Source organism: Catellatospora sp. KI3, assembly GCF_029948125.1.
Lineage (GTDB): Bacteria > Actinomycetota > Actinomycetes > Mycobacteriales > Micromonosporaceae > Catellatospora.
In genome coordinates this window covers 1-55535 of record NZ_JASAMB010000012.1, presented here as the reverse complement: position 1 = coordinate 55535, position 55535 = coordinate 1, and the positions used below count along the sequence as shown (strand labels likewise).

Genomic DNA, 55535 nt, shown 5'->3' with positions numbered 1-55535 from the left:
GGAGCGGTCCGCGAGCCGGGTCACCGCGCCGAGCCCGATGCCGAGGGTGCCCACGGTGGAGCGGCCGTCGACGTGCATGGCGGCGAGATCGGCCATGCCGGGGGCGGTGTCGATGCTGATCACCTCGACCCCGACGGTCTCGTCGCCGCGGACGGGCCGCACCAGCAGCGCCCCGTCCTGGGCGTGCTTCACCAGGTTGGTCGCGAGTTCGGACACGATGATCGCGAAATCGTTGACCTTCTGCTCGTCGAAGTCGACGGCGACGGCGAGGTCGGTCGCGAACCGCCGGACCGAGCCGACCGCGCTGAGATCGTCGAGGCGGAACCATGCCGGAGCAGGTGTGCGGGTGCTCACCTTGCCCACTTGGTGATCGCGATGGTGGTGCCGGTGCCGACCTCGGTGTTCAGCTCGAACTCCTCGACCAGCCGCCGGGCTCCGCTGAGCCCCAGGCCGAGCCCGCCGCCGCTGGTGTACCCGTCGGTGAGCGCCAGTTCGACGTCGGCGATGCCCGGCCCGTCGTCGCTGAAGACGACGCGCACGCCGCGCCGGGCGCCGTTGTCGACGGTGGAGACCTCGGCCTGCCCGCCCCCGCCGTAGACGAGGGTGTTGCGCGCCAGCTCGCTGGCGGCCGTCACCACCTTGGTCTGGTCGACCAGCGACAGCTTGGCGGTGACCGCGGCGGTGCGGACCAGCTGGCGGACCCGTACGACGTCCTCGTCGCTGACGATGGCCTGCAGCTGGGCGGCGCCGACAACCGTGGTCATGGCGACGTCGTCTCGGACAGGTCGTCGAGGTCCAGGTCGAACTCGTCGGGAGAGTCGGGCTCGGTGCTGCGGCTGAGCAGCTCCATGCCGCGCTCCACGTTCAGCGCCGTCCGGATGCCGTTGAGTGACAGGCCGAGCTCCACCAGCGTGATCGCGACGGCGGGCCGCATGCCGACGACGATGGTCTCGGCATCCAGCACCCGCGAGATCGACGCAATGGTCGACAGCGTCCGGCCCACGAACGAGTCGACGATGTCCAGCCCGGTGATGTCGATGATCACACCCTTGGCGCCGGTCGCGACGATCCGCTCACCCAGGTCCTCCTGGAGCTGGAGTGCGACCTGGTCCTGCATGTCGACCTGGATCGACACCAGCAGCACCGGGCCGATCTTCAGAATCGGGACCCGGTCCATCACTGCTCCCGCTTGGCCGCGCGCGCGTCCGCGCTGAGGCGCTTGATCACGTGGCGCAGCGCGTCGGCGAGCGAGGCCTTGGTCGGGATGTCGCCGAAGTCGATGCCGAGGGTGACGATGGTCTGGGCGATCTGCGGGCGGATGCCGGACACGATGCACTCGGCGCCCATCAGCCGGGCGGCCATCACCGTCTTGAGCACGTGGTGGGCGACCTGGGTGTCGACCGAGGGCACGCCGGTGATGTCGATGATCGCGTACGGCGAGCCGGTGTCGACCAGGGCCTGCAGCAGCCGCTCCATGACGACCTGGGCCCGCGCGGAGTCCAGCGTGCCGACCAGCGGGACGGCGACCACGCCCTCCCACAGCTTCACCACCGGCGTGGACAGCTCCATCAGCTGCTCGCTCTGCTGGGTGATGATCTGCTCGCGGGCGCGGGCGAAGGCTTCGAAGGTGAACAGGCCGAGCTCGTCGACGAACTCCGACCAGGCGACATAGTCACGCAGCGCCTCGGCCTTGCCCTTGGCGGCGTCGGAGTTCTCGTATAGGGCGGTCTTGAGCGCGAAGACGCTGGTGGCGGTCTCCGAGGCGGTGAAGCCCTGCCGTGCCCGGTCGCGCGACAGCTCCGTCAGTAGCGCCCGCAGCTCCGCCCCGGCGGCTCCGTCCAGGCTCAGCGCGCCGTTCTTGAGGGAGGACTGCAGCTGCTGCTGGAGTTCCGCGGTCTGGCGCCCGGACTCCGCGGCGCTCAGCCTGCCCTTCAGCGGTGCGGCGGCGACCTCGGCCCACCGCTTGGCGATCTTGTCCGATCGCAGTGACAGGATCTCGCTGAGTCGTTCGCCCTGTTCTGCGTTCAGTGTCATTACGATGTTCCCCTGTATAAGCGCTCGGTCGGCGGCACCAATCCGTCGCGACTGTACCACTCGGTCATGATCCCGCAGCCTTGCGAAAGGCGCTGACGAGCCGCCACGCGGCCCGGAGCGCTCGTCGCGGCGCACCGCCTACAGGTAGGCTGCGCTGGTGCCATACCCTTGCGAGGTGGGTGCCGCCTGACCCATCGCCGTTTCGGAGCACGAGGGTGGGGTAGCCATGACCGAAGCGCCCGGAGCGCGGGTGGGCGGGGACCGAATGGCTGAGACTGGCGTGACGACCTTCGAATTCACCATCGACGACCTGGCTGAGGTCAGGTCGCTGGCCCGGCGGGCGGCGGCCGGCACCGACCTGGCCGAACAGGTCGCGGTGGCGGTCAGCGAGCTGGCCAGCAACGCCATCCGCCACGGCGGCGGGCGCGGCGTGCTGACCATCGCGCCGGTCCCCGGCGGGGTCCGGGTCGAGGTCCGCGACTGGGGGCCGGGCCTGGCGCGCGGCGTCCCCACCGAGGCGCCGAAGCAGCTGGCGTACGGCGGCCGCGGGCTCTGGATCGTCTCGAAGCTCTTTCCGCAGTTCGTGCTGGAGAGCTCGCCGACGGGGGTGACCGCCAGCGTGCTCCTGCACACGCCGGCCGCCCCGAACCCCTAGCGCGTCCGGCGGGCCGTGGCCGGCGGCGAACCGGGCCGGGTGCCGGCCGAGGCGGTCCGCTGGGCGGACTGAGCCGGCCGCCCAGGAGCCGGTGCCGGATTCCGGAAGCGACAGTATGATCGCGCCGACCAATCCTGGAGGCAGACGTGAAACGTACCCTCGCCACCGCAGCGGCCATGCTCATGGCCACCGTGGCCGCGACCGCCAGCGCCACCCCCGCACACGCCGACGTCCTGTGCATGACGGTGGAGAACGCCCCGTTCTACGCCTCGATCGACGGCTACGGCGGCACCGGCTACCTGTTCACGCTCAGTCCCGGCCGCGGCTTCCGCGCCGACGGCTGGGGCTACAACGACGCGTACGGTCGCAACTGGATCCGTGGCCACGGGGCGGAGCACCCGGACCGCACGGGCTGGACGCTGCACAGCCACACCAGCTGCTGAGCACGCCGACGCCGGTGGCCTGCCGGGCCACCGGCGTCACCCTCGGAGGTCGCCGGTGCCGGGCTTGCGACCCGACCACACGCCGCTGACCCGGCGCAGCACCAGATCCTTGGCTCGCAGCGCGAGCACCCGATCGTGGAACTCGGCGCGGCGGTCGTCCGGCAGGTCTTCGATGAAGGCCCGGTACCCGTGCGTCATCGACCAGCGCCACAGGGCCGCGGTGTCCGGGAACGGGGTCGCGACCTCGGCGAAGTCTTCCCGCAGGTCGACGAAGCCCGCCGCGTCGAGCAGGTCGGCCGCGTCGACCGGGGTGCCCATGCTGCCGTCGGCCGGCAGGTAGGCGGCGAACTCCCCGAACAGTTCGTTGAGGCGTACGCCCAGCTCGTCGGGGGCCGACACGGCCGGTCCGCCCCTGCTGCGCGCGCTGCCGCCGGTGAAGGCGAACCGGCCGCCGGGTTTGAGCACCCGGTACGCCTCGGCCACCCCGGCCGCCGGGTCGTCCATGACATGGATGGCGAACGCCGAGGCGACCACGTCGAAGCTGTCGTCGGGCAGCCCGAGCGCCTGGGCGTCCATGGTGTACACCTCGGCGTCCGGATAGGCGGCGGCGAGGTGCCGCACCATGGCGGGCGCGGCGTCGACGGCGGTGACGGCGCAGCCCAGGGCGAGCGCGGGCGCGGTCAGCGCGCCCCTGCCGGCGCCGAGATCGAGGAAGCGGCAGCCCGGCGGCGGCTCGATCGCCGCCACGATGGCCGTGCCGAACGAGGCGAAGAACGGGACGACCTCGTCATACTCGGCCGCGACGAGCTCGAACAGCTCCCACGCTGAACCCTGCATGAACCGAGATGCTGGTGGATCCGGCACTCCGGCGCAACGGAGTATCGGCCGGTCCGGTGCCGGGCGCGGTCAGGAGGCCGCCGCGCCGAAGAAGTCACCGCCCTTGCGGCGGGCGTCGTCGGTGCCCCAGGCGCGTCCGCGCGGCACCTTCACCATCCGCGGAATGTGCTTGGAGCAGTGGATGTACGCCTCCTCGACGTCGACCACGACCCAGCGCTCGGGACGCCGTCCGGGCACGGCGTCGACCGGGGCGTCGGCGGCTATCGCCTGGGCGGCGGCGTTGTCGACGATCTCGGCCCGGCCGTTGACGTGCAGCCCGATGACGTCGCGTACGAAGTCGACGAACAGCAGTCCGACGTGCCCGTTCTCGCTAATGTTGCCCAGGCTGGCCATGACGCCGTTGCCGCGGTACTCCGGCCACAGCAGCCGGTTCGGTCCGGACACGTGGACGAAGCCGGGCGGTCCCGCGCGGAACGTGGAGTCGCAGCCGCCCAGGGCGTCGGCGGTCGCGACGAACATCATCTCCTGGCACCCGATGAACTCGCGCATGCGCTCGTTGAGGTGGTCGAGCAGCTGCTGGTCGTAGAAGCGCCGCGCCCGGTCGGCGGTGCCGAACCGGTCCTGCAGCCGCTGCTCACCCAGCGAGCCGCGTACGGTGCCGACGACCTCGCCCATCAACGCCTCCGCTTGTGACATCGCACCCCGACCCGCTTGAGACATCGAGGTTCGACGAAGAACTTCGGCGGCTGTCGCACACCTTGTGCGATCCGAAAGGCCGATTCTGTAACAGATTCAGCTGCGGCCACGACCTCGTCTGCGGGAAGGCGGTAGCCGCATGGCTGAACTGGGCCGGCTGTTGAAGGAAAGCTGGAGTCTGGTCGACGAGCAGCAGGACAGGATGGCGGCGTACTTCTACGCGCGCCTGTTCACCCTGGACCCGAAGCTGCGCGACCTGTTCCCGGTCGAGATGGACGTGCAGCGCTCCAGGCTGCTCGGTGCGATCGTCACCGCCGTCCAGACGCTGGAGGACCCGGAGCGGTTCGCCGACTACCTGAGCGGGCTCGGCCGCGACCACCGGAAGTTCTCCGTGCAGCCCGAGCACTACGAGACGGTCGGCCGGTCCCTGATCGACGCGCTGCGCACCTACGGCGCCGACCAGTGGACGCTGGAGTTCGACCAGGCCTGGCGCGACGCGTACGACGTGATCGCCCGCACGATGATCACGGCGGCCACGGCCGAGCACGGCCCGGCGTACTGGTACGCCCAGGTCCTCTCGCACGAGCGGCGCGGCCTGGACACGGCCGTGTTCACCTGCCGCCCGCTGGAGCCGCTGCCGTACCGGGCCGGGCAGTACGTCAGCGTCGAGTGCGGGTACCGGCCCCGGGCGTGGCGGGCGTACTCGATGGCCAACGCGCCCCGCGAGGACCAGACCATGGAGTTCCACGTCAAGGCGCCGGGCGCCGGGTGGGTGTCCGGGGCCCTGGTCAGGCGGCTGCGGCCGGGGGACATGCTCAGGCTGGCGGCGCCGATGGGCTCGATGGTGCTCGACCGGGGCTCGCAGCGCGACATCGTCTGCGTCGGCGGGGGCACCGGGCTGGCCCCGCTCAAGGCGATCATCGACGACCTGGCCGCGACCAACCGCACCCGGTGGGTGCACCTGTTCTTCGGCGCCCGTACCCGGGACGACCTCTACGACCTGGCCGCGCTGACCGAACTGGCCCAGGCCCATCCCTGGCTGACCGTCATCCCGGCGGTCAGCGAGGACCCCGGGTACGCGGGGGAGACCGGCCTGGTCAGCGAGGTCCTGGACCGGTACGGGCCGTGGAACGACCACGACTTCTACGTCTCCGGCTCACCGGCCATGGTCGCCGCGACCCGCCGCACCCTGACCCGGCTGCAGGTACCGTCCACCCGGGTCAGGCACGACGTCTTCGGCCACGACTACTGACCGGCGCACCGGTCACGGGATGGTGAGTCCGTACACGGCGAGGATCTCGCCGATGGGCTGGTAGTAGGTGGTGCCGCCGGTCGCGCAGCTGCCGGTGCCGCCGGACAGGATGCCGAGCAGGATGCCGCCGGTGGTGTAGAGCGGCCCGCCGCTGTCGCCGTTCTCGGCGCAGATGTTGGTCCGGATCAGACCGGTGACGCTGCCCTCGGCGTAGTTCACGGTGGCGTTCAGCGCGGTCACGCTGCCGCAGCGGACGCCGGTGGTCGCGCCGCTGCGGCAGACGGCCTGGCCGACGTAGGCGCTGCCGGTGCCGTACAGCTGGAGCAGGCCCGGGTAGGTGTTGACGGCGCTGGGGTGGGGCAGGGTGCTCGTGTAGCGGACCAGGCCGAAGTCGTTGGTGGGGAAGCTGCTCGCGGTCCGCACGCCGATCGCGAGCGTGCGGGTGCCGTTGACCCACCAGGTGGCCGAACTGTTGGTGCAGTGCCCCGCCGTGATCAGGTAGTACGTGGTGCCGATGCGCGCGTTGGCGCCCAGGGAGCAGCGTGCGGTGCTGCCGTAGATCGCGTCGCCGCCGGCGAGCATCGGCCGCAGCCGGCCCGGCTCGCGGCGCAGGTCGACCCCGCTGCCGCGCAGGCTGTCGCGCAGGCGGTCGGCCTGCTGCTCGGTGACCGTGTCGTCGAGGGTCACCGTCGTCCGGCCGGTGGCCGGGTCGGTCGTCCACGCGGTGCCGGGAGTATGCGCGACGGCCGCGAGCAGGTTCGGGTTGGCGGGCGCGGCGGCGGACGGGGTGGCGGGCCCGATCGCGGCCGCCAGCACGGCGAGGGCGGCGACGGTGAGCTGGATGCGGCGTCTCATGGCGTCCTCCGGGCAGTCGGCGGGAGGAGTACAGCGTCGCATCGATGACTGTCTAACTGCAATGGGTGAGGTGAGCAGCGGGCGTCCGACTTCGCTGTCCTTCGGCCCGCCGGGTCGTGGGCCGCGCGGGGCGAGCGGTCAGTCGCGCCTGGCGCGGCGGGAGGTGCGCTCGTGGTCGTCGGCGATCAGGACCGTGGCGACCAGGCCCGCGACGACGATGCTCAGGAACCAGGTGTCGTCGTCGGACAGCCAGGCGGTGAAGGGCGCGTACGCGGCCATCATCAGGAACGCGGCCCACAGCCCCCGCCGCTGGTTGCGGCTCAGAAATCCAGTCACCCGAGAAGGGTGCCACCGTCGTACCCGGATCACGGCCACTCGATCGCATGAAACTGGTCACAAACAGGTTTAACCGCCTGACCTAACGGATGAGCCGCAATCGTGACACCCGGACCGCGCAAACCCAGATGTGATCAAAAACTTCGGGCGGCGGGGTTACCACCACCGCCGCCTGCGGTATGAGCATGCTGCGCGCTTCGCGCGAGCACGCGTCGGCAACACCACGGAGGACTGCATGGCATCGGCACCGCACCCCGGGTTCTCCCCGCGGCCGTCCACAGGCGGCCGTCACGACCTGGTCGTGCTCGCCAACCGGCTGCCCGTCGACCACACCGTCGGCGCCGACGGCCGGCCGTCCTGGCGGCGCAGCCCCGGCGGGCTCGTCACCGCCCTGCACCCGATCATGAAGCAGCGGGCCGCGGCGTGGATCGGCTGGCACGGCCGCCCCGGACCCGCGCCCGCGCCCTTCGTGCACGACGGCATCCACCTGCACCCGCTCGCGCTGACCGGCGACGAGGTCGAGGGCTACTACGAGGGCCAGGCCAACGCGACGATCTGGCCGCTGTACCACGACGCGGTGGAGCAGCCCGCGTTCGACCGCGCCTGGCAGGACCACTACCGCGCGGTCAACCGGCGCTTCGCCGAGGCGGCCGCGCGGGCGGCGGCGCCCGGTGCGCTGGTCTGGGTGCACGACTACCACCTGCAGCTGGTGCCGGGGATGCTGCGGCAGCTGCGCCCCGACCTGCGGATCGGGTTCTTCCTGCACATCCCGTTCCCGCCGGTCGAGCTGTTCTGCCGGATGCCGATGCGCGACGAGATCCTGCACGGGCTGCTCGGCGCCGACCTGGTCGGCTTCCAGCACGCGCAGGGGACCCGCAACTTCCGCGCGCTCGCCGCCGAGCTGCTCGGTGCCAAGACCACCGACACCGCCGTCTGGTACGAGGGCCGCGAGGTCACCGCCGACACGTTCCCGATCTCCATCGACTTCACCGGCCAGCAGCGGCTGGGGATCGACCCCGCGGTCCAGGCCCGCGCCGCGCAGATCAGGCGCGAACTCGGCGAACCGCGCACGATGATCCTGGCCGTCGACCGCCTCGACTACACCAAGGGCGTCGAGTGCCGCCTGAAGGCCTACCGGGAGCTGCTGGCCGAAGGGCGGCTGGACCCGGCGGAGACGGCGCTGGTGCAGGTGGCCGTGCCGACCCGGCAGGAGATCGGGCCGTACCAGGCGCTGCGGGAGCGGGTGGAGTGCGAGGTCGGCCGGATCAACGGCGAGCACGCCGACATCGGGCGGATGCCCGTGCACTACCTGTACCAGTCCTTCGACCAGGCCGAGCTGGCCGCGCTGTACCTGGCCGCCGACGTCATGGCGGTGACGCCGCTGCGCGACGGCATGAACCTGGTCGCCAAGGAGTACGTGGCCACCCGCACCGACGGCACCGGCGCGCTGGTGCTCAGCGAGTTCGCGGGCGCCGCGGCCGAGCTGGAGCAGGCGTGGCTGGTCAATCCGCACGACGTGGACGCGCTCAAGGACGCCTTCGTCGACGCCGCGTTCGCCGACCCCGCCGAGCAGCGCCGCCGGATCGAGCCGATGCGGTCGCACCTGCGCCGCCACGACGTGGACGCGTGGGCCACCGGCTTCCTGCACCGGCTCGAGCCGGCCGGCGCGGACCGTACCGCCGCCAAGGTCCTGCGGACGGCCGACCGGTGGCGCGCCGGGTCGGCGGGGCAGCACCGCGGCGGGGTACGGGCCGCCGAGCGTACGGTCCGGCCCCCGCAGCGGCACAACGTGACCGGCTGACCGCGGGCGGCACCCCGGATCCGGCGGGACACCGCAGATGGCGGTGGTGCGGCATCATGGTGCCCGTGACGGTCTGCGCATCCCAGGAATCGACTCCGGCGCCGGCCCTGCCACGGCAGGGAACGGTCCCGGCGACGCCGCGGACAGACCTGCGTTCGTGGTGAGGTTTCAGCTGCTGGGCCCGGTCGAGGTCAACTTCGACGGCGAGCCGGTGCCGCTCGGTGGCTCGAAACCGCGGGCCCTGCTCGCCGCACTGCTGCTGGAGCCGGGCCGGGTCGTCTCCACGGACCGCCTGATCGACATCATCTGGGACGACGATCCGCCGGACACGGCCCGGCCGCTGGTCCAGACCTACGTCTCCGCGCTGCGCAGAGCGCTGGGGCGGCACCGCGCCGAAGAGGTCATCGTCACCCGCGCGCCGGGCTACCTGGCCCGGATCCCGGCGGGCAGCCTGGACCGGGAGGTCTTCAAGGGACTGGTCACCCAGGGTCGGGCGGCGGCGGCCGCGGACCGGCACGGCGAGGCGGCCGACGCGTTCCGGGCGGCGGGAACCCTGTGGCGCGGCCCGGCCATGGGCGGCGTCACCGGCGCCGCGCTGGCCGCCGAGGCCGCGGGCCTCGACGAGCTGCGGATCAGCGTGCTGGAGGAGCGCATCGCCGCCGATCTGATGCTGGGCCGCTGGGACGAGCTGGTCGGGGAGCTGACCTTCCTGGTCGGCCAGCACCCCACCCGGGAGCGCCTGCGCGGCCAGCTCATGCTCGCCCTCTACGGCACCGGCCGCACCGCCGACGCGCTGGCCGCGTTCCGCCAGGCCCGCGACGTGCTGCGCGACGAGCTCGGCATCGACCCCGGCCCGGAGCTCACCCGGGTACACGAGGCGATCCTGCGCTCCGATCCGGACCTGCTGCCGGTGGCTCCGGGAGTCGACCGGCCGGTGCCCGCACCCTCGCGGGCGGAGCCGGCACCCCCTGACCCGGCGCCCCGGACGGCCGACCGGGAACCGGGCCGGACCGTCCCCGCGCAGCTGCCACCCGGCGCCGCCGACTTCACCGGCCGCACCGCCGAGGTCGACACCCTGGTCACCGCCCTCAGCGGTACGGCGACGGCCATGACCGTCTGCGTGATCTCCGGGCGCGGCGGGGTGGGCAAGTCGGCGCTGGCCGTGCAGGTGGCCCAGCAGCTCGCCGCCCGCTACCCCGACGGCCAGCTCCATGTGGAGCTGCGGGGCATGTCCGACGCGCCGGCCACCCCCGTCGAGGTGCTCGGCCGGTTCCTGCGCGCGCTGGGGGTCGAGGCGGCCGCCCTCCCGCAGGGCCTGGAAGACCGGATGGACTGCTACCGCACCCTGCTCGCCGGGCGGCAGGTGCTGGTGGTCCTCGACGACGCCGCCGGTGAGCAGCAGGTGCGGCCGCTGCTGCCCGGCAGCCCGACCTGTGCCGTGGTCGTCACCTCCCGCGGCCGCCTGCCCGGCCTGGCCGGGGCCAGCCTCGTCGAACTGGACACGCTGCCCGTGCACGAGGCGACCGAGCTGCTGGCCCGGATCGCCGGGCCCGACCGGATCGGGGCGGCCCCGGGCGCGTCGGCGCAGATCGTGGCCCAGTGCGGATACCTGCCGCTGGCGGTGCGTATCGCCGGAGCCCGGCTGGCCTCCCGCAGGCAGTGGGCGCCCGAGCTGCTCGCCGCGCGGCTGGCCGACGAGCAGCAGCGCCTCGACGAACTCAGCGTCGGTGACCAGGCGGTCCGGGCGACGTTCGAGCTGAGCTACCGGGCCCTGGACACCCGGGCCCAGGCGGCGCTGCGCCGGCTGGGCCTGTTGGGCCTGCCCGACTTCCCCGGCTGGGTGGCGGCCGCCCTCCTGGACCTGCCCGAAGCCGCCGCCGAGCAGCTCATCGAGGGGCTCGTGGACGCCAACCTGGTCGACTACTCCTATACCGACGCCGACCTGGTCCGCTACCGGCTGCACGATCTCGTGCGGCTGTACGCCCGGGAGCAGTCGCTGGCGGAGGACACCGAGCAGCAGCGGCGGGACGCGGTCGGCCGGGTGCTGGGCGGCTGGCTGTCGCTGGTGCGGCCCAGCGCGGACCAGACCGCCTCGGGCGGGGTGACGCTGCGGCCGGAGCCGTGGCCGATGTACCACCTGCGGACGCCGTCCGCCCTCATCACCCGGGCCTGGCTGGAGACCGAGCAGGCCGCGCTGGTGGCCAGCGTGGAGCGGGCCGCGGCCCTGGACCTGGACGTGGCGGCGGTCGCGCTCGCGGCGACCTTGTGCGGTTCGCTGTTCCCGCTGCACAACCAGCTGGACTCCTGGCACCGTACGCATGAGGCGGCCCTCGGCGCGGCCAGGCGGGCCGGGAACATCCACGGCGAGGCGGTCCTGCTGGCCGGCGTCGGCCAGTTGTGCATCGAGCAGGACCGGTTCGCCGACGCGCAGCTGTACCTCTCGCCCGCGCTGGGCATGTTCCGCGACGCCGGTGACCTCCGCGGTGAGGCGGCCACGCTGCTGACGCTGGGCGCGGCCTGCCGGGAGCAGGGGTATCTGCCGGAGGCGCTGCACTTCCTGGCGCAGGCCGAGGCGGTCTGCCGGGTGCTGGAGGACGACAGCGCGACCGGCCAGTGCGCCCGGCTCACCGGCTTCATCCGGGTGGAGCAGGGCGACTTCGAGGCCGCCGACGCCTGCTTCGAGACCGCGCTGGCCGCGTACCGGCGGGCGGGCAACCGGCGGGGCGAGGGCCTCACGCTGCGCACCATCGGCATCGGGCACCGGGGCAGCGGCGATCTGACCGCCGGCGAGCAGGCATGCCGGGCGGCGCTGGCGATCTTCGCGGAGCTCGGCGACGAGCTGCTCCAGGCATACGGGCAGCGTGCGCTGGCCAAGGTGCGGCTGCGTCAGGGGCATCCGGACGACGCCAGGCCGCTGCTGGAGGCCTCGCGGCTGGTCAGCCGGTCGTTGCGGGACCGGTGGGGCGAGGCGCTGACCCTGCGGACGCTCGGTGAGGTCCACCTCGTCGACGGTGCGCTGTCCGAGGCCGAGCGGTGCTTCACCGAGGCGCTGGAGATCTGGGCGGACCTGGCGGTGCCCACCTTCCGGGCGCGGACCCTGCGCGACGTGGCGGTCCTGCACCAGGCGCGGGGTGACTCGGCGGCCGCCGCGGCGGCCCGCGCGGAGGCGCTGGAGATCTTCGCGACCTACGGGACCCGCGAGTTCGCCGAGTTGAGCGCCGCGACCGGGGGAGTGGCGCAGCCGCTATAAGCGGCTTATAGAGAAGCTGCAGCGCCCCTGCCGAGCGTGGTCGCACCGCTTCATCAGAAGCGGTCCGCCACACTGCCAGGGAAGAACAGAAATGTCCGAGACTGTATGGCTTTCGGATCCGCGGGTCGCCGCGATTCCGATCAACGACGGCGCCGAGCCGCTCGTCGACCTGCGCACCGTTCCCTCACTGCGCCTGGACCACCGCCGCGCCGACCCGGCCGGACAGTACGCGCACCTGCGCGCCGGGGTGGTGGACCGCCTGGTCGCGGCCCAGAGCCTGCTGCCGCGGGGCCGACGCCTGCTCATCATCGAGGGCTACCGGCCCCCGTGGCTGCAGGACTGGCTCCTGTTCGAGCACACCGCCTCCATACGCGCCTCGCATCCGGACTGGACCGAGGCCGACGTGCTGCGCCGCGCCCTCCTGCACCGGCCGCCGTCGGCACTGGCGCCGCACGTGACCGGCGCCGCGGTCGACCTGACCCTGTGCGATCACACCGGGGCCGAGCTGCCGATGGGCTCGGGCCTGGAAGCCGGGGCCACGCACGGCGACCAGGCCCACCGCACCGACCACCCGGGCGTCGACCAGCCCGTACGCGACAACCGGCTGCTGCTGGGCGGGGTGCTGCTCGCCGTCGGCCTGGTCAACCACCCGCACGAATGGTGGCACTGGTCCTACGGCGACCGGTACTGGGCGTTGCGCACCACCCGCCCCACCGCCCGGTACGGGTCGACGCACCCGTGAGACCAGTGGCGGCTTACAGAATCCTTTGCAGAGAACCTCTAGTGCGGGAGCCGAACCTTCTCGTGTCGGGCCGCAGCGGCCCCCTAGAAGAAGGAACGGAAACCATGAACACGAAGACTCTGCGCGCCGCCTTCGCGGCCACCGTCATGGCCGCGGCCATCGCACTGGGGTCGGTCGCCGTGCCGGCCACGGCCCACGCGGCGACCGGGCAGTCGATCGTCGACATCGCGGTCCGCGAGTTCAACGACAGCACCCGCAACCACGAGGTCGGCAACAACTGCAGTTACTACGGCGGCAACGTGTTCGGCTGGCCGGCGTGCGGCGGCCTGGCCGGCTGGGGCGGCGGCGGTGACGGCTACGCCTGGTGCGCCGCGTTCGCCAAGTACGCCTGGCGCGAGGGCGGCGTCACCGTCGACCTGAGGCGGATCACCGGCATGGCCTACTCGTTCAAGAACTACGGGCAGGAGCACGGCACCTGGCATCCTCGAGGCAGTTACGTGCCACAGCCGGGTGACGCGGTGGTCTTCGACTGGCTCAGCACCCCGGGCGCCGGCATCGACCACGTCGGGATCGTCCAGTCCGTCTCGGGCACCACCCTGAACACCATCGAGGGCAACACGGACGACCTGGTCAAAGCCCGGACCCGGGGCAACTACGCGACCAACGTCGAGATCGTCGGCTACACCACCCCGGTCGGCCTGGTGAACTCGGTCCCGCAGGTCATGGCGGGCCGGCTCGCCGACTTCGACGGCAACGGAAAGAAGGACGTCGCCGCGTTCAACGCCTCCGGTGACGGCCTGTGGATCCACAACAACACCAGCACCTCGGGCAGCCCGTCGATCGGCACCGGGCAGAGCGTCTCGACCGGCTGGTCCTCGGTCGACAACGCGATGGGCGCGGACTTCGACGGCGACGGCAAGGACGACATCGTCGGCCGCTACGGCGACACCCTCGCCGTGTGGCGCAGCAACAGCAGCTCGGGCACCTTCACCCCGTTCACCTACACCGCCCTGGGTACGGGCTTCGACAACTACAGCAAGCTGCTGCCGCTGGGCGACTTCAACGGCGACGGCAAGAAGGACGTCGCGGCGCTCGACCTCTCCAGCGACGGCCTCTGGGTCCACCGCAACACCAGCACCTCCGGCAGCCCTTCGCTGGCCGCCGGGCAGAAGGTCGGCGTCGACTGGGGCACGGTCAACAGCATGATGGCGGTCGACTTCGACGGCGACGGCAAGGACGACATCGTCGGCCGCTTCGGCGACAACCTCGCCGTGTGGCGCAGCACCAGCACCGGCACCACCTTCTCGTTCGCCTACACCAGCCTCGGCACCGGCTGGGACAACTACAGCCAGCTGCTGCCGGTCGGGGACTTCAACGGTGACGGCAAGAAGGACATCGCGGCGCTGAACGCCTCCGGTGACGGCCTGTGGATCCACCGCAACACCAGCACCTCGGGCAGCCCGTCGCTGGCCGCCGGGCAGAGCATCACCGCCGGGTGGGGCGTCGTGGACACGATGATGACCGGCGACTACGACGGCGACGGCAAGGACGACATCATCGGCCGGTACAACGGCACCCTCGCGGTGTGGCGCAGCACCAGCAGCGGCACGACGTTCTCCGCCTTCGCCTACACCGGCCTGGGCACCGGCTGGAACAACTACAGCGAGTTCGTCACGGCGGCGCCCACCGCCTGACAGGTCACCAGCGAAAGGGGCGCGGACTCCGGTCCGCGCCCCTTCGGCGTGCCCGGCGTCCGCCGCCGACAACGGTCATGAACTGCCGGTTTTCAAACTCGCCGGATTCTTGAACCGCCTGTCGCCCCAACGGTGCGGTCAGCCGCGGGGGTGGGTCGGCCTGCATCCCGAATCTTTTGGTGAGATCAACGGAAGTTATGACGGAACCAAAAGAACATCTGTACATCGAGATAAAAGAAATCTATGGTGTCTGTGCCAGGCATCGGCGTGCCAGGTCGCATCAGGACACATCACGCGCTCCGCCCGAATGTCCTGGCACGCCGCTGCGAGCGGGCTGCCACGTCTGACGACGGCGCGCACCAGTCCCGCTCCCACTGGAGGAAAAGTGTTCGCTCCGCTCCGACGAGGGCGCCTGCTTGTCGCGGGTGCTCTTGCCACGGCGGTCGTCGCCGCGACGGGGTGGCTGCCCGCCACCGCCGCGGCCGCCGCCCCGCCACCGCAGACGCCGGGCATCACGCTGCGGGTCTTCGACCTGCAGCTGGCGCTGAGCAGTCTGTGCAACCTCAAGCCCGCGCAGACGCCCAACATCGACAAGCTCATGTCGACGATCGACTGGACCACCGCTGCCCAGTTCGGGCAGGAGGACAACTTCTACGCCCAGGCGCTCGGCTACGTCAACATCCCCACGGCGGGCAGCTACACCTTCCGTCTGATCAGCGACGACGGCTCCCGGCTGCTCATCGATGACAACCTTGTCATCAACCACGACGGCCTGCACGGGGCGACGGCCAAGGACGGCGCGGTCAACCTGACCACCGGCTACCACGCCGTGCACATCGACTTCTTCGAGGCCGGCGGCGGGCAGCAGCTGACGCTGCAGTGGCAGACACCCGGCTCGACCACGTTCGTGACCGTGCCGAACTCGGTGCTCAGCACCGACGCCGGTGTCGTCCGGGTCACCGCGCCCGGCCGCAAGGAGTGCGAGGGCACCGGCGACTCGCCCGGCGACGGCCTGCCGCTGACCTCCGTGCACCCGAACTTCAACCTGACCAACCTGCGCCCGTCCGGCTTCGAGCCGCGGGTGACCGGCATGGACTGGCTCGCCGACGGCCGCCTGGTCATCTGCACCTGGGGCGGCACCAACGACTCCGGCACCTCCCAGGCCGGTGAGGTCTGGATCCTGGGCAACACCGGGGGCAACACCAGCCCCGGCAACGTCACGATGAAGCGCATCGGCAGCAACCTCAAGGAGCCGATGGGTCTGAAGATCGTCGACGGTGTCGTCTACGTATCGGAGAAGATGCGGCTGACCCGCCTGGTCGACACCAACGGCGACGAGGTCGCCGACCAGTACCAGCAGGTCGCGACGTGGCCCTACGGCGGCACGTTCCACGAGTTCGCGTTCGGCCTGCTCTACGCCGACGGGTACTTCTACCTCAACCTGTCGGTGGGCATCGACTACGGCGGCGCCACCACCAACCCGCAGAAGGTCGCGAGCCGCGGCACCACCATCAAGGTCAACAAGGACACCGGCGCGGTGACCTACGTGGCCGGCGGCCTGCGGACCCCGCACGGCATCGGCTGGGGCCCGGAGAACGGCATCTTCGTCACCGACAACCAGGGCGGCTGGCTGCCCGCCTCGAAGCTGGTCCACATCAAGCAGGGCCGGTTCTTCAACCACTACATCAACCCGGCCGGCCCGTTCGAGGGCTCTCCGGTCACCCAGCCGGTGATCTGGCTGCCGCAGAACGAGATCGGCAACTCGCCGAGCACCCCGATGTACATGCCCAGCGGCCTGTACGCCGGGCAGTTCGTCATCGGTGACGTCACCTACGGCGGCCTGCAGCGCGCCGCGGTGGAGAAGGTCAACGGCGAGTACCAGGGCGCCCTGTTCCGGATGACGCAGGGCCTGGAGGGCGGCGTGTCCGAGGTCAACGTCGGCCCGGACGGCGCGATCTACGTCGGCGGCATCGGCGGCGGCGGCAACTGGGGCCAGGCCGGCAAGCTCAACTTCGGCCTGCAGAAGCTGACCCCCAACGGCGGCAACGCTTTCGACATGCTGAACATGAAGGCCCTGCCCAACGGGTTCGAGATCGAGTACACCCAGCCGGTGTCGGCGGCGACCGCCACCGCACTGGCCACGAAGTACCGCGTCAAGCAGTGGCGCTACGTCCCGACGGCGGCCTACGGCGGCCCGAAGGTCGACGAGGAGACCCTGACCGTGTCGTCGGCGACCCTGTCCGCCGACAGCAAGAAGGTCACCCTGGTGATCCCGGGCCTCAAGACCGGCCGGGTGGTGCACATCCGCTCGCCCAAGCCGTTCGCGGCCGCCAACGGCCAGTCGCTGTGGAGCACCGAGGTCTGGTACACCCTCAACGCGATCCCGGGCCAGGCTCCGTCGAGCAACCTGGCGCTGAACAAGGCCGCCACGGCCGACAGCTCCTGCGCGGCGTCCGAAGGACCGGCGCAGGCCGTCAACGGCAGCGTCTCGGGCGGCAACTCCGACAAGTGGTGCTCGCTGGGCGCCACCAAGTGGATGCAGGTCGACCTCGGCTCCACGCAGAGCGTCAACAAGTTCGTCCTCCAGCACGCGGGTACCGGTGGGGAAGAGGTCGGGTTCAACACCCGCGACTTCAACATCCAGACGTCCACCAACGGGACGAGCTGGACCACCGCGGTGACCGTCACCGGCAACACCGCCAGCAGCACCACCCACAACATCGCCACGACGCAGGCCAGGTACCTGCGCCTCAACGTGACGAACGGCGGCACCACCGGCAACGGCGCGGCCCGCGTCTACGAGTTCGAGGCCTATGCCCCGACCACGACGCCGACGGGCAACCTGGCGCTGGGCAAGGCGGCGACCGCGGACAGCTCCTGCGCCGCGGCCGAGGGTCCGGCGCAGGCCGTCAACGGCAGCGTCTCGGGCGGCAACACCGACAAGTGGTGCTCGCTGGGCGCCACCAAGTGGCTGCAGGTCGATCTGGGCACCGCGCAGACGGTCGGCCAGCTGGTCGTCCGGCACGCCGGTGCGGGCGGGGAGAACCTCGCCTGGAACACCCGCGACTTCAACCTCCAGGTGTCCACCAACGGCACCAGCTGGACCACGGTCGCGACCGTCACCGCCAACACGGCCAGCATCACCACGCACAACTTCACCGCCACCTCGGCCCGGTACATCCGGCTGAACATCACCACCCCGGCCAGTGACGGCAACGGCGCCGCCCGCGTCTACGAGTTCGAGGCGTACGCGTCCTCGACGCAGCCGACCCGGATCGTGCTGTTCGACGGCACCAACATGAACAACTTCCAGCACTCCAACGGCACCCCGGTGACGTGGCCGCTGGGCAACGGCGGCGTCGAGGTCCTCGGCGGCGACATCAAGTCCAAGCAGGCGTTCGGCGACTTCAAGCTGCACGCCGAGTTCTGGCTGCCGCTGCTGCCGGGCGACGTGACCGGCCAGCAGCGGGCCAACAGCGGGATCTACCTGCAGGACCGCTACGAGCTGCAGGTGCTGGACTCGTACGGCGACACCACCCTGGCCAACAACGAGTGCGGCGCGATCTACGAGAAGATCGCCCCGTCGGCCAACGCCGCCACCGCCCCGCAGACGTGGCAGACCTACGACGTCACGTTCCGGGCCGCCCGGTTCAACAGCTCCAATGTGAAGACCGAGAACGCCCGGGTGACGGTCGTCTGGAACGGCGTCACCGTCATCAACAACGCGGAGATCAACGGCCCGACCGGCAACGGCGCCGCTGAGACCGCGGCCCCCGGACCGCTGCGGTTCCAGGACCACGGCGACCCGGGAGCCAACCTGTACTACCGCAACATCTGGGTCGAGCCGGTCGTCTGACGTCCGGTGCGTCCAGAGGGGAGCCGACCAGGTCCGCGGGTCGGCTCCCCTCACCGTGTGTGCCGGCAGCCGGGCGCTGCCGGGCCGGTCAGCCTGCGCCGAGCAGCCGGGCGCGCAGCCGCTGCAGCGGCGGCAGCAGACCGTAGACCACCACCGGCACCGCGACGGTCGCCAGCACCAGAGTGCGCAGCGGCATCGGCGCGTCCCTGAGCAGGCCGCCGAGCAGCAGCTGCAGCACCGTCAGGGTGGGGAAGACGGCCAGCCAGATCATCAGGGCCAGGTGGTGCCGGGGCGGTGGTCCCACCCGCGCGGGCGGTCGGGGTGCTTCGGACATGTTCGTCCTCCTCATCTCGGGGTCGGGAAGCCGTGCGCGCGCTCGCCGAGGACGACGGCGGCGACCTGCCGCTCTAGCTCGGGCGAGAACGCGTCGGTGACGTCGCGGCGGGCGGTCACGGCGCGGCGTACGTCGTCGGCGACCAGGTCGGCGTTGAGTGCGATGGCGGCCGCCGATCCGGCGCCGGCGGCCGTGACGACCTGGGCGCGCGGATCGACCGCGTTGCCCGCGGCCCAGACGCCGGGCACGCTGGTGCGGCCGGTCGGGTCGACGGCCACCCAGCCGTTGTCGTGCACCGCGCAGCCCAGGCCGGTGAGCAGGTCGTCGCGGGGTACGAAGCGGGGCCGCACGAACACCGCGTCGCGGGCCACGGCTTCGCCGCCGACCAGCTCGACGCCGCGCAGCCGGTCGCCGTCGTGCACCAGCCGGGCCACGGTCCCCTCCACCACGCGCACGCCCCGGGCGGCCAGCTGCTCCCGCTCGTCCCCGGTCAGGGCATGGGTGTGCGCGAAGAAGACCACATCGGCCGACCACTGCCGCACCAGCAGCGCGTGCACCACCGCGTCCGGCGTGCCGCCGAGCACCCCGAGCGGCCGGTCGCGCACCTCGTGCCCGTGGCAGTACGGGCAGTGCAGCAGATCGCGGCCCCACCGCTGGCGTACGCCCGGCAGGTCGGGCAGTTCGTCGCGCAGCCCGGTGGTGACCAGCACCCGGCGTGCGCGCAGGGTCGTCGCGTCGGCCAGCCGGACCTGGAAGCCGGGTTCGATGCCGACCACCGTCGCGTCGATGATCCGGCCGCCGTACCCGGTGACCTCGGCCCGCCCGACCGCGAGCAGCTCGGCCGGCGGCATGCCGTCGCGGGACAGGAACCCGTGCATGTGCGCGGCGGGGGCGTTGCGGGGGACACCAGCGTCCATCACGGCCACCCGGCGCCGGGCCCGGGTCAGGACCAGGGCCGCGCTCAGTCCGGCGGCGCCGCCGCCGACTATCACCACGTCGTACTCGTTCATGGGTGCCAGGCTCGTCGTGGTTGCGGTCATCCGGCAACTCCTGTTGCCGTTTCCGGGAATTGTGCGATGAGATGGGGGTATGGAGCACACGCCGGTGATCGCCGCCGCCCTGGCCGAGGTCGGCCCCCGACTCAAGCGGCTGCGCAGCCAGTTCGGGGTGACCCTGACCGGCCTGGCCGAGACGACCGGCATCTCCAAGAGCACCCTGTCCCGGCTGGAGTCCGGCCAGCGCCGTCCCAGCCTGGAGCTGCTGCTGCCGATCGCCCAGGCCTACCGGGTGCCGCTGGACGAACTGGTCGGCGCCCCGGAGACCGGCGACCCCCGGGTGCGCCTGACGGCGCGCCAGGTCAACGGCCGGACCGTGCTGCCGCTGACCCGCCAGCCCGGCTCGCTGCAGGCCTGGAAAGTGATCATCCCGGCGGCGCAGCACGAGCCCGAACCGCGCGTGCACGAGGGCTACGAATGGCTGTACGTGCTGTCCGGGCGGCTGCGCCTGGTCCTGGGCGACCACGACGTGGTGCTCGGCACCGGCGAGGCGGCCGAGTTCGACACCCGGTTGCCGCACTGGTTCGGCAGCACCGGCGAGCAGCCTGTCGAGATCCTCAGCATCCTCGGCCGCCAGGGCGAACGCATGCACGTGCGGGCCAGGCCGCGCCGACCGGGCGCGGACGGGGCGCAGCCGTGAGCGGTGCGGCGCAGCCTCGGATCGCAATGTGCTCGCTTGAGCGGTTTCACGTGGGGTTGCGAATTTGTTAATAAAGTTGCGAGAATGCCTCCTCGACAGATGTCTATGCATTGGTCACCGGCGGCGACGGCACTGCCCGCGCCCGGTGCTGCCGAGCGGTCCAAGGGGGTCGGCCACGTGCTGCTCGTCTACTCCGGCCGGCACAAGGCCGCCTCCAGCTGGTCGCGGGGCATCCTGCGGGAGGCCGCCGGGCTGCTCGGCCTGAACATGGTCACCGTCATCGCCCCGGAGCAGTGGGCGCCCTACGGCTCCCTGGCCGAGCTCGTCCGGCAGGAGCGGGTGGACCTGCTGTCGCTGACCAACATCCAGCAGCGGCACTACGAGACCCTGCCGCCGCGGCGCACCGTCAACGTCATCCGCGATCCGCGCGACATCGTGGTGTCGGGCTACTTCAGCCACCGCAACACCCACGCCGTACAGGCGCTCGGGGTCACCTGGCACGAGCTGATCGAGCACCGCGAGCGGCTGCTGAAGCTGGACGAGTCGGCGGGCATGCTCGAGGAGATCGAGTTCAGCGGCTACTTCCTCGACCACATGGACACCTGGGACTACCGGCAGCCGGAGGTCCTGGAGCTGCGCATGGAGGAGCAGATCGCCGATCCGGTGGCCGTGTGGACGCGGATCTTCGAGCACTACGGGCTGCTGGTGCCGCCGGGGGCGATCGGCGGGTGGGTCCGGGCGGCCGCGCTGCGCTGGCGGCTGGGCGCGGTGCGGGCCGAACCCGGCCGGGCCCGGGTGCGCCGCGCGCTGGCCGGCCCGGCACCACGGCGGCTGCCGCGGGCGTATGTGCCGCTCGCGACCGACTACCACACGTTCACGCGACTGTCCTACTCCGACCGGCGGCCCGGTGAGGTCGACGAGATGAACCACTACCGCAAGGGTGTGCCCGGCGACTGGCGCAACTACTTCACCGAGCGGCACCGCGCCGCGTTCCGGGCCCGCTACGGCGACCTCGCGGAGCGGCTCGGCTACCCGGCCGGCTGAGGCGCGCGGCCACCGCCTCCACGCCTGGTGCGACCCGATGGCCGCACCAGGCACGGTCGCGCCTTGTCTGACGGATGGTGCGGCCGCTAACGCCCGAGCAGCCGGTACCGGCGGTAGGCCAGCGGGAGGAAGACCGCGGTGAGCACGGCGGGCCACACCGTCGCGAGCAGTACCGAGTGCTCCGCCGCCCAGGTGGTCTCGTTCCAGCTGGGATTGCCGAACAGCTCCCGGACGGCGGTGGCGGTCGCTGACAGCGGGTTCCAGGTGGCGATCGCGCCCATCCAGCCGGGCATGGTGCCGGGGGACACGAACGCGCTGGACAGGAAGCCGACCGGCCATACCAGCACCTGCACGGCGACGGCCGACTCCGGGGTCTTGAGCAGCAGTCCGAGGTAGATGCCGACCCAGGTGAAGGCGAACCGCAGCCACAGCAGCAGACCCAGCGCGGCCAGGGCGGAGGGCAGGCCGTCGTGGGGCCGCCAGCCGACCGCGTACCCGGTGGCGATCATGACGGTGAGGCCCGCGAGCGCGTTGAGCAGGTCGGCCCAGCCGCGCCCGGTCAGCACGGCGACCCCGCTGACGGGCATCGCCCGGATCCGCTCGGTGACGCCCTTGGCCGCGTCGGCGGTGACGGCCAGGACCATCGACTCCAGCCCGAACAGCATGGTCATGGCCAGCATGCCGGGGATGAGGTAGTCCAGGTACGTGCCGTCCGGGACGGCCATGGCGCCGCCGAACAGGTAGCCGAACATGAGCACGATCAGGACCGGGAACAGCAGCGTGAGCGCGATCGAGAACGGACGCTGCCGCCAGTGCAGCAGGATGCGGTGGGTCAGCGTCGCCGCGTCGCGCAGCCACGACGCGGACGCGGGCACGGCGGTGGGGGTGGTCATCGGGCCGGCTCCAGGACGGTCTCGGTGGAACGGGTGGCGGTCTTGCCGGTGAGGTGCAGGAAGACCTCGTCGAGGGTCGGCTTGCGGGTGACGGTCTCGACGCGGTCCGGTCCGACCTTGGCCTTCAGCTCGTCCGGGGTGCCCTCGGCGACGATCCGGCCAGCGTCGATGACCGCGATCTGATCGGCGAGCTGGTCCGCCTCTTCCAGGTACTGGGTGGTCAGCAGCACGGTCGTGCCGGTGCCCACCAGCTCGCGGATGCGGGACCAGACGTCGATGCGGGCGGCCGGGTCCAGGCCGGTGGTGGGCTCGTCGAGGAAGAGCACGGCCGGGCGCAGGATGAGGCTGGTGGCCAGGTCGAGCCGGCGCCGCATGCCGCCGGAGTACTGGGCGACGGCCCGGTCGGCCGCGTCGGCGAGGCCGAACTGGTCCAGCAGCTCGCCCGCGCGTCGGCGGGCGGCGTCGGCGGTCAGGTGGCCGAGCCGCCCGAACAGCTGGAGGTTCTGTCTGCCGGTGAGGATCTCGTCGACGCAGGCGTGCTGGCCGACCAGGCCGATCCGGTACCGCACCTGCCGGGGCCGGCGGACGACGTCGTATCCGGCGACGTGGGCGTGGCCGCCGTCGGGGCGCAGCAGGGTGGAGAGGATCCGCACCGCGGTGGTCTTGCCCGCGCCGTTGGGGCCGAGCAGTCCGCACACCGTCCCGGGCCGGACCCGCAGGGTGAACCCGTCGAGCGCGGTTCGTTCGCCGTACTGCTTGCGCAGGTCCTGCGCGACTATGCCCGCGTGCTCCGCCGCGGGCACGCCTTCTTCGTATGCCATACGGAGAAGCGTAGCACGCTCTCCGTATGGCATACGAAGTGAGCTCGTTATGCTGGAGTCCGTGACCAGCGAGAGCAGCGGCAGCGCCGACCCCGCCAAGACGATCGCCCTGCTCTGGGGCACCCGGCGGCTGCCGCGACGGGGACCTCGGCACGCCCTCAGTGCCGGCCAGGTGATCGCCACGGCCATCGGCCTCGCCGACGAGGACAAGGACCTGGCGCAGCTGTCGATGCGGCGCGTCGCGGAGACCCTCGGCGTCGGCACGATGTCGCTGTACACGTACGTGGTCTCCCGCGCGGAGCTGGTCGAGGCGATGCTGGACTCGGTCTACGGCGCGGCGGTGGCGCGCCTGCGGGAACTGCGCCCCGGCGACTGGCGCGACGGTCTGCGCCAGGTCGCGGCCGTCAACTGGGCCATGTACCTGGACCACCCGTGGATGCTGCAGGTCTTCACCGGCCGCCCGCCGCTGGGCCCGAACGCGATCGCCAAGTATGACCTGGAGCTGCGGGTGGTCGACGGCGTCGGACTGACCGACGTCGAGATGGATGCCGTGGTCACGCTCGTGCACACCCATGTCGAGGGGGTCGCCCGGCGCAAGGTCGAGGCGGAGCAGGCCGAGCGGCGGACCGGCATCACCGACGCCCAGTGGTGGGAGGCGGCCGGACCGGCCCTGGCCGAGGTGCTCGACCCGGGCCGCTTCCCCGTCGCCGACCGGGTCGGCAGAGCGGCCGGAGAGGCGCACCAGAGCGCCTTCGACATCGAGCACGAGTACGCCTTCGGCCTCGACCGCATGATCGAAGGCGTCGAGGCCCTCATCCGCCGGTCCGGTGCTTGAGCGGAGCGGGCGTGTGCCCGCCCGATGACGCGTCCGGTCAGTCGCCGGGTCCGAACACCGCCCAACCGGTGGCGGGGCTGGCGAAGGCGCAGTAGACCAGCGGACCGTACGTGCTGGCGTAGTAGGGCAGCGCGTCCTGGCACTCGGCCTGGCTGTCGAAGGAGGCCAGCGGGACGCCCCACCCCGGGTTCTTGTTCGCCTGGGCCGGTGCGGCGGCGAACAGCGCCGCGCAGAGGGCCGCCGCGCCTACCGTGGCAGTGATGTGCATCAATCTCATGTGGAGATGCTAGCGGGTCGGCCGGGTCGCGTACACGTCTGCCGGCATGGCGCCGGACTGGACGGCGGCGCGCCGGTCCCGCTGTCGGCGGGCAGCCCGGATCCCTTACGGTGATCGGTGTGCGTCGATGAGGAGGTGGCGGCATGTCCGAGTCGCGGCCCGCCAGCGGGGAAGTGTCGAAGTGCTCGCTCGCCGGGTCGGTCCTGGGTACCGTCCTCGGCGTCGCCGGTGACGTCGTGCTGTGGTTCTGGATGACGGGTGGTCCGCTCGTGGACGGGCTCGCCCGCGCGCGACACAACTACGCGGAGGTGTTCTACGTCGAGGACATCGAACCCCGTTACTGGTACAGCCTGGCGCTCGCCGTCGCGATGACACTGGCGGGCACCGTCCTGGTGCTGCGCCGGATCACGAGCGTCGGCGGTCCTCTACTCGTGTTCGGCACGCTCGGGCTCGCCGCCGTCGTCGGCTGTCTCGGCCTCCTGGCGTCGGTGTAGCGCGGGTCCGTCCGCAGCCGCCCGTGCCGCGACAACGCGGTGTTCGGAGCACGCGCGCGGGCGGACTCGGTCGGGCAGCGCTACCGGCTCGCGGTGAGCGCGCCCGTCCGGTGCCCGGTCAGCGGCCCGCGCGCGAAGGCGTCGTCGAGGGCGAAGCCGTCCGCGAGGGTGGCGGCCCAGGGCTGCAGCGCGGCGATCGCCGCCTCGCGCAGGTCGGGCAGGCCGGTCACCTGCTCGGCGGTCAGCCGACCGGTGGCCAGCAGGTCACCGCTGTGCGCGGCGATCCGCCCGAGCGCGAACAGCCGGTGCACCTCGCGTAGCAGGATGCTCGCCGTCGGGTCGCCGGCGCGGTCGACTGCGGCCAGCAGCACCTCGCCGGCCAGCCGGTGGGCGTAGGCGTCGACCAGTTCCAGTGCGCAGGAGACGGTGTTGTTCCACCGCGGCAGCGCACCGGGGTGCGTGCGGTCGCGCAGGCGGGTCCGGGCCCGCTGCTGCCACAGCCGCTCCACGTCGGCCAGCAGACCCTGCAGCGACAGCGGTCGCGACAGGTCGGCGGCCTGGCCGGTGCCCGCCGGGACGGCGTGGCCGAACACCATCTCCGCCGCGGCCTTGGTCCAGATGACCAGGTTGTCGCCTTCGGCCGTGACGGGGCCCTCGAGGCTGGCGGCGAGGTCGGCCAGGCCGTTGACCCGGAGCAGGCCGACGGCTCCGGTGCGTTCCCGGCATTCCCGTACGACATCGCGCGCCCGCCAGGTGGTCCAGCCCTTGACGACGGCGACCAGTCGGTCGACCTCGTCGTGGTCGGCGGCGGTCGCCGCGGCCCACCGGTCCACCGCGTACCGGTGCAGCAGGGTCGCGGCGTAGGTCGCCACCACTGCCTCGATCAGCCGGGCGTGGTGGCCCCGGTGCGCGAACAGCGGCACGGTCACGCCGGGGTCCAGGCCGGTGGTGTGCCGGGTATGGGCGTACCGCACCGCGCTGTTCACCGCGGTGCGGGCCGCACCGACGCCGCAGCCGCTCATGCACAGCTTGCCGGTGGTCACCCGGCCGATGGAGCGCAGGAACCGCTTGCGCAGGCTGCCCGGCGCCCCGCTGGGCGCCCCGTCGCGCAGGACCGCGCCGACGAGTGCGTCCGGCGCGAGCAGTACGTGCTGGAACGTGGTGAGGCTGTGGTCGACGGCGGCGGTGGAAGCCTGCGGCAGGGCCTCCACGGTGATGCCGGGCAGCACCGCGGTGCGGTCGCGCAGCGGAGTGAAGAACAGGTACACGCCCTGGTCCGTGCCGTCGACGAGCAGGCGTGCGGCGACCAGCCCGGTCTTGGCGCCACCGGCCGGGCCGGTGTTCGGCATGAACTTGCGGGCGCCGGGGTGCGGGGTGTGCAGCACGAAGCCGCCGGTCGCCGGGTTGTGGACGGCGGTGGTCTCCAGGTCGGCGGCGCTGTTGCCGTGCGCGGCCTCGGTGCACAGGAAGACGCCGACGCGGCGCAGGTCGGTGAACTCGGCCAGGTCGCGTCGGCCCGCCGGCTCCAGGTCCAGCAGGCTGCCCAGGAACAGGTTGTAGTGGATGCCCGCCACGGCCGTCAGCGCGGCGTCGCGCGGGCCCATCCACTCGTGCAGGGCGGTGATCCGGTGTACGTCCGAGGCGAACGCGGCGACGTCGTCGATCTCGGCGTTGACCAGGGCCAGCCGGTGGTATGCCCGCTGTACCGCCGCGTCGTGGTCGAGGTCGGCGAAGGCGAACTGCGGGTCGGCGAGCAGGTTCTGCCACACCCGGTGGTCCTGGTCGAACCGGTGGCCGTACAGGATCTCGGTCAGCGAGCGGAGCGTGGCCGATCCGGGCCGGTGCTGCCGTGGTGCGGGCACAGCCGTCGACATCGTCTGCCTTTCGGGTCGCGGAGAGCCGCCACCCGGTGCGGGCCGCACCGGGTGGCGGCGCCGTAGGTCAGCGGCTGAGGGCGCCGAAGAACTCGCTCATCGGGGAGTCCGAGGAGGGGTTGCGGTAGAAGTCGGCGACCGCGGCGACCAGTTCGTCCCGGTCGATGCGGCCGTTGCCGTCGAGGTCGATCCGGGCGAAGGCCCGCTCGCTGTCGGCGCTGTCGACGCCCATGGCCACCTGGGCCTGGCGGAACTCGGCCAGCGACATCTCGCCGTTGTCGTCGGTGTCGATGAGGGTGAACAGGGTGTCGGCGATCGGGCGGATCAGCTGGGTGAACCCGGTTTCGCTGTCGCCGATCGCCTTCTGCAGGGCCTGGATGAACTGGGCGCGGTTGAACGGCCCGTCGCCGCCGCCGAGGTGCGCGGCCAGGCCGTCCCAGTAGGCCGCGAAGGCGGTGTACACGGCGGCGGTCTTGGCCGGGCTGGCGGTCGCTTCGAAGGCGGTGACCACACGGGTCGCCAGCGCGGTCATGTCCTGTGCGGTCAGCGAGCCGTTGCGCTCGGCGTCGAGCAGCTCGAACAGGATGGAGTACCGGGCCTCGAGTTCATTGCGGGTAGCCGTCATCGACGTTCCAATCACTAATAGTCGTCATCAACTTACGGAGGGTAACAGCGAAATCCTGTGGCGAGCGGACCCGCCGGTCGCCGACGTGTCGCCCGCCTCGACGCGGCCGACACGCTCGCGCTCGGTGCGGATCACCCGGTGGCTGGCTACTATTCCGGTGATTTGGCCGGTTTAGGACGATGGTGAGAAGTGGTCAGCGCACTGCAGAAGCGCAAGCTGGATCTGGCGTTCGCGCACTTCGACATCGACGGCAACGGCCAGATCGAATGCGACGAGATCCTGGCGCTGGCCTCCCGGCTGCTGCTCTGCTTCCGCCGCACACCCGCCTGCGCCAAGGGCCGTGCCGTGCTGGAGCGGCACGAGCGGCTCTGGGACGAGATCGCCCGCCACGCCGACGCCGACACCGACGGGGCCATCACCTACCGCGAGTTCCACCACGGCATGACGGCCGCGTTCCTCCGGCCCACCGGCCGCGCGACCATGCTGCGCCCGGCCGTGGAGGCGCTGATCGACGTGTGCGACACCGACGGCGACGGCCGACTCGACCTGACCGAGTTCGCGACCATGCACCGCGCGTTCGGCACCAGCCGCGGTGACGTGCGGGTCGCGTTCGCCGCCCTGGACGCCGACGGCGACGGTCGCCTCAGCGCCGACGAGCTCACCGACGCCGCCTGGGACTTCTACACCAGCCCGGACCCGCGCGCCCGCGGCAACTGGTTCTTCGGCGACCTCACCCGGTGACCGTGCCGACCGCAGGGCGCCGGGCCGCGTACGCCCGCGCCATGCTCCCCTGGGTGCGCCGCCGCGCCGGCGTCGCCCCGATCGACCCCGGCGGCCTGCCCACCGCCACCGAACTGTTCCTCGACGTCGTGTTCGTACTGGCCGTCGCCCAGGTAGCCGCCGTCCTGGCCGGCACCACCGACCCCGCGACCACCGTACGCGGCTTCGCCGTGCTGCTGGCCGTCCTCATGTACTGGACCGGCCTGGTCCTGGCCGGATCCGTCGTCAGCGCCGAACGGGCCGCGATGCGGCCGGTCATCGTCGGCGCGACCGTCAGCCTCGCCCTGGTCGCGGTCACCGCACCCGACATCGTCGCCGACGGCGCCACCCCCGGCGCGACCGTCTTCGCCGCGTCGATGCTGACCGTCCAGGCACTGGAGACCGCGGGCGTATGGATGGTGTACGCCGTGCTGCCCGCCCACCGGCTGCACCCCGGCAACGCCGTCGCGGCCACCCTGGCTCCGCTGGCCTCCGGCGCCATGTGGTTCGCCGCCGCCGCGACCACCGGCCAGCAGCGCACCCTGCTGCTGGTCGCCGCGCTCGCGATCAACGTGCTGGTGATGGGCGCGCTGCAGCTCGACTTCCGCGACCGGCTGCCCTTCGGCGCCACCGAGGCGTTCTTCCCCCGCGCCACCGCGGTCTTCACCGACCGGGTCGCGGCCGTGGTCGTGGTCGCCCTCGGCTGCGTGGTGGAGCTGCTCGGCGGACTGGACCCCGCCCGCCTTGGCGCCGGTCCGGTCCTCGTCTACCTGCTCGTATACCTCACCCTGCTCATCGCACTGTGGTGGCTGCACTTCGGCTTCATCGCCGGCCACGCCCGGATCCGGTTCCGGGCCAAGACCGGCGCCACCGTACGGGCCGCCGCCCTGTTCACGTACTTCCAGGCGAACATGGTGATGCTGGTCGGTCTCGTGCTGCTCATCGTCGGACTGGCCCGCACCCTCACCGGCCTCGCCGGGGCCGCACCCGCCGGCCCCGCCGCCGTCGGCACCGTCTACGGCGGCGTCACGCTCTACCTGCTCGGCCAGTTCTGGTTCTGGGCCGTCATCGCCGGGCGCCGCTGCTGGCTGCGCCCGGCCACCGCGCTGCTCCTGCTCGCGCTCACCCCGGTGGCGGCCGGCCTGCCGCTGCCCGCGATGCTGGCCATACCCGCCGCCGCGTGCACGGGACTGGCCGTGGCCGACAGCGGCCACTGCCGCGCCGCGCCGCAGCGTCGGGTGGCGCACCGGCGGCGGCTGGCCTGGCGGCTGCGCCTGCTCGGCCGCTACAACACGGCCCGCGCGGCCGTCACCGACCTGGAACTGCTCGTCGACGTCGTGGCCGGATTCGCCGTAACCCGCACCGCCTACCTGGTCGGCGCGGACCCCCACCCGGCCGGGATGGCGCAGGCCGTGCTGGTGCTGCTGATGCTGTGGGGATGCTGGTCGGCCACCACCAGGCTGGCCAACACCGTCAAGGCCGACCTCGGCGCGACCAGGGCCTGCCTGCTGGCGGCGATGGCGGCGCTGCTGCTGCTGACCCTTGCCGCGCCGCAGGTGTTCACCACCGGCTCCGCCCGCGTCGGCGCCGCCACCGTCGTGTTCGCACTGGCCTACCTGCTGGTCCGGGCCCTGACCGCGGTGGCGGTCGTGCTCACCCTGCGCCCGCCCGCGTCCCGCCTGGTGCCCGTGCTGGCCAGCACGGCGCTGGTCACCGCGCTGATCCTCACCCAGGCCGCGGTGCCCGAGCCGCTGCGGCCGGCGGCCTGGTCGCTGCTCGCCGCCACGGAGATCGGCACCTGGTGGGCCGGCAGCCGTACCTGCCCCGTCGTCGCGGCCGCGCACCTGGTCGAACGGCACAGCCTGATGACGCTGCTCGGACTGGCCTCGCTGGCCACCGCGATCACCACCGCCACCTTCGGGACCGCGATCACCACCGCGACGGCCGCCACCGCCGCCGTCGCGATGCTGATGGCGGCCGGGCTGTGGCACCAGTACGCCCGATGGCGCGCACCAGCCGAGCACCTGTTCACCGCACTGGGCACCGCGGCCCGCCACCGCCTGGCGACCGGCCGGTACACCGCCTGCCACCTGCTCCTGCTCACCGCCGTCATCGGCTTCTGCTACGCCGTCACCACCGCCGTGGCCGTCCTGGCCGCCGACGGCCCGCGCGGCCCGCTGCCCACCGCCGCCGGCCTGGCGCTCCTGCTCGGGGTCGCCGTGTACCAGGCCGGCCTCGCGGTCATGGCGTGGGCCGTGCACCGGTACCTGCCCAGGCACCTGATCCTCGGGGTGGTCGCGCCGGTGCTGCTGGCACCGGCCGCGGCACCCCTGCCGGGCATCGCGGCCCTGGCCCTGGCCGCGACCACCGTCGGCGCACTGGTCTACGCCGGACGCCCGCGGAACCCGCCGCCCCGACCTCGCCGCCGTGAGCCGACGCCCGCCTCCCTTTCCCCCGCGCGGCGACGTCCGCCCGCACCGTCACCGGCGCGGTAGCCGTACGTGACAGGGGCCGGACTCCACCTGGAGCCGGCCCCTGTGTCCGTTCCTACCAGCCGACCGGGGACCGGTCGGACCGCGCGACCGTTACGCGCCGACGAGCACCCCGGTGACCGTGTCGGAGGCGCTCGGGTCGTAGAACTCGCCGATCCCGGCGATCCACTCGTCACGGTCGATGCTTCCGTCGCCGTCCCGGTCGAACGACGCGAACAGCTGCCGCACCTTCTCCGGCGCGAATCCCACCGCCACCATGACCGGGTGGAACTCGTCGAGGCTGATCAGCCCGTCGTCGTCGCGGTCGCAGAGGTCGGCCAGCGACTCCGCGTAGGGCAGGCCGTAGCGGTCGAACCAGCCGACGGCCGACACGATGGCGGCGTAGGCGGGCAGGTCGATCCGCTCGGCGGCGCTCGCGGACCGCAGGCTGTGCCAGTACTGCTCGTGCGCGGCGCGCAGCGCGCGGACCTTGGGGTCGGCGTCGGCAGCACCCACGGCCTGCACGATCCGGTCGGCGACCTCGACGAAGTCGGTCGGCTCGAGCACGCCGTTGCCGTCCGCGTCGAGGAGGTCGAAGCGCAGCCGGATCCGGTCCGAGATGATGTCGTCCATGATGCTCCTAATCAGGGCAAATAGGTGATCACCTCGCAGGTTAGACACGCAGCCGTCACCACCCGGGGACGTTGCCGACGTGTCGTACGCGTGTCGGCACTGCCCGGCGGCCGACGTCGATCAGACCCCTTGCCGGTCCTCCAGCCCGACGGCCGCCTTCAGCTCCTCGACATCGGTGTGCAGGCCGGGCTGGTCGTCGGCCTGGGCGACGTGGCTCATCAGGTCGGCCAATCCGTCCGCGATGGCGTTGAGTTTGTGCTGGACGGCTTTGTCCGCTCGGGTCTGGGTGTTCTGCAGCAGCGCCACCATCAGGAACGTCACGATCGTCGTCGCCGTGTTGATGATCAGCTGCCAGGTGTCGACTTCGCCGATGACGAAGTACGACGGCGCCCAGATCAGCACCAGCAGTACGCAGGCGGCGAAGAACCAGGCCTTGGAGAAGAACGCCGACGCCCGGGTCGCGAACCGGTCGAACAGGCCCAGGCCGGGGGCGACGTCGCTGGGCATGTTCCGGGGTCGGGTGTCGTCGGCACCGTGCTCACGCGCGTGCGTGCTGGGGGAGGGGATGTTGGCCATGCCGCTGGATACCGTCCGCCCGCCCGGGGCAAACCTGCGGTTCGCCCCGTTGACCTCCGGGTATGGGCCAGCCGCGGATGCCGGACCGGCCGGCAGGGACAGGAGCAGTGGTGCAGCCGACCTCGGTGCGAGCCAGTACCCGGAACAAGATCAGCACGGCCGCGCGGCGGATCGTCGACTTCGCCGGATCGGCGTGGGCGGCCGCGGCGGCGGTCGCCATGGCGCTGCTCTGGCTGGCGGGCGGGCTGATCGGCGGCTTCACCGAGCACTGGATGACGGTGCTGGTAGCGGTGACCAGCGTGTTCACGTTCATCATGGTGTTCCTCATCCAGCACACCGCCGGCCGCGAGTCCCGGGCGATCCTGCTGAAGCTCGACGAACTCGTGCGGGCGACCAGCGGAGCGCGCAACGATTTGATCGCCGCCGAGCAGCGTCCCCTGCACGAGCAGGACGACCTGGAAGAGCAGGTGCACGCCGCCACCTGAGTCGGCTGCGGGCGCGTGGGAATCCGGCTGTGCCGCGACCGTACGGCGACGATCGCATTCCGGATTGTTTAGTCACCGGCGGCGTCGGGCAGATCGATGGTGTAGCGGATTCCTAGGCGCAGAGGAGAAGGACATGACCGTCGCAGGCATCATCTCGGCCATCATCGTGGGTCTGGTCATCGGCGCACTGGGACGCCTGGTCGTTCCCGGCCGGCAGAACATGCCCATCTGGCTGACCATCGTCGTCGGTATCGTCGCGGCGCTGATCGGCACCGCCCTCGCCCAGGCCGTGGGCGTCGCCGTCACCGACGGCGTCGACTGGATCGAACTCGTCTTCCAGATCGGCCTGGCCGCGCTCGGCGTGGCGCTCATCGCGGGCGTCCGGGGCCGCTCGACGATCTGACCACCCACAGGACTCTCCGGCCCGCGGCGAAGCGCCGCGGGCCGAAGTCTGTCCGAAGGCCGGGACGCGCGAGCGGGCGGTGCTGTGCCACCGGACGTCCGATAGGAGGTCGGCTACGTTGACTGCCCGCGCTAGCGTCGGCACATGGCCGACTTCTGGAGCGTCGTCGATGCGATCGGGTCGTTCGGCGGTATGGTCCTCGGCGGTGTCGCGGGCATCGTCGCCTACCGGTTGTACAAGGTCGAGTCGGAGCGGGATCGACAGGCAGAGCTGCTGCGGCTCGAGCAAGCTCACGAGAGAGCCCGTCACCAGGCTTCACGTATCGGCTACTGGTATGACACCGACGAACGCTGCCTGAACGTCTTCAACGCCTCCTCGCTTCCGATCTACGGGATCAGGGTGGTCCTGCGGCAGGACTCGACCCGTCTTGCGGAACTCGCCCCGCCATTCAACCAGCGAGTGGTGGCGATGCCGCCCGGCAAGTTGGTCGAGTGGCCAGTCCCTCACTTCGACGACATGCAGCCGCAGCGCGAACCGATGGGTGAGTGCGTGCTCCTGTTCACCGACAGCGGGAACTCGGTGTGGGAACGAACGCTAGACGGCAGCCTGAAGGCGTTCGCCGGGACCGGGCGTACCAGCGGCGAGCTGACCACCCTCGACCGGACCTATTAATGCCGCAGCGGCACGGCGCCGATCAGGAGCCAGCCGTCGAACTCGGCGCGGCCAGGGGCGTCGGGTTGCCAGCCGCGGCTGAGCGCCTCGTCGAGCAGCGCGCGCACCACGCCCGGCCGGTTCAGGTTCACGTAGTCGTCACCGCGTACCACCGCGCCGGCGTGCAGCATGCCGTCCGACACCAGACGCCCCGGGCCGCCGGCAAAGACGACGTCCAGGCGGCCGGGCGCGCCGTCGCGCCGTATCGTGACGTGCTCGGTGCAGTCCCGGTAGCGCGGGGTGCCGTCGTCGGCGTGATCAGCGCGGTGGCTGTGGGAACCCGCCCAGCGGTACGTCGTCTGACCGACGAGCAGTACCCGTGCACCCTTGCGATGTCCCACCCGGGCAGCGTACCCACGCCCCCGGAGCAGCGCTCTGCCCGCGTTCGTGCGTGTCGGCGGCGTCCGCCTGCGGCCTGACGGTACAAAGAGTCCATAACACGCGGGGTGGGGATGGACACGATGTTCGGGCGCCGACTGGTCGGTGCGGTGCTGCTCGGCTCGATCCTGGTCGCGCCGCTGGGCGTGGGCGACCGGGTGGCGGCGGCGCCGCAGGCGGGCTTCACGCCGCACCCGGCGGTGGCGTGGGGGAGCAACGCGGACGGCCGGCTAGGCGACGGCACCACGCAGCTGCGGCAGACACCGGTGGCCGTGACGGACCTGCTGTCGGTCGCGCGGATCGACGCGGGCACCGGGTACGGCATCGCGCTGCTGGCCAACGGCGCACTGCGGGCCTGGGGCGACAACGAGCGCGGCCCGCTGGGCGACGGCACCCGGACCGACCACTCCACCCCCGGCGTCGTGACCGGTCTCGACGACGTCACCGCCGTGGCGGCCGGCGCCGTCCACGTGCTGGCACTGCGCCGCGACGGCAGCGTGTGGGCCTGGGGCGACAACAGCAGCGGGCAGCTCGGCCTGGGCGTCATCGACCCGGAGCCGCAGCTCACCCCGGTACGCGTGCCCGGGCTGGCGAAGGTGCGGGCGGTCTTCGCCCGGGACAGCTACTCCATGGCGATGCTGGCCGACGGGACGGTGCTGGCCTGGGGCAACAACAGCGCGGGAGTGCTCGGCAACGGCACGTTCGGCACGGACGACCCGAACCCGACGCCGGTGCGGGGGCTGCGCGGTGTACGGACGATCGCCGCGGGCAGCGGCCACGTGCTGGCGCTGCGGCGCGACGGCACCGTGCTGTCCTGGGGCGCGAACAACTTCGGCCAGCTCGGCCGCGGCACGGTCAGCCAGACGCCGTCGCCGGTGCCCGCCCCGGTGGAGGGGCTGTCCGGGGTGGCGGCGATCGCTACCGGGCTGCGGCACAGCCTGGCGCTGCGCAAGGACGGCACGGTCCGGTCGTGGGGCGACAACTCCGCCGGAGAGCTGGGCATCGGCGTCTTCGGCGGCGTACGCGACCGGCCGGTCACCGTGCGGCGGCTGGCCGGGGCGCGCGCGGTCGCGGCCGGGTTCGACACCAGCTACGCGCTGTCGCGCAGCGACGATGACGTCGTACACACGTGGGGCCGCAACGACACCGGCCAGCTCGGCGACGGCAGCACCACCGGACGTGCGCTGCCGGTCACGATCCAGACGAGCCTGGACGCCGTCTCCGCGGTGGCCGCCGGAAACGGCTTCGCCCTGGCCGCGGGGTGACCGCCTCATGCCCCGCTGACGAGCGCCAGTTCGTTGCCCTCAGGGTCGGTGATCAGCCAGCGGTTCTCCGACTCGCCACGGAGTCGGCCACCGGCGGCGAGGGCCGCGGCGAGGCGCGTCTGCGCTAGGTCTGACGGCACCGCGAGTTCGAAGTGGACGCGGTTGCGCTGGCGGCGCCGCTCCGTCTCCGAGGTGTCCAGTTCCTGGAACACCAGCACCGGGTTCAACCGTCGCGGATCGTGAATGTCGCTGACCCCGGCCCGCCGGTCGTGGCTGTAGCCGAGTGCGGCCACCCAGAACGCGCGGACCGCGGGTACATCGGCGGCGTCGAGGAAGAGCTGGGCGAAGCGCGGCAGTGCGGGATCCGCGACGGCCCCGAGTCCGCGGGCAGCGGTCTGGACGTCCGCGGCGAGGTCGGTGAAGTCGAGCTCGAAACCGTGCGCGTCGCCGTCGTACTGGTCCTTGCCGCTGTCGATGATCACGAGGCCGGGGCGCAGATCGATCAGCAGCGGGAAGCCCACGTCCTGCGCAAGTGCCGCAGCTGCGGCGGCGAGGTCGCGCTGCTGCGTCGGCGAGGTGGTGCGGTAGCACGCCATCGCGCTGAACACCGCCTGCCAGTCGGCTGTCCTCTCGTCGTCGAGGGCCGCGCCCGGCACCAGGTCGACCTCGTTGCCGTCGGGGTCGGTGTGGCAGACCCCGTACGGTCCTGAGGCCGCACCGGGGCTCGCCTGCTCGACCGCTGCGGCGGGCCGCACCACGTCGAGGTGGATGCGGTTTCGCAGCGGGCGTGGCTCGGTGGACGGCCTGATCCGTATCGCGGGATCGCGCCGCAGCGGATCGGCCAGACCGCCGTCCTGCCCGGGTGCGTAGCCGAGTACCCGCTGCCAGAACCGGCTCACCGCAGCCGGGTCCGCGGATTCGAAGACGACGCTCAGGTGCTGCAGGGCAGCCGGATTCGCGGCCAGCCCGAGCTCCCGCGCGGCCGCCGACACCGCCTCGGCGTGCTCGTTCGAGTCGAGGCGTACGCGCACGCCTGTCGGGCGCAGCTCGACCACGATCTCGGCCGACAGCTCGACGATGCGCCCGGCCAGCGCGGCGCCCTCGATCAGCGAAGCCGCGTCGAACCATGCCGTCGCGACGCCATCGACTGCCCGCCAATCGGCTCCGATCTCTGCCATGCCGAGCACTGTAGAGCGCGGCGGGGACGACCTCCATCCGGGTGCTGAACGAGGAGGCGGCGGCCAGGGTCGCGCGCGCTTTCGTGGCCGTGCTGCCCGGCGTGCCACCCGGCCGCCGCCGTGGTCGGCGGCGGCCGGGTGCGCCGATGCCAGGCTATGGCGCGGAAAGTCTCGCCGGGCCGTCCCGATCGAACGGCCCGGCGGTCCGCGGCCCGTAGACCGTCGCGGTCACTTCGCGGCCGGTCGGACGCCGCGCGTCAGGCGTAGATGAACCAGTAGCCGGCGGGGTAGGTGCTGCCGCTGGGGTACCAGACGCACTGGAGCGGGCCGGTCCAGCCGTAGTTCTGCATCCCGTAGTTGCCGATCCGGACGCACTCGGAGTAGTCGTAGACGACGCCGCGAAGGCTGGGTGTCGCGTGCGCGGGCGTGGCTCCGACGAACACGGTGGCGCCGACCAGGACCGTCGCCGCGATCGCCATCTTTACTCTGCGCATCTTTCCTCCATCGATAGAGCGGTTAAGTAAAGAATAGATAGCAACCGATCTAATCGGAGGGTCTGTCCCGGCAGTTGGGTCGGTTCAGAACCGGTCGAACGGTTCGGCGTACCGGAAACGGCCGGCCAGGCCTTCGTACCGGCTGAGGGTTCGGACCTGGAAGTTGTCACCCCATGCGGGGACCGGCGCGGCCACCCCGACCGACCGCGCTGGAACGAAGCCGAACCGGCCGTAGTAGTAAGGGTTGCCGAGTAGCCCGACCAGGGGCTCACCCAGCGCGTCGGCCGCGCCGAGGACGGCGTGCATCAGGGCGGTACCCAGGCCGGCTCGCTGTCGGTGTGGGAGGACGCTCAGCGGCCCGAGACCGAGGACCGGCCGGTCATCGACATGAGCCCGCGTCGCGAGAACGTGGCCGACGACCTGGTCGTCCTCGACCGCGACCAGCGACAGTTCCGGAATCCAACCGGCATCGTCGCGCAGCCACGAGACGAGCGTCGCCTCACCTGGATCGCCACCTGGCACTACCGGCGGTGCGCTGTGCGCGACACCGCGGAACGCGGCCGCCGTAACAGCGTGGATCGCGTCGACATCATCGGAGCGTTCACGTCGAACTATCATCACCGCACCATCGGGCCTTCTCCGCCCGCCGTCAACGGAATTCGCCGGGTCGGCGCGCAGCCGCGGCTCCGTTCGCGGCGACTTGCTGCTACTCCGTCGGCGACGACAGACCGCGGGGCGTCAACCGCCGCCGCAAGGCCACCACGAACACCCCGGCCGCGCTGAAATCGATCCGCGCCGCACGCCCCGACGGCGCCCCAATCTACGTGATCATGGACAACCTGTCCGCCCGCAAGAGCGAGACGATCCGCCACTGGGCCGGCAAGAACCGCGTCGAACTGTGCTTCACCCCGACCTACGCCTCCTGGGCCAACCGATCGAGGCCAACTTCGGCCCGCTGCGCCAGTTCACCATCGCCAACTCCACCACCGCAACCACACCGCCCAGACCCGGGCACTGCACGCCTACCTGCGCAGGCATCGGCTGGGGCGGACGCCCACTCACCACCGCAGCCTGACCAAGCCGGCGAACATATACAGCCAGAGCACTAGGCCGCGCCGCGGTGGCAGCGTCGAGTGTCCGGGCTGCCTGGCGGACCCGTCGGGATTTGAACCTGCGAACTCTGGGCTATGCACCCATCGGACCAGGACAGCCACCCGTACCCAATGGGCAAGCCGTGCTCAAGCCAGGCAGCACCGATGCCCACGCCGTCCGAAACAGGTGCCACACAGATCGTCATGACCGCTTCGCCCCTGCCGGGCCACGGCGAGCAGGCTGCGAGCCGACAATTCTGAACGGCTCGCATCCACATCGGTCAGAGCATCGACAGCGATGTGACAGCGCTGGTTCACCGCGCGCCCGACGACGCATGGCGATCATTATTGAATAGGTGCGAGACTATCTCCACGATCAGACGAGCGGGTGGGGGCTTCGTTGTCACCGGGTCCGAGAAGCAATGCTCTGATTTCGGCCGAACTGATAGTCGGCGCCGCCCTGGGAATCCTGATCCTCGTCCTCGGATACCTCGAGGAGAGCATGACGTCGCAGAGCTTCTGGCGGGCACTGCTGGCACTCGGCGTGGTGGCCATCGCGACGACCGCGACCGCACTGCTCATCCAGCACCGCATCGTGTCGCGCCATCTCGACCGGCACGAGGACGGCGCGGCCGAGTTGCACACGAAGATCGTGACGGTGATGAACACCGAGCTGTCGCAGGACCGGCAGACCCTGCTGGCGATGTCTAACAATCTCCAGACCGGCCTGGTCGAATACAACCGGCGGCTGGAACGCCTGCGTTCGGACCTCGGGCTCGCGGCCACGCACATCATCTCCGATCCCGCCCTGGTTGAGATCGAACGGACCGCCAACGTGCAGGACATCTGGCTGGTCACCGACGAGCTCCTGGCTGAGCTGGGCGGCGAGAAGGACCCCCTATTCGACTTCATGGACGTCATGCGGGCCAACCTCGCCCGAGGCGTGAAATACACCTACATCCTGCCCGACCGAGTGCATCTGCAAACGCGTGCGGAAAGCATTCGAGCCCATTTCAGCGAGTTTCTCGATACGCGTCTCAACTTCGCATTACTGGCCGAGGATCTGTGGTCGAAGCTGCCCGTTTCGCAGGGGGAGTACTTGGTGTACGGACCACATCGGGGTCGGGAGAGTCAGGTGTACTATCAAATTCCCGTTGAGCGCAGGCCACGAGTGCGCCAGTGGGTTAGAGTCAGTCCCGACCTTCACGACTTCTGGATCGGACAGACTGCGCTGGTCCTCAACCAGGCCAGTCGCCCGAACCTCAGTGGAAGATGAACGATCCTCACTGGAGATGGCGTGCAACTTGCCTCATCGTTGAAATTCGGCGTTCCATCCACCCTGAACTGGCATTACGACGAGTGGTTCGCCCCTGTCGCCGGTGACGTCTCGCATCCGGCGATCATCGAATCGATCACCTACGTCGACGAGTCCCGCATCCAGGACCACCCGTTCTTCGCGGCCGCCGGCGTGTCCCGCGACATCCTCCGGCTCTGGGTGAGCCAGGAGCTGATCGTCACCAACCCGTTCGCGCAGTTGCTCATGAACCTCGCCGCCTCGCTGGGGCATGTGCACATCCGTTCCATGATCATGCAGATCGCCCGGGGTGAGCATGGTCCGCTGCGCGACCGCGTCGCGCCGCTGGCCCACCCCTGGCTGCTGCACCAGCTCGGCGGATCCGTGGGTCTGACACCAGGGGACGTCACTCCGTTCGCCGAGACTGTCGAGTTCCTGCGCGAGATCGAGAGCGCCTGCGCCACGTCGCCGCTGACCGCCGTCGGCGTGCTGGGGATGGGCAGCGAGCGGCTGCTCATACCCGAGTACACGGCGATCAAGGGCGCGTTCGAGACCGGCTGGCCCGACTGCGACTTCCGCCGCTTCCTCGATGCCAACATCACCGAGGACGAGCAGCACGCCTCGCTTATGGAGGTGGTGGCGGCGTCCATGATCGAGCTTGGGGCAGACCCGAGCGATTTCGTCAAGGGCACCCAGATCGGGGTCGACTCCCGCATCACTTATTACACGCGACTGCACCAACGGGTCGCCGGCCTCGGCTGACCGAAGTCCGACCGGGCAAAGGCAGTAGGCGCCGAGACTCCCAGCCAGTCGCGCCGGGCGGCCCACGTCACCACCGCCTCTCATCCTGCGGCCACTGTGCACACATAGAGTTCGAAGCCCGGCTTCCCACGTTAGGGAAGCCGGGCTTCGACCTGCGCTTTATTCAGCTTGATACACAGTTCGTTCAGCAGCCGCTGAACATCGGAAGCCAGATCGTCGCGATAACCCATGGGAAGGCCTTCGCGGGCCACGTCCAGGCTGCCAACCCGGTAGACGTTAGCGGTCACGGCACTAGACCGGCGGCAACCGGGTGTCGTCAGAGATCTTCACGACCTCGAAGTCGCTGCATCCCGCGGTGGCGATCTCGCCGCGGATCCGCTTGCCGGAAGGCGGGAGACTGGCGCCGAGAGCGACCATCACCCAGTCGCCGGGCTGGGAGATCCAGTAGTCCGGTCGTAGGGCCAGGGTCGTGGCGGAGTACGAGCCCTCCATCGCGAAGGAGCCCCGGGGCACGTCCGGGTTGCCCGGATGCGGGTAGAACTCGAACGTGGCTTTCACCGTCTGGTCGTCGTCCACGTACACCGTCAGTGTCAGCCCGGTGAGGCCCTGCCTGCACCGGTAGGTTCCCTTCCAGGTGCCGGACAGCAGGTCGCGTGCCCGCGTGAGCCCGTCGGCCGCCGTGGATCCAGCGGGCGAGGGCAGGGGCGACGGCGATGCCGCCGGTGCGCTCGCCGCGGCGGCGGTCGGCCGTGCCGTGGTCTCGTGCTGATCGCCGTCCGCCTGGGCTGGTTCGAGCAGGCGGAGCCCGCCGAAGACGGCCGCCCCGAGCAAGACGGCGAGCATCGCGAGGCTCAGCAGGACGACGGCGACCACGAGGGCGGTCGACCGGGATCGCGGCTCGCCCGGTGTCGCGGGCGGGGTCCAGGGCGGCAGCGCGTCCACGACGGTCGGCGGCGCGTGCCGCGGATCGCCGCCTGGGAGCACCACGGTCGGGTCGGCCTCGTTGACCAGCGTGGCCAGCCAGGCGGACAGGTGCGGCGGCCGGCCGGCCGGGGCTGCCGCCAGCGCGTCGAGGATCCGGCGCTGGACGGTGGTCAGCGACCCGCACATCGGATCGGCGCGCAGCCGCTCGGTGAGCCGGTTCAGGTCGAGCCCGTAGCCGTCGGCCCGCGCCGGAGGCTGCTCGCCCAGCACCGCGTGTGCGACGGTGGCGGCGAAGGCGAACCGGTCGGTGGCGGGGTCGATCGTGCCACCGGGCTGGAACAGCTCGGGCGCCGCGTACGGGGCGGATCGGCCGGTGATGAGGGTGCCGTCGGCGATCCGCATGAGGCCCGGGTCGACCAGGACGGTCGACCCGTCGGGCCGCACCACGATGTTGCCGGGTTTGACGTCGCCGTGGGCGACCGCCTGCACCGTCTGCCGGCCCGAGTGCAGCTCGTCGAGGGCTGCGGCCACGCCGGCCAGCGTACGCAGCCGGTAGGGCAGCGGCCGGTCACGGACGCGGACGAGCCAGTCGGGGAGCGGCTGCCCCTCGACGTGCTCCATGACGACGTAGTGGCGCTCGTCGAGGGCCGGCTCGCCGGCGCGGTGCCGACCGGGGCCGACGAACAGTTCGAGCACCCGGACCAGGCCCGGGTGGTGGACGCTGCGCAGCAGCGCCGAGTGCCGCTCCCATGACTCGACGTCCCGGCCCTGGCCGGGTTCGAGGATCTTGATCGCGACACGCTGGCGGCCCTGCTGCGACAGGCTCCGTTCGGCGGACCAGACCTCGCCCTCGGCGCCCGCGCCCAGCAACTGGAGCAGGCGGTAGGTGTCCGGCGCGGAGCGGGGGCCTACGAACAGGCGGTCCTCATGCATGGCAGCCTCCGTCACGGCAGGAGTCCGCATGACTATACATAGGACTGTCGTCGCCTCCGCTTCCTGAGATCGCAGCCGGAGCCGACCTGCCGCTGCGACCAGCGCCACAACATCTTGAGCGCCCGCTCAAACACCGGTACCGTCGCCGACGAAAGCCGTTGAGCGATCGCTTAAGGAGACGCCGTGCACCACTCCGACCTGCCCGAACCACCCCGACCGGACCGGCCCCGGCCCGGCGCCGAGCAGCTGCTGCCGCAGTGGCAGGTGCCCGAGCCCGGCGACCGGCCCGAACCGCGGGCCTCGCTGCGTGCCAGGCTCGCGGTCGCCGCCATCGTGACCGTCGTCGGCGCGGTCGCGTTCGTCGCGACCGTGCTGGACGGACGCACCGACAGCGCCATGGTCTTCGTCGGCCTGCCCACCCTGCTCGCGGTCGCGCTGACCCTCACCTCGGTACGCAACGTCTACGGCCGCGTCACCAAGGTCGTCACCATCGTGCTGCTGCTCACCGCGGTCTTCCTGCACGAGGGCTTCATCTGCGTGGTGCTCGCCGCACCGCTGGTCTACGCCGTCGCGCTCGGCGTCACCGCGGTCGTCCAGGCGGTCCGGCGCGGCAGCCGCACCTACGCCCTGGTGCTGCCCCTGCTGCTGATCAGCGGCGGAGAAGGCCTGGCACCAGAGGTCCGGGTCAACCCGCAGCAGGCCGCTTTCGTGGTACGGGTCCTGCCGCTCACGGTCGACCAGGTCGCCGCACGGCTCGCCGACGGACCCGAGCCGACCGCACTGCGGTCGGTCACCCTGCGGATGCTCAGCATGCCGACCCCGCTGCAGGTCGAGGGGGACGGCCTCGACCTGGGCGACCGCTGGATGTTCGCGTACCACGGCTCGGCGCACGGCCCCGGCGGCCACATCGTCACCGAGATCACCGAACGCTCCGCGCAGCGGGTCGGCTTCGGATTCGTCGAGGACACCACCATCAACGCGCGCTGGTTCCACTGGCGCCACGCGGCGGTGACCTGGCGCGCCGTCGACGCCGGACACACCGAGGTCACCCTCGACATCGCGTACGAGCGCAGGCTGGATCCGTTCTGGTACTTCGGCCCGATCCAGCAGACCCTCATGCACGCCGGCGGCGAGCACCTGCTCGACATGCTCGACCTGCGATGACCTCCGCCGTCACGCTCACCGTCGCCCGCTACGCCTGCCTGGTGCTGCCCCTGGCGGCGCTGGGCGGCGCGGCGCTGACCGCGCTGCGGCCCGGCGCCCGCACACCCGATCCGGCACAACGGCGCCGACTGCGCGGTGCGGCGCTGCTGTCCTTCATCGCGGCGGCCACCGGCATCGCCGCGCTCGACACGGTGGCCCAGCGGCTGGGCTGGTGGTCGTACACCCCGGTGGACGGGGCCTGGCGCGGCCTGCCGGTCGACCTGTGGCTGGGCTGGGCGGTGCTGTGGGGGCCGGTGCCGGTGCTGGCGCACCGGGCGCTGCGGACGCCGCTGGCGCTGCTGCTCCTGCTGTGGCTGGACCTGCTGGCCATGCCCCGGCTCGACCCCCTGGTCGAGCTGGGTCCGCACTGGTGGCTCGGCGAGCTGGCCGGGATCGTGGCAGTGGCGCTGCCCGCGCAGCTGCTCGGCTGCTGGACCGCCCGCGACCGGCGGCTCTACCCGCGCGTGCTGCTGCAGCTGCTGACCTTCTCCGGCACCGTGCTGTGGCTCATCCCCACCTCGGCGTTCACCTACGGCGACGGTTCCTGGAACCACCTGTGGCGGCTGCCGTCCCCGGTGCTGCCGCTGCTGGCGCAGCTGGCCGCGCTGGTGTCGGTGCCGGCGCTGGCGGCGATGCGGGAGTTCGCCGTACGCGGCCAGGGCACGCCCTACCCCTGGGACCCGCCGAAACGTCTGGTCAGCACCGGGCCGTACGCCTACCTGGCCAACCCCATGCAGCTCAGCGCCTCGCTGCTGATGCTGGTGCTCGCGGTGGGCGCGGGCAGCTTCACCCTGGCCGCCACCGCCGTGGCCGCCGTCGCGTTCAGTGCGGCACTGGCGGCACCGCACGAGCAGGCCGACCTGGCCGCCCGGTTCGGGCCCGCCTGGCGCGCCTACCGCGGCCAGGTCCGCGCCTGGATGCCCCGGCTGCGTCCGCTGCCCCGACCCGCCGCGACCGTCTGGCTGGACCAGGACTGCGGCCCGTGCGGTGCCGTGACCGGTTGGCTGCTGCGCCGGCATCCGGCGGACCTGGTGGTGGCCGCCGCCGCCGACCACCCCGAGGTGCTGTGGCGTGCCCGGTACACCGGCCCCGACGGGCATCAGGCGCGCGGTGCGGCCGCGGTCGCCCGGGCGCTGGAGCACACCCACCTGGGCTGGGCGTACGTCAGCTGGCTGCTGCTCCTGCCCCCGGTCGCCTGGCTGGCCCGGCAACTCGCGGACGCCTTCATCGCCGCCCCGCACCCCGCTCGCGCCGCGGTTCGCAGGTAGCCCGCCTGCATTGGCCAGTTTCAGGCGTACGGGCGCATGTCAATGCTTTGTGGCGGATCTTGCATCATTTGTCAGCGCTCGATATGTCTTGCGGTAGATGAAAGGATGATCTTCGAGTGGTCCTATGTAGACGACAACTGACGACAGGAGCATCATGTTGCTTCGGCGACACCTCAGCGTGGCTCTCAGCGGTGTGCTGCTGGCCGCCGCTCTGGGCACCTCCACACCGGCCGTCGCGGCCGGCACGCCCGCCGACCCATGCACCGGCCCCGACCCGGGCGCCAGGCCGGCTTCGTGCGGAACCGCCTCATACGACGTCTTCCCCGGCGCCAGGATCGGTGAACGCAGCGGCCCGGCGGCGCTGACGACCAAGGACCTCGCCGCCCGGGGCGTGTCCGTCGAGCAGGCCGGCCCGCAGCTGGTCGCGTGTGACGGCGACGGTACGTCAGGCAAGCGGATCGAGGTGCTGTACCTGCGTGAGGCCACCATGCCCGACCGGTACGCGCAGCTGCTGCCGATGATCCGGGCCTGGCTGGCCAACGCGGACGACCAGTTCAACGACCAGGCGGCCGTCAGCAACCGCAGCCGCCACCTGCGGTTCGTGACGACCGCGGTGTCCGGCGGCTGCGCGGCGGTGGTCCGCAACCACGTGGTGCCCGCCGGCTCGCTGGCGACCCTCGACACCAGCAAGACCGCCGCGCAGAACCTGGGGTATAACAGCAACGACCGCAAGTACCTGATGCTGACCGAGGCGACGGTGATCTGCGGCGTCGGCGAGATCAAGCCGGACGACCTCACCACCGGCGCGGGAAACCTCAACAACGGCCAGAGCTTCGCCCGGGTCGACGCCATCCCCGGCTGCTTCGGTGCCAACGCGATCGCGCACGAGCTCGGTCACACCCTCGGTGCGGCGCAGCTGACCGCGCCGCACACCGACGGCAGCTGGCACTGCCTCGACCAGTGGGACCTGATGTGCTACGGCGGCACCCCCACGTGGACCTGCCTGCAGTGGAACGACTACCGGCTGCCCGACTGCAACCGCGACGACTACTTCAACGCCAACCCGACGGCGGGCAGCTACCTGGCCACGCACTGGAACACCGCCAACAGCGCCTACTTCATCGCGGGCGGGACCGCCGACGTCACCACCCACCCGAAGGTCGGCTGGACGTACGCCATCACCAGCGCCTCCACCGGTGAGGCGCTCGAACCGATCGGCGCGTCGACCGCCGGGCTGGTCGAGCTGAGCCAGCGGACCCGGGTGGACACCCCGAGCCAGAAGTGGCTCATGGGATACACCACCGGACTGCAGTTCATCAACACCGGCAGCGGCATGTGCCTGGACAGCTCCTACAGCGGCACCACCCCCGGCACCACCACCCTGCAGTACTACTGCGCCGGCCAGGACGGCATGCGACTGGCCTACCTGCCCGTCGGCAGCGGCCAGTACGCGATCTTCGACTGGCTGTCCGGGCTCGCGCTGACCGTCTCCGGCGCCTACCCGACCCCGGTCCAGCAGCAGCCCTACACCGGCGCCGCGAACCAGAAGTGGGTCTTCAACCGGATCACCGACCCGGGGCCGGTCAACAACGGCGTCTACTACCTCCAGGGCATCAACAACCTGGAGAACGCCGAGGTCGCCGGGGCTTCGACCGCGTCCGGGGCGCTGATCACCCATGCGGCGCCGTCCGGTGCGACCAGCCAGCGCTGGAAGCTCCAGGCCAGCGGCTCGTACTGGAAGCTGCTGAACGTCAACAGCAACCTGTGCCTCGACCTGGTCAGCGCCAGCACGGCGGCCGGCATCGGCGTGCGGCAGGCCACCTGCGCCGCCGCGACTCGGCAGGAGTGGACGCTGCGGCGGGTCGCCGACGGCACATACTTCCTGGTCAACCGGTACAGCGGCAAGACCCTCCGGATGACCGCGGGTAGTGGGTCCACGCTCGACCAGCAGACTGTCGTCGGTGACAACCGCGACCTGATCTGGACGCTGCGGCCCGTCTGACAGGCCGCCCGGACTCGTCGGCAGGCACCGGCCGGAAGCCCATCGGGCTTCCGGCCGGTGCCTGCCGGTGGCGAACCACCGTCGCAGCGCACGCCGAGACCCTCAGATCTACCGGTACACGCGGACGTCGAAGCGCCACGCCCCCGAGTTGTCGCCGGTGTATGTGTCGTTGACGTAGAACAGCAGCCGCACCGGGAGGGAACTGGTCCACACATGGCAGCCGCCGAAGAGGGCCGCCTGCTCGGGATTGCCGACCCAGCCTCCCGGATTGTTGTTGAAGCGCTGGATCGCCGAGTACTGCAGCATCTGCGGGAAGGGCCAGTTGCCGGGCGCCGGGATGCTGTCGCCGTAGGGTCCGACAGACGGAGCGCCCCAGCCCATGCCGACCTTGTCCCAGTAGGAGGCGGAGACGCTGAAGACGTTGCCCGCCGCGATGGCGTTGGGCGGGTTGCCGCCGCTGGGGAAGCTCCCTCCGCCGTTGCCCTGGATGAAGATCGTCTCTGCCGCTTGCGGGGCACGCGCGTGCCAGCAGTTGTCCATGGCGGTCGTCGCCACGGCGCTGGCCTTGTAGACGAGGATGCGGAAGTCCCACCCGCCGCTGTTGTCCGCTTGGTAGGTGTCGTTGACGTAGAACAGCAGCCGCATCGGGAAGCTGTCGAACCAGCGCACGCACCTGTTGAAACCCGTCGCCGCGGCCGGGTTGCCGACCCAGCCGGCCGGGTTGTTGTTGAAGCGCAGCACCGAGGAGTACTGGGCGAAGCCGGGGAAGGGCCAGCCGCTCGGCGCGGGTTGGCCGTTGCCGTCAGGGCCGTAGCTGCCCGTGCCGCCGCCCATGTTCGCGGTCGACATGCCCGGTCCGGTAAGTGGGATGACGTAGAAGACGTCACCCTGCTCGATGAGGTTGCGGGGCGCGGCCTCGGCGGGGAAGCTGCCGCCGCCGTTGGCGCGTACGGTGACGGTGGTGTCGATCTCGGGCACCAGGCCCTGGTCGCACCGGTTGACCGCCTCGGCCGCACCGGCCTGCGCCGGAGCGGCGTCGACCACCAGGGCTACGGCGGCGACCAGCACCGTGAGCAGTACCGACAGCCGGCGCTTTCGAACTGTCATCATATCGATAGTGTTCCATTGCTTCGCAAGCCGTGATGCGGCATCGTCTGTGGGCATGAGATCTCACCTCAAACGGATCACTGTGGCCACCCTCGCCACGATCGCGATGGCCCTGACCGGCCAGCTCCTCGGCGTCGGCGCCGCCACCGCGGCCCCCGCGCCCGCCGCCGTGCGGGTGCTCTACTACGACGCCAGCCAGGCCGCCGAGTTCGTCACCGCGGTGCACCAGGGCGCGGCCAACTGGAACGCCCGGGTAGGCAACGTACGCCTGGAGCGGTGGACCGCCGGCCACCCGGTCGACATCCGCGTCTACGCCGACAACAACTGGCCGCGCGCCTACGTCAACTCCCTGGGCAGCGGCACCGTGTACATGGGCCGCCAGGCCACCGTCGAGGGCCACAACCCGACCCGTATCGCGGCTCACGAGCTCGGCCACATCCTCGGCCTGCCCGACCGGCGCACCGGCGTGTGCTCCGAGCTGATGTCCGGCAGCAGCGCCGGCACCTCGTGCACCAGCGCCTTCCCCAACGCCCAGGAGATCACCAAGGTCAACAGCCTGTTCACCAGCGGTGCGCTGGTCACCGCCGGCTGGCGCCAGGACGGCGCCTGACCGCAGGCCGCCACCCGGCGGCCACCGCCCGCCGCCCGGCGGGGACGGCGCTTCGGCGGCCGTCCCCGCCGGTCGACGCGTCGCTGTTCTGCGCGGACCTGGCCGACGTGCCCGTTTTCACGCCGGGTGTGCCACGCGGTCGTCGCCTTCCGCGCCACCTGGCAACGGCAGGTTTCGCGGCGCTGCGACCGGCGATCGCGTGCCGCGTGCTCCGCCGGTCGCGCCGCGAGGAGAAGCGTGGATCCGGAAGCGTCGGCCGGGGTTCGGGCCGGGGGTGGCCGTGATCCGCAGCGGGCGTCCCGGTCGCGTCGGTGACAGGCGCAGCCGCTGGACCAGCATCGCGATCGTGGCCACGGACAGGACCTGGGTCATCCCGGCGCCGAGGCAGGTGTGGCCGCCGACGGAGAACGGCGCGTAGACCGCCGAGTTGCGCGCGGCGGCGAAGTCCCGGTCGAGGTCGAACCGCTGCGGATCGGGGAAGTGCTCCGGCAGCTGATGGGTCACGCAGGTGGCGACGAGTACGCGCTGCCCTCGGTCGACGCGGAAACCTGCGAAGTCGAACGCCTGCGCCGCGGTCCGCGCGGAGCCGGGCGCCGGCGGGTGGACCCGCAGCGTCTCCAGCACCAGACCGTGCAGGACGGGCAGGTCGCGCAGCCGGTCGAAGGAGAGGCGACCGGCTCGGCCGGCGGCGTCGACCTCGTCGGTGACCCGAGCGAGCACGCCGGGATTCCGCAGCAGCACGTCGATCATGAAGCTGTAGAGGTACGCCACCGTGTTGACACCGGCGAAGTATCCCTGCAGCGCCATCCCCGCCCGCACGTCCAGCGGGTACGGGACGCCGTGCTCGTCGGCTGCGTCGAGTGCCAGGTCGAGCAGGTCAGGGACGCCGTCGGACGGCCCGGCCGCCCGCTCGGCGAGCGCGGCGCGGGCGAACCGGTGGATCTCGGCGCGCGCTCGGCGGTAGGCCGGCCAGCGCAGGGCCGCGGTCGGCCACTTCCCGGCGATGGTGACGTCGAGGACGAGCTCGAAGGCCGATCGCAGCGTCTGGAACCGGGCGGCCGAACTCGCACCGGTGTAGGCGATGGACAGCTGGGCCGCGGCGAGCCGCTGGCACGCGTCGACCACGGGCAGCGCGGGCCGGTTCGCCCAGTCGTCGAGGATCCGTTCGGTCTCGTCGGCGACCTGCTCCCAGCGCGCGGCGAGCAGGTCGCGGGACAGGCCGGTGGCGAGCAGTCTGCGCAGATGCCGGTGCGGGCGGCCGCGAAGCACGTGGACCCGCATGCCGAACTCCCGATCGAGTCCGCCGAAGCTCTCCTCGCTGGTGAACACCTGTTCGCCGTGTTCGACCAGGAAACGGTTGGCGGCCGCCCCGGCCATGATGACGAATGCCTGGTTAAGGGCGCGTACCCGGAACACCGGACCGAGGTCCAGGTAGGAGTCGACGAGGAACTGCTGGACGTCGCCCATCATCTGCAATGCGTTGCCCAGCAGCGGAATGCCCGGGACGATCGGCGGTGGTTGGCCTACGGTCACGTCCGGAGATTGTCCGGGACGGATGTCACGGCAACCAGTGCAGCTCCGGAACGAGAGCCTCTACGGGGATGCGCTCTCGGGCGTTCGGGTGTTCCACGCCGTCCCGACCGATGACGTCCAGGCCCGCCGGGGTGACGAGGGATCGTGCGAACGAGAGCACGATCAGGTTCCGGTCGTCGCTGAGGTGTTCGACCTGCCACCGGCTGCTGAGCACGAGCAGCCATCCCCGGCCGCGCCAGGTGAACACGCCGGTCGCCGGGTCGAAGCGGTCGACGCCGACGATCCGCTTCGTGGCGCCGCCGCGGGTGCGGTAGGTGACCTCGTCGCTGAGGGTGAGCGGCTCGTCGGCGACCAGTCCGTACCGGAACGTCGGTTGCAGCCTGCGCCCCGACCGCCACATCGGGAAGGTCGTCGCCAGGACCCGCCATCGGCCGGGAAGTGCCTCGCGCAGCGTCTGGGGGTCACGCATCGGGGAAGCGTACCAACGGTTCGAACCGCCCCGTGCCCGCACGCGGTCGGCAGAACGTGCCGCCGCGCTCGCGGGTACCGCTTCGAGTGTCGGATAGCCGAAGCGGTGGCAGTCGCCCACCGCACAGTGCGGCGCCTGCCGCGGCCGCATGCTCGGTCGATGGCGGACACTGCGGCCGGGCTGTCCCGGCGACGGGCCCTGGCGGGCCTCGGCGGGCTCGCGGCGCTGACGCTGCTGCCGGGCTGCCGGGAGGCGATCGAGGCGGCGGCTGACAGCTGCCCGGAGGATCCGGCCGAGTCCGGGGGCGTCACCTGGAATCCCGACATCGGCCGCCCCGTGTTCTGGGGTGTGCAGGACCTGACCACGGCCGCCCATGGCACGCCGCGCGACCTGCGCGTGTACTACCCGAGCTACGACGGCGCGACCGCGGACGCCCCGATGCTCAAACTGTGCCTGACGAAGTGGCCGGTGGTGCTGTTCCTGCACGGGCAGCCGCCGACGGGCGTGCCGAACACCGGTTACCACGCGCGCTGGGAGCGGTTCGCGGCGGTGCTGGCCCGATGCGGGTACGTCGTGGTCGTGCCCAGCCACACCGCGGTCCTGTCGCAGGGCGCCGACGACCCCGCCATCGCCGACGCGGGCGCGGACCTGGCCTGGGTGCGCACCCAGTGGGAGCACCGGCGCTGGGTCGACGCGCGTGCCGAGTCCACCGCGGTGGTCGGCCACTCCTACGGCGGGGTCCTGGGCTCGCGGGTGATGGCGGCCAACCCGGCGTTCGCGGCGTTCGCCAGCCTCGGCGCGCCGTACGCGGAGCTGAACGACCGGCAGGCGGTGCTCACCGCGATCGGCCGGCCGACGTTCTTCGCCTGGGCCGACGGGGACGGCCTCGGCCTGGTCTTCGAGGACCTGGACCAGCCGACGAAGGTCTGGGACGGCCTGCCCCAGCCCCGCTACGCGGCCGTGTACCAGGGCGAGCACTTCGACTACCTGCGCGCGGCGGACACGGGCTCGGCGCTGCGCGGCCCGTGCCCGCTGGTCGGTGGTGCGATGGCGGACCTGGTCGCGTTGTTCCTGTCCACGCAGCTGCCGGTGCCGCTGGGCCGCACCCGGGTCGGCGACGACCTGAAACCGCCGCAGGTGGACCTGACCCCGGCGCAGGAGCGGTTCGCCGGTGCGCACCTGCAGGGCGTCGCGCAGTTCCAGGCGGCCCCGGACTGCCGCCTCGACCTGCGCTGGAATCTCGACGGCCGGACCGGCTCCCGCCGCCTCGGCACCTGACGGACCAGCCGCTCACCGCCGGTGAGGCCGCCGAACCGGATGCGGCGGGAGAGGCCCACTCGGCTGGGCCGCCTCCCGCCGCATCCGTTCACCGCTCGCCGGAGACCCTAGGCGATGCTGCAGGTCGCGGTGGCGGTCTTCGTCTGGTTGCTCTCCGAGGTCGCGGTCACCTTGATCTGTGCGGTCGCTCCGGCGCCCGCGCCGCGCTTGGCGTGGACCTGCACCGGCACGCTCTGACCGAACTTGGCCGTGACCACGGTCGCCGGCAGGGCGGTCGTCCATCCGGTGCTGGTGGTCGTCGCCGAGATCCGGTATACGTCCGCGGCGACGTATGAGGTCACGCTCTCCGGGTGGCCCGATGGCACGGTCCCGGCCACGCCGGTGTTCTGGAGCGTCAGCGTGCAGGTGGTCCAGCCGTCGGCCGGGGGTGCGGTCGCGGTGGCCGGGGCCACGGACACGCCGCGCACGTGCTGGCCCGCGCCGTCGAGCGAGCGCACGGCGACGGTGTAGGACAGGACGCCGGCGCCGTCGCGCTGGATGTCGAGCACGTACACGTGCAGCCGGTTGGCCGTGTCGATGTACTCGTACTCGCTGCCGGAGTCGGTGCCGGCGTGGAACAGCGCGTCGGACAGCTGCCGGTAGTCGCCGATGGTCATCTTCTGCGGCGTGCCGTTGGGGCGTACGAAGTCCGTCTGGTCGATGTCCTGGGGGTTGGCGTCGATGGTCCAGATGAACGGGGCCGAGTCGGCGTTCTTCGTCTTGGCCAGCAGCACGCCGGAGTCGGGGGTGAACGAGTCGAAGCCCATCCGGTCCACGACCTCGATGGTGTAGTTGTTGTACCCGCCGCCGTCGCACCTCGGGTTGGTGCTGGTGCTGCAGGTGGCGCTGCGGTCCCCGCCGTCCAGGGCCACGTTCAGGCCGGTGAGCCCGGTCGTGCCGGGCTGGACGGCCCGGGCGGTGACCCGGGCGACGACGAGGCCGGAGCTTGCCAGGGCGTTGCGGGACAGCCGCAGCACGTTGCGCTCGTCGATGATCCCGAGCTTGATCTTGTTGCGCAGCATGTGCTGCGCGCCCATGCTGGCGCCGCCCGTGGCCGGGATGAGCCAGCGGCTGTGCGGCCCGCCTGGACCGTTGAACGTGCCCCGGTCGAGCATCTCCCAGGGGCCGCTGTAGGCGCGCCGGGCCGGGGTCGAGTACGGGTTGTTGTAGTTGTCGGCGATGCCGAGGATGTGGCTGAACTCGTGGGCGTAGACCGCCATGCCGGAGCTCTCGGCCTGGGTGGAGCTGCCGGTGACGGCGTTCGGCCAGATGTTGGCCGACGCCTGCCAGGAGGTCCACTCGATGTACCGGGTGTAGTTCCAGTTGGGCAGTGCCGTGTCCGGCGGGCCCCAGGCGTCGGTGACGCTCTCCTTCGTGGCGAACTTCATCTCGCCGAACTCCTGCCAGGTCGACGACTCGTCCTGCCCGGCGCTGAGGTAGAAGACGAAGTCGTACTGCGCGACCACGGCACTGCCGACGGCGGCGACCCAGGCGGCGCGGGCGTCGGTGCGCAGGTCGCGCTGGCAGGAGTCGCCGCTCGGACAGCCCGAGCCGCGCTGGAAGCTGTCGATGCCGTACTGGTGGCTCTTGGCGGGCATCTGGTAGACGCCGAAGGCCCCGAGCTCGATCCCGTACCGGCCGCCGGAGTCCTCCATCCAGTACTCGTGGATGGTGTGGCCGTGGTTGAGCTGGCTCGGCGTGTTGAGGAAGTCCTTGTAGAACTGCGGCACCTGCGTCCGGGGCAGGTTCTGCACGCTCGTCGGATTGCCGTAGATGGTGGAGTTCGCCGGCCGCGTGACGACGAAGGGCTGGTTCGGATAGTCCACCAGCACGAGCGCGCCCTTGAAGGTGCGCACCGAGCCGCGCACGGCCGGGTTGGCCCAGTTCGTGCCGGGGACGGGCCGGTAGTCGTCCCAGGTCATGGTGTCGGGTTGCTCGAAGTTCTGCTGGTCGATCGGTCGCGGCGCGTCCGCCGCGAGCATCTGGGGCTGGGCCTGCTGCCGTTGCCACGGCTGCGTCTGCGGCCAGTGCCGCTGCTGCCACGGGTTCGACGGCGGATCCGGCAGCGGGCTCGCCGCGACCGGCGTCACGGCCAGCCCGCCCCAGGCCAGCGTCAGCACCGCGGCCCAGGCCATGCCTCTTCTCCAAGCGATCATTGCGCGCCCCTCAGTGGGTAGGAGTCAAGCCATGGCTATATTGACATACATCGTGGCTGTCCGCAGGTGGGCTGTCGGCGGATCGGCCTGAGGCGGGGGCCATCGCCGCTGTCTGGCATGACGTGCGCGTACGTCGGACTCGCTCGGGCCGCGACAGGACAGCCCCGGCGTCAAGGGACGTCAGCGTAGGCGCAGGCCGACCACGCAGGTGTCGTCGTCGGGGCTGGCACCTGGCAGCATCTCCTGCAGCCGCGACAGCGGCTGGTCGGGACCCGCGGCGGAGATGCCGGCGAGAATACCTTTGATGTCAGCCAACCGCTGGTCCGGGTCGGCCGGCGGATGCTCGATGAGCCCGTCGGTGTAGAGCAGCATCAGATCGCCGGCCATGAGGGTCAGCTCGGCGGTGCTGTAGGAGAACTCCGGCAGGACACCCAGCATCACTCCACGGGGATGGGCGAGCTCGGTGACCGAACCGGCGCGCGCGTGCAGCGGGCCCGGGTGTCCGGCGTGCGCCCAGACGACACTGGTCTCCACGATGTGGGCGACGAGCGCCGTCCCGGTGGTGTCCAGCTGCAGGCAGAGCTGGTTCAGGTTGCCGATGAGCCGGTCGGGGTCGGTTATGCCGATACTCACCCAGGCGGTGAGGGCGTAGCGCATCTGGGCCATGGTGTTGGCGGCGGCGATGCCGTGCCCCACCACGTCACCGATGCCCAGCACGGTCGTCCCGGTCGGACTGGTCAGAGCCAGGTACCAGTCGCCGCCGACGTGACTGCGGCGTTCGGCGGGCTGGTACTGCACCAGCACCCGCAGGCCGCCCAGGTCGAACGGTTCGGCGGGCACCGGCAGGATGATGTGCTGCAGCTGGGCGGCGATGCGCTGCTCGGCCAGCAGCGACAGCTGGTGGCGGCGCAGTTCGGCGCCGGCTTTCTCCAGGGCCGAACTCGCCTCCGCCGACGCCGTGACATCCTGGACCAGCGCGTAGATCTTCAGCGGCTTGCGGGCGATGTCGTACGTGATCTCGGCCAGCACCCGCAGGTGCCTGATCCGGTCGGCGATCCGCATCCGGACCACGATGTCGGTGCGGCCGGCGTCGTCGAGGTCGTGCCAGGCCGCGGCGGCCACCATCCGGTCCTCGTCCAGCACCAGCGCGGCCTGCGCGGCCTGTGCGAGCGGCCCGTCGGCCGGATCGCGTCCGAAGATGCGGTACAAGCCGGCCGACCACGTGCTCACGCCGGTGAGCATGTCGTACTCGACCCAGCCCAGGTTGCCCAGCGCCTCGGTGCGGTCCAGGCGCCGCCGGTCCTCGTCGACCCGGTGCCACGAGACCAGCAGGCCGCCGCGCAGCGGTTGCACCGACACGTCGAAGACCGACGTCTGCGGGACCCCGCCGCGCTGCTCCTGGTGCACGAACCCGTGCTGCGACCACGGCTGCCCGGTGTCGAGCACCCGGAGGTAGGCCTGCCACAGATCACCGCCGACCAGGCCGGGGTAGCGCTGCGAGAGCCGGCTGCCGATCCGTTCCCGGCTGCCGCGCCCCGCTATGTCGACGGACGACTCGGTCGTGGCGGCGGTGAGGAAGTCGCACACCTGCCCGTCGGGCGCGCGTACCGGCATGAGCCAGGTATGGCCGCCCGGCAGCATCGCCAGCAGTTCCCGGATCACCGGCAGCGCCGCGACCTGTTCGCTGTCCCGGCTGGCGCAGGGGTCGTCTCCGGAGGCCGGTGCCGCCGGATCCAGCACGGTTAGCCTCCTCGCAGCTCCATCGGACCCCGGGCGATAGGCGACGGTGCGACGTCGAGCGCCAGTACTCCGCATCCTCGTGCAGTGTGATTGCGAAAATTGTCGATGATGGCGCTCGGGAGGGCAACCGTGTCACCGCGCGAGGCTCGTACCGATCACGCCCGGCCGAGCGGCTGGCTTCGGCCGGTCCTGCGGCAGGTTCGGCTGTGGCCGCCGGGGCGGTCGCATTCGATTTCGGGGTAACGTCACCGAAACCTGAGTGGAACGCCAGCGCAAATACGGCAGTGACAATGGAATCATCCGCGAGCAGCGACCGCGCAGGCGGTCATGCTCATGCTATGCTCACCCGTCATCGACGCCGGGGCCGACGGGCACCGCGTCGCACACACCCAAGTGTCGGCGCCGCTCCGTTCGGTGGGAATCCGCGAAC

The 55535-nt window shown here is 71.5% G+C and carries 53 protein-coding genes and 1 pseudogene (1 of these 54 running past the window's edge); 26 read left to right on the top strand and 28 right to left on the bottom strand.

The window, feature by feature from the left end:
• The 4 genes in view from QEZ54_RS19975 to QEZ54_RS19960 are tightly spaced (each overlapping or abutting the next) and all read right to left on the bottom strand, a layout consistent with a single transcriptional unit that may run on beyond the window.
• A protein-coding gene (locus tag QEZ54_RS19975) for a SpoIIE family protein phosphatase (protein WP_281306183.1) crosses the window boundary here: on the bottom strand, positions 1-354 show its 5' portion. It extends 651 nt beyond the left edge of the window; only the first 354 of its 1005 coding nucleotides appear in the window; it begins with the start codon at positions 352-354; the stop codon falls past the left edge of the window.
• The gene (locus QEZ54_RS19970; protein WP_281306182.1) at positions 351-764 is read right to left on the bottom strand and encodes an ATP-binding protein; all 414 of its coding nucleotides are present in this window, start codon (positions 762-764) and stop codon (positions 351-353) included. The genes QEZ54_RS19975 and QEZ54_RS19970 overlap by 4 nt, the downstream gene beginning before the upstream one ends.
• Entirely contained in the window at positions 761-1177 is a 417-nt protein-coding gene (locus tag QEZ54_RS19965) for an STAS domain-containing protein (RefSeq protein WP_281306181.1), read from the bottom strand. The genes QEZ54_RS19970 and QEZ54_RS19965 overlap by 4 nt, the downstream gene beginning before the upstream one ends.
• Positions 1177-2034, bottom strand: coding sequence for an STAS domain-containing protein (locus QEZ54_RS19960; RefSeq protein ID WP_281306180.1), 858 nt, complete (start codon positions 2032-2034; stop codon positions 1177-1179). The genes QEZ54_RS19965 and QEZ54_RS19960 overlap by 1 nt, the downstream gene beginning before the upstream one ends.
• Positions 2035-2314: 280 nt before the next feature.
• Between QEZ54_RS19960 and QEZ54_RS19955 the strand changes: the two genes are divergently transcribed.
• Positions 2315-2689: an ATP-binding protein gene (locus tag QEZ54_RS19955; protein ID WP_281306179.1), complete on the top strand. Its 375-nt coding sequence runs from the start codon at positions 2315-2317 to the stop codon at positions 2687-2689.
• 146 nt (positions 2690-2835) lie between these two features.
• Complete coding sequence (locus tag QEZ54_RS19950) at positions 2836-3132, top strand: hypothetical protein (protein ID WP_281306178.1); 297 nt, start codon at positions 2836-2838, stop codon at positions 3130-3132.
• A gap of 36 nt (positions 3133-3168) precedes the next feature.
• On the opposite strand, the gene QEZ54_RS19945 is transcribed toward QEZ54_RS19950, so the two are convergent.
• Together QEZ54_RS19945 and QEZ54_RS19940 are read right to left on the bottom strand one after the other, a co-directional pair.
• Positions 3169-3969, bottom strand: a complete 801-nt coding sequence (locus QEZ54_RS19945) for a class I SAM-dependent methyltransferase (protein ID WP_281306177.1) — start codon at positions 3967-3969, stop codon at positions 3169-3171.
• A 69-nt stretch (positions 3970-4038) separates the two neighbouring features.
• Positions 4039-4644 (bottom strand): pyridoxamine 5'-phosphate oxidase family protein, encoded by a 606-nt coding sequence (locus tag QEZ54_RS19940; protein ID WP_281306176.1) that lies wholly within the window; start codon positions 4642-4644, stop codon positions 4039-4041.
• A gap of 160 nt (positions 4645-4804) precedes the next feature.
• On the opposite strand from QEZ54_RS19940, the gene QEZ54_RS19935 reads away from it, so the two are divergent.
• Entirely contained in the window at positions 4805-5917 is a 1113-nt protein-coding gene (locus tag QEZ54_RS19935) for a globin domain-containing protein (RefSeq protein ID WP_281306175.1), read from the top strand.
• A 12-nt stretch (positions 5918-5929) separates the two neighbouring features.
• Here QEZ54_RS19935 and QEZ54_RS19930 read toward each other — a convergent pair whose 3' ends face one another.
• Together QEZ54_RS19930 and QEZ54_RS19925 are read right to left on the bottom strand one after the other, a co-directional pair.
• Entirely contained in the window at positions 5930-6772 is an 843-nt protein-coding gene (locus tag QEZ54_RS19930; protein ID WP_281306174.1) for a S1 family peptidase, read from the bottom strand.
• A gap of 138 nt (positions 6773-6910) precedes the next feature.
• On the bottom strand, positions 6911-7108 hold the full coding sequence (locus QEZ54_RS19925) for a hypothetical protein (RefSeq protein WP_281306173.1): 198 nt from the start codon (positions 7106-7108) through the stop codon (positions 6911-6913).
• A gap of 235 nt (positions 7109-7343) precedes the next feature.
• Here QEZ54_RS19925 and QEZ54_RS19920 point away from each other — a divergent pair, with 235 nt between their 5' ends.
• The 5 genes from QEZ54_RS19920 (at position 7344) to QEZ54_RS19900 (ending at position 18451) form a co-directional block, all read left to right on the top strand.
• The gene (locus QEZ54_RS19920) at positions 7344-8909 is read left to right on the top strand and encodes a trehalose-6-phosphate synthase (RefSeq protein WP_281306172.1); all 1566 of its coding nucleotides are present in this window, start codon (positions 7344-7346) and stop codon (positions 8907-8909) included.
• Positions 8910-9066: 157 nt separating this feature from the next.
• Positions 9067-12159 carry a BTAD domain-containing putative transcriptional regulator gene (locus QEZ54_RS19915; RefSeq protein WP_281306171.1) on the top strand — a complete coding sequence of 1031 codons (3093 nt, stop codon included), beginning with the start codon at positions 9067-9069 and terminating at the stop codon, positions 12157-12159.
• A gap of 91 nt (positions 12160-12250) precedes the next feature.
• The gene (locus QEZ54_RS19910; RefSeq protein ID WP_281306170.1) at positions 12251-12901 is read left to right on the top strand and encodes a M15 family metallopeptidase; all 651 of its coding nucleotides are present in this window, start codon (positions 12251-12253) and stop codon (positions 12899-12901) included.
• Between the two features lie 104 nt (positions 12902-13005).
• Positions 13006-14595 carry an FG-GAP-like repeat-containing protein gene (locus QEZ54_RS19905; RefSeq protein WP_281306169.1) on the top strand — a complete coding sequence of 530 codons (1590 nt, stop codon included), beginning with the start codon at positions 13006-13008 and terminating at the stop codon, positions 14593-14595.
• 385 nt (positions 14596-14980) lie between these two features.
• Complete coding sequence (locus QEZ54_RS19900; RefSeq protein ID WP_281306168.1) at positions 14981-18451, top strand: discoidin domain-containing protein; 3471 nt, start codon at positions 14981-14983, stop codon at positions 18449-18451.
• Positions 18452-18539: 88 nt separating this feature from the next.
• Here QEZ54_RS19900 and QEZ54_RS19895 read toward each other — a convergent pair whose 3' ends face one another.
• Both QEZ54_RS19895 and QEZ54_RS19890 read right to left on the bottom strand, forming a co-directional pair.
• On the bottom strand, positions 18540-18785 hold the full coding sequence (locus QEZ54_RS19895) for a hypothetical protein (protein ID WP_281306167.1): 246 nt from the start codon (positions 18783-18785) through the stop codon (positions 18540-18542).
• 11 nt (positions 18786-18796) lie between these two features.
• The gene (locus QEZ54_RS19890) at positions 18797-19795 is read right to left on the bottom strand and encodes an NAD(P)/FAD-dependent oxidoreductase (RefSeq protein ID WP_281306337.1); all 999 of its coding nucleotides are present in this window, start codon (positions 19793-19795) and stop codon (positions 18797-18799) included.
• A gap of 79 nt (positions 19796-19874) precedes the next feature.
• Between QEZ54_RS19890 and QEZ54_RS19885 the strand changes: the two genes are divergently transcribed.
• On the top strand, positions 19875-20480 hold the full coding sequence (locus tag QEZ54_RS19885) for an XRE family transcriptional regulator (RefSeq protein WP_281306166.1): 606 nt from the start codon (positions 19875-19877) through the stop codon (positions 20478-20480).
• A gap of 99 nt (positions 20481-20579) precedes the next feature.
• The gene (locus tag QEZ54_RS19880) at positions 20580-21524 is read left to right on the top strand and encodes a sulfotransferase domain-containing protein (RefSeq protein ID WP_281306165.1); all 945 of its coding nucleotides are present in this window, start codon (positions 20580-20582) and stop codon (positions 21522-21524) included.
• An 86-nt stretch (positions 21525-21610) separates the two neighbouring features.
• On the opposite strand, the gene QEZ54_RS19875 is transcribed toward QEZ54_RS19880, so the two are convergent.
• A complete protein-coding gene (locus tag QEZ54_RS19875) occupies positions 21611-22417 on the bottom strand; it encodes an ABC transporter permease (protein ID WP_281306164.1) in 807 nt (268 codons plus the stop codon).
• Positions 22414-23238 carry an ATP-binding cassette domain-containing protein gene (locus QEZ54_RS19870; protein ID WP_281306163.1) on the bottom strand — a complete coding sequence of 275 codons (825 nt, stop codon included), beginning with the start codon at positions 23236-23238 and terminating at the stop codon, positions 22414-22416. The genes QEZ54_RS19875 and QEZ54_RS19870 overlap by 4 nt, the downstream gene beginning before the upstream one ends.
• Before the next feature lie 61 nt (positions 23239-23299).
• On the opposite strand from QEZ54_RS19870, the gene QEZ54_RS19865 reads away from it, so the two are divergent.
• On the top strand, positions 23300-24073 hold the full coding sequence (locus tag QEZ54_RS19865; protein ID WP_281306162.1) for a TetR/AcrR family transcriptional regulator C-terminal domain-containing protein: 774 nt from the start codon (positions 23300-23302) through the stop codon (positions 24071-24073).
• A 37-nt stretch (positions 24074-24110) separates the two neighbouring features.
• On the opposite strand, the gene QEZ54_RS19860 is transcribed toward QEZ54_RS19865, so the two are convergent.
• On the bottom strand, positions 24111-24350 hold the full coding sequence (locus tag QEZ54_RS19860; RefSeq protein ID WP_281306161.1) for a hypothetical protein: 240 nt from the start codon (positions 24348-24350) through the stop codon (positions 24111-24113).
• Positions 24351-24493: 143 nt separating this feature from the next.
• Here QEZ54_RS19860 and QEZ54_RS19855 point away from each other — a divergent pair, with 143 nt between their 5' ends.
• Entirely contained in the window at positions 24494-24844 is a 351-nt protein-coding gene (locus tag QEZ54_RS19855) for a hypothetical protein (RefSeq protein WP_281306160.1), read from the top strand.
• A gap of 80 nt (positions 24845-24924) precedes the next feature.
• Here QEZ54_RS19855 and QEZ54_RS19850 read toward each other — a convergent pair whose 3' ends face one another.
• Both QEZ54_RS19850 and QEZ54_RS19845 read right to left on the bottom strand, forming a co-directional pair.
• A complete protein-coding gene (locus QEZ54_RS19850; protein ID WP_281306159.1) occupies positions 24925-26706 on the bottom strand; it encodes an acyl-CoA dehydrogenase in 1782 nt (593 codons plus the stop codon).
• A gap of 79 nt (positions 26707-26785) precedes the next feature.
• Positions 26786-27343, bottom strand: a complete 558-nt coding sequence (locus QEZ54_RS19845) for an EF-hand domain-containing protein (protein WP_281306158.1) — start codon at positions 27341-27343, stop codon at positions 26786-26788.
• 189 nt (positions 27344-27532) lie between these two features.
• Between QEZ54_RS19845 and QEZ54_RS19840 the strand changes: the two genes are divergently transcribed.
• Entirely contained in the window at positions 27533-28084 is a 552-nt protein-coding gene (locus tag QEZ54_RS19840; RefSeq protein WP_281306157.1) for an EF-hand domain-containing protein, read from the top strand.
• Complete coding sequence (locus QEZ54_RS19835; RefSeq protein ID WP_281306156.1) at positions 28081-30597, top strand: low temperature requirement protein A; 2517 nt, start codon at positions 28081-28083, stop codon at positions 30595-30597. Before QEZ54_RS19840 ends, QEZ54_RS19835 begins: the two co-directional genes overlap by 4 nt.
• 90 nt (positions 30598-30687) lie before the next feature.
• On the opposite strand, the gene QEZ54_RS19830 is transcribed toward QEZ54_RS19835, so the two are convergent.
• Positions 30688-31206: an EF-hand domain-containing protein gene (locus QEZ54_RS19830; RefSeq protein ID WP_281306155.1), complete on the bottom strand. Its 519-nt coding sequence runs from the start codon at positions 31204-31206 to the stop codon at positions 30688-30690.
• 120 nt (positions 31207-31326) lie between these two features.
• Positions 31327-31782: a low affinity iron permease family protein gene (locus QEZ54_RS19825; RefSeq protein ID WP_281306154.1), complete on the bottom strand. Its 456-nt coding sequence runs from the start codon at positions 31780-31782 to the stop codon at positions 31327-31329.
• Between the two features lie 110 nt (positions 31783-31892).
• Here QEZ54_RS19825 and QEZ54_RS19820 point away from each other — a divergent pair, with 110 nt between their 5' ends.
• The 3 genes from QEZ54_RS19820 (at position 31893) to QEZ54_RS19810 (ending at position 33342) form a co-directional block, all read left to right on the top strand.
• Positions 31893-32267, top strand: coding sequence for a low affinity iron permease family protein (locus QEZ54_RS19820; RefSeq protein WP_281306153.1), 375 nt, complete (start codon positions 31893-31895; stop codon positions 32265-32267).
• 133 nt (positions 32268-32400) lie between these two features.
• Entirely contained in the window at positions 32401-32670 is a 270-nt protein-coding gene (locus QEZ54_RS19815) for a GlsB/YeaQ/YmgE family stress response membrane protein (protein ID WP_281306152.1), read from the top strand.
• Between the two features lie 144 nt (positions 32671-32814).
• Positions 32815-33342, top strand: a complete 528-nt coding sequence (locus QEZ54_RS19810) for a hypothetical protein (protein ID WP_281306151.1) — start codon at positions 32815-32817, stop codon at positions 33340-33342.
• Here QEZ54_RS19810 and QEZ54_RS19805 read toward each other — a convergent pair.
• Positions 33339-33722, bottom strand: a complete 384-nt coding sequence (locus QEZ54_RS19805; protein ID WP_281306150.1) for a hypothetical protein — start codon at positions 33720-33722, stop codon at positions 33339-33341. The two genes, QEZ54_RS19810 and QEZ54_RS19805, sit on opposite strands and share 4 nt — an antisense overlap.
• Before the next feature lie 111 nt (positions 33723-33833).
• Between QEZ54_RS19805 and QEZ54_RS19800 the strand changes: the two genes are divergently transcribed.
• A complete protein-coding gene (locus QEZ54_RS19800; protein ID WP_281306149.1) occupies positions 33834-35024 on the top strand; it encodes a cell wall anchor protein in 1191 nt (396 codons plus the stop codon).
• 5 nt (positions 35025-35029) lie between these two features.
• Here QEZ54_RS19800 and QEZ54_RS19795 read toward each other — a convergent pair whose 3' ends face one another.
• From QEZ54_RS19795 to QEZ54_RS19785, 3 genes are all read right to left on the bottom strand, one after another.
• The gene (locus QEZ54_RS19795; protein ID WP_281306148.1) at positions 35030-36202 is read right to left on the bottom strand and encodes a VOC family protein; all 1173 of its coding nucleotides are present in this window, start codon (positions 36200-36202) and stop codon (positions 35030-35032) included.
• Between the two features lie 257 nt (positions 36203-36459).
• On the bottom strand, positions 36460-36696 hold the full coding sequence (locus tag QEZ54_RS19790; RefSeq protein WP_281306147.1) for a hypothetical protein: 237 nt from the start codon (positions 36694-36696) through the stop codon (positions 36460-36462).
• Positions 36697-36780: 84 nt separating this feature from the next.
• Entirely contained in the window at positions 36781-37314 is a 534-nt protein-coding gene (locus QEZ54_RS19785) for an N-acetyltransferase (protein WP_281306146.1), read from the bottom strand.
• An 86-nt stretch (positions 37315-37400) separates the two neighbouring features.
• On the opposite strand from QEZ54_RS19785, the pseudogene QEZ54_RS19780 reads away from it, so the two are divergent.
• The 3 genes and pseudogenes from QEZ54_RS19780 to QEZ54_RS19770 all read left to right on the top strand — a co-directional run.
• Positions 37401-37695: pseudogene (locus tag QEZ54_RS19780) on the top strand (transposase); the annotation flags it as partial.
• Between the two features lie 594 nt (positions 37696-38289).
• Positions 38290-39063, top strand: a complete 774-nt coding sequence (locus QEZ54_RS19775; RefSeq protein WP_281306145.1) for a hypothetical protein — start codon at positions 38290-38292, stop codon at positions 39061-39063.
• Between the two features lie 21 nt (positions 39064-39084).
• Positions 39085-39843 (top strand): iron-containing redox enzyme family protein, encoded by a 759-nt coding sequence (locus QEZ54_RS19770; protein WP_281306144.1) that lies wholly within the window; start codon positions 39085-39087, stop codon positions 39841-39843.
• A gap of 131 nt (positions 39844-39974) precedes the next feature.
• Here QEZ54_RS19770 and QEZ54_RS19765 read toward each other — a convergent pair whose 3' ends face one another.
• Both QEZ54_RS19765 and QEZ54_RS19760 read right to left on the bottom strand, forming a co-directional pair.
• Complete coding sequence (locus QEZ54_RS19765; RefSeq protein WP_281306143.1) at positions 39975-40130, bottom strand: hypothetical protein; 156 nt, start codon at positions 40128-40130, stop codon at positions 39975-39977.
• Between the two features lie 4 nt (positions 40131-40134).
• Entirely contained in the window at positions 40135-41700 is a 1566-nt protein-coding gene (locus tag QEZ54_RS19760; RefSeq protein WP_281306142.1) for a serine/threonine-protein kinase, read from the bottom strand.
• Positions 41701-41883: 183 nt separating this feature from the next.
• Between QEZ54_RS19760 and QEZ54_RS19755 the strand changes: the two genes are divergently transcribed.
• The 3 genes from QEZ54_RS19755 (at position 41884) to QEZ54_RS19745 (ending at position 46173) form a co-directional block, all read left to right on the top strand.
• Entirely contained in the window at positions 41884-42864 is a 981-nt protein-coding gene (locus tag QEZ54_RS19755) for a hypothetical protein (RefSeq protein ID WP_281306141.1), read from the top strand.
• Positions 42861-44171 (top strand): methyltransferase, encoded by a 1311-nt coding sequence (locus QEZ54_RS19750; protein ID WP_281306140.1) that lies wholly within the window; start codon positions 42861-42863, stop codon positions 44169-44171. The genes QEZ54_RS19755 and QEZ54_RS19750 overlap by 4 nt, the downstream gene beginning before the upstream one ends.
• A gap of 154 nt (positions 44172-44325) precedes the next feature.
• Positions 44326-46173: an RICIN domain-containing protein gene (locus QEZ54_RS19745; protein WP_281306139.1), complete on the top strand. Its 1848-nt coding sequence runs from the start codon at positions 44326-44328 to the stop codon at positions 46171-46173.
• Positions 46174-46281: 108 nt separating this feature from the next.
• Here the strand turns inward: QEZ54_RS19745 and QEZ54_RS19740 are convergent, their stop codons facing one another.
• Positions 46282-47280, bottom strand: a complete 999-nt coding sequence (locus QEZ54_RS19740; RefSeq protein WP_281306138.1) for a hypothetical protein — start codon at positions 47278-47280, stop codon at positions 46282-46284.
• A gap of 55 nt (positions 47281-47335) precedes the next feature.
• Between QEZ54_RS19740 and QEZ54_RS19735 the strand changes: the two genes are divergently transcribed.
• Positions 47336-47890 carry a snapalysin family zinc-dependent metalloprotease gene (locus QEZ54_RS19735; protein WP_281306137.1) on the top strand — a complete coding sequence of 185 codons (555 nt, stop codon included), beginning with the start codon at positions 47336-47338 and terminating at the stop codon, positions 47888-47890.
• A gap of 117 nt (positions 47891-48007) precedes the next feature.
• On the opposite strand, the gene QEZ54_RS19730 is transcribed toward QEZ54_RS19735, so the two are convergent.
• Both QEZ54_RS19730 and QEZ54_RS19725 read right to left on the bottom strand, forming a co-directional pair.
• On the bottom strand, positions 48008-49423 hold the full coding sequence (locus tag QEZ54_RS19730; RefSeq protein ID WP_281306136.1) for a cytochrome P450: 1416 nt from the start codon (positions 49421-49423) through the stop codon (positions 48008-48010).
• A gap of 25 nt (positions 49424-49448) precedes the next feature.
• Complete coding sequence (locus QEZ54_RS19725; protein ID WP_281306135.1) at positions 49449-49892, bottom strand: hypothetical protein; 444 nt, start codon at positions 49890-49892, stop codon at positions 49449-49451.
• 159 nt (positions 49893-50051) lie between these two features.
• Here QEZ54_RS19725 and QEZ54_RS19720 point away from each other — a divergent pair, with 159 nt between their 5' ends.
• Positions 50052-51170 carry a hypothetical protein gene (locus QEZ54_RS19720; protein ID WP_281306134.1) on the top strand — a complete coding sequence of 373 codons (1119 nt, stop codon included), beginning with the start codon at positions 50052-50054 and terminating at the stop codon, positions 51168-51170.
• 107 nt (positions 51171-51277) lie between these two features.
• Here QEZ54_RS19720 and QEZ54_RS19715 read toward each other — a convergent pair whose 3' ends face one another.
• Both QEZ54_RS19715 and QEZ54_RS19710 read right to left on the bottom strand, forming a co-directional pair.
• Positions 51278-53344 (bottom strand): M6 family metalloprotease domain-containing protein, encoded by a 2067-nt coding sequence (locus tag QEZ54_RS19715; RefSeq protein WP_281306133.1) that lies wholly within the window; start codon positions 53342-53344, stop codon positions 51278-51280.
• Positions 53345-53545: 201 nt separating this feature from the next.
• The gene (locus tag QEZ54_RS19710; protein ID WP_281306132.1) at positions 53546-55105 is read right to left on the bottom strand and encodes a SpoIIE family protein phosphatase; all 1560 of its coding nucleotides are present in this window, start codon (positions 55103-55105) and stop codon (positions 53546-53548) included.
• Positions 55106-55535: the final 430 nt, after the last annotated feature.

What these genes read in the sequence shown, in the direction of transcription:
- QEZ54_RS19970 (WP_281306182.1), bottom strand. Translation starts at nt 764, where the DNA reads ATGACCACGGTTGTCGGCGCCGCCCAGCTGCAGGCCATCGTCAGCGAC.
- QEZ54_RS19965 (WP_281306181.1), bottom strand. Translation starts at nt 1,177, where the DNA reads ATGGACCGGGTCCCGATTCTGAAGATCGGCCCGGTGCTGCTGGTGTCG.
- QEZ54_RS19960 (WP_281306180.1), bottom strand. Translation starts at nt 2,034, where the DNA reads ATGACACTGAACGCAGAACAGGGCGAACGACTCAGCGAGATCCTGTCA.
- QEZ54_RS19945 (WP_281306177.1), bottom strand. Translation starts at nt 3,969, where the DNA reads ATGCAGGGTTCAGCGTGGGAGCTGTTCGAGCTCGTCGCGGCCGAGTAT.
- QEZ54_RS19940 (WP_281306176.1), bottom strand. Translation starts at nt 4,644, where the DNA reads ATGGGCGAGGTCGTCGGCACCGTACGCGGCTCGCTGGGTGAGCAGCGG.
- QEZ54_RS19935 (WP_281306175.1), top strand. Translation starts at nt 4,805, where the DNA reads ATGGCTGAACTGGGCCGGCTGTTGAAGGAAAGCTGGAGTCTGGTCGAC.
- QEZ54_RS19930 (WP_281306174.1), bottom strand. Translation starts at nt 6,772, where the DNA reads ATGAGACGCCGCATCCAGCTCACCGTCGCCGCCCTCGCCGTGCTGGCG.
- QEZ54_RS19920 (WP_281306172.1), top strand. Translation starts at nt 7,344, where the DNA reads ATGGCATCGGCACCGCACCCCGGGTTCTCCCCGCGGCCGTCCACAGGC.
- QEZ54_RS19910 (WP_281306170.1), top strand. Translation starts at nt 12,251, where the DNA reads ATGTCCGAGACTGTATGGCTTTCGGATCCGCGGGTCGCCGCGATTCCG.
- QEZ54_RS19905 (WP_281306169.1), top strand. Translation starts at nt 13,006, where the DNA reads ATGAACACGAAGACTCTGCGCGCCGCCTTCGCGGCCACCGTCATGGCC.
- QEZ54_RS19895 (WP_281306167.1), bottom strand. Translation starts at nt 18,785, where the DNA reads ATGTCCGAAGCACCCCGACCGCCCGCGCGGGTGGGACCACCGCCCCGG.
- QEZ54_RS19890 (WP_281306337.1), bottom strand. Translation starts at nt 19,795, where the DNA reads ATGAACGAGTACGACGTGGTGATAGTCGGCGGCGGCGCCGCCGGACTG.
- QEZ54_RS19885 (WP_281306166.1), top strand. Translation starts at nt 19,875, where the DNA reads ATGGAGCACACGCCGGTGATCGCCGCCGCCCTGGCCGAGGTCGGCCCC.
- QEZ54_RS19880 (WP_281306165.1), top strand. Translation starts at nt 20,580, where the DNA reads ATGTCTATGCATTGGTCACCGGCGGCGACGGCACTGCCCGCGCCCGGT.
- QEZ54_RS19875 (WP_281306164.1), bottom strand. Translation starts at nt 22,417, where the DNA reads ATGACCACCCCCACCGCCGTGCCCGCGTCCGCGTCGTGGCTGCGCGAC.
- QEZ54_RS19870 (WP_281306163.1), bottom strand. Translation starts at nt 23,238, where the DNA reads ATGGCATACGAAGAAGGCGTGCCCGCGGCGGAGCACGCGGGCATAGTC.
- QEZ54_RS19860 (WP_281306161.1), bottom strand. Translation starts at nt 24,350, where the DNA reads ATGAGATTGATGCACATCACTGCCACGGTAGGCGCGGCGGCCCTCTGC.
- QEZ54_RS19855 (WP_281306160.1), top strand. Translation starts at nt 24,494, where the DNA reads ATGTCCGAGTCGCGGCCCGCCAGCGGGGAAGTGTCGAAGTGCTCGCTC.
- QEZ54_RS19845 (WP_281306158.1), bottom strand. Translation starts at nt 27,343, where the DNA reads ATGACGGCTACCCGCAATGAACTCGAGGCCCGGTACTCCATCCTGTTC.
- QEZ54_RS19830 (WP_281306155.1), bottom strand. Translation starts at nt 31,206, where the DNA reads ATGGACGACATCATCTCGGACCGGATCCGGCTGCGCTTCGACCTCCTC.
- QEZ54_RS19825 (WP_281306154.1), bottom strand. Translation starts at nt 31,782, where the DNA reads ATGGCCAACATCCCCTCCCCCAGCACGCACGCGCGTGAGCACGGTGCC.
- QEZ54_RS19815 (WP_281306152.1), top strand. Translation starts at nt 32,401, where the DNA reads ATGACCGTCGCAGGCATCATCTCGGCCATCATCGTGGGTCTGGTCATC.
- QEZ54_RS19810 (WP_281306151.1), top strand. Translation starts at nt 32,815, where the DNA reads ATGGCCGACTTCTGGAGCGTCGTCGATGCGATCGGGTCGTTCGGCGGT.
- QEZ54_RS19800 (WP_281306149.1), top strand. Translation starts at nt 33,834, where the DNA reads ATGGACACGATGTTCGGGCGCCGACTGGTCGGTGCGGTGCTGCTCGGC.
- QEZ54_RS19795 (WP_281306148.1), bottom strand. Translation starts at nt 36,202, where the DNA reads ATGGCAGAGATCGGAGCCGATTGGCGGGCAGTCGATGGCGTCGCGACG.
- QEZ54_RS19790 (WP_281306147.1), bottom strand. Translation starts at nt 36,696, where the DNA reads ATGCGCAGAGTAAAGATGGCGATCGCGGCGACGGTCCTGGTCGGCGCC.
- QEZ54_RS19785 (WP_281306146.1), bottom strand. Translation starts at nt 37,314, where the DNA reads ATGATAGTTCGACGTGAACGCTCCGATGATGTCGACGCGATCCACGCT.
- QEZ54_RS19775 (WP_281306145.1), top strand. Translation starts at nt 38,290, where the DNA reads ATGACGTCGCAGAGCTTCTGGCGGGCACTGCTGGCACTCGGCGTGGTG.
- QEZ54_RS19760 (WP_281306142.1), bottom strand. Translation starts at nt 41,700, where the DNA reads ATGCATGAGGACCGCCTGTTCGTAGGCCCCCGCTCCGCGCCGGACACC.
- QEZ54_RS19750 (WP_281306140.1), top strand. Translation starts at nt 42,861, where the DNA reads ATGACCTCCGCCGTCACGCTCACCGTCGCCCGCTACGCCTGCCTGGTG.
- QEZ54_RS19745 (WP_281306139.1), top strand. Translation starts at nt 44,326, where the DNA reads ATGTTGCTTCGGCGACACCTCAGCGTGGCTCTCAGCGGTGTGCTGCTG.
- QEZ54_RS19740 (WP_281306138.1), bottom strand. Translation starts at nt 47,280, where the DNA reads ATGACAGTTCGAAAGCGCCGGCTGTCGGTACTGCTCACGGTGCTGGTC.
- QEZ54_RS19735 (WP_281306137.1), top strand. Translation starts at nt 47,336, where the DNA reads ATGAGATCTCACCTCAAACGGATCACTGTGGCCACCCTCGCCACGATC.
- QEZ54_RS19725 (WP_281306135.1), bottom strand. Translation starts at nt 49,892, where the DNA reads ATGCGTGACCCCCAGACGCTGCGCGAGGCACTTCCCGGCCGATGGCGG.
- QEZ54_RS19720 (WP_281306134.1), top strand. Translation starts at nt 50,052, where the DNA reads ATGGCGGACACTGCGGCCGGGCTGTCCCGGCGACGGGCCCTGGCGGGC.
- QEZ54_RS19715 (WP_281306133.1), bottom strand. Translation starts at nt 53,344, where the DNA reads ATGGCCTGGGCCGCGGTGCTGACGCTGGCCTGGGGCGGGCTGGCCGTG.